Below are 57,671 nucleotides of genomic sequence, written 5' to 3'. Positions count from 1 at the left end.
TGATTTACAATCAAAAATGTCACCACCAAAAGCAGGCCATCGGCGTTTGACGCGGTGACGAGTCCCACCATGCGAAGTGCGGTGCCGGGGGCATCGAATACCCGTTTCGCGGCGTTGCGCACGGTGCGTCGCATCGAATCGTGCAGATACGGAAGCGAGCGCAACCGCCGACGTACCGTCCACAAATCGATCAGAAGATCCAGTAGCCCCAGAAGGAGGAACGCGATCACGGAGGAGGACACCAGCCCGATCACAAGCAGGAGGACCGCCACACGCAGCGCGAGGTTTTCCAGCGAGTTCCGGAGATTGTGGACCTCCCCTCCCGCGAGCTGTTGGAGCGCTCCGAGAACCTGATTCACCGGCAGTACACAGATAGCGAGGACCATCGGTCCAAAAGCAGACCAGAATAGCGGCCCCGGAAGGCCCAGCCCGACCGCCGATGCGAGCCCAAACAGTGGGGCACCGATCATCAAGAGTGTGGTGGCGGTAACCGCGGGTTGGAAAACCGAGACCACCTGGTGAGCGAACTCCGAGGTCCCGGGAGGCGCGTTTTTCAGCGACGCGATGGTGCTGATGCCGAGTCCCGCGCAGAGAAGCGCGGTCACGGCAAACGTGGACAGCGCGATGCCAAAGACGTTTGCGGTTTCGGCACCGTATGTGAGCTGAATACCGATCAGAGTTATTGCTCCACCCGCCGAGGTGAGGAGCGATCCGATCGCCATGCGGGTGCCTCGTCGACGAAAATCACGTCGAAAGGATTTTGTGCCCGGCGGCGGACGGGAGAAGAAGACCCTACGCATGAGCGGCCGGGGGGACGTGATGCTCTGCATCACCGGTGAGCCGGTTGATCGCCGGCAGGTCGAGACCGACGACCTCCCTGAGAAATCGCAGGATTGCCCAGTGCTCCGCGGCTTCCTCGGTGAAGGCACCGAAGGTGTGGACATACTCGGGGATCCACTCAAGGAGCCCCCTGACCGCACGTTCCACCCCGACTTCCGAGGCATAGTCCTCAAATCCGATGGACTCGTGATGGACAAAGCCTCCGGAGGGAAGCGCCTCGCAGTAGGCGGCGTAGCGACGGGTCTGAACGATCATCTCGTGCCAGATCAGATCGGCTTCTTCGGTGAGCGGAATGAATCGTCTCTGGTGTGTGGAGGTGAGGGTGAGGAACCGATCGACCTCTCGTAGCTGGACGAGTATCCGAGGATGTTCCGACTCGGGAAACCGCTCAAGGATCAGTGATTGGTACTCGGATGACAGCATCATGTGCCCTTCCTGTTTGGTGACGGCCGTATAGATGGCCGTGGCAGGCGGTGATGCCCGCCACGGCGATCGTGAACGTGACTCAGAATCGGACCTCCGCGCAGCAGGATTCCGCGTAGGTCGCGAGTTCGTCGAGATAGCGGGAGACGATGATTTGGGTGAGTTCAGACAAGGTGTTCCTTTCGATATTGCTGGATGTAGGTGAAACGCTAGGCCTGCTTTCCTGTGATGCGGGTGGGGATGCAAAACATCGCGAGCGGTATTTCCGACCTGCTTGTCCGTCACCGCGAAATGTGGACTGCGGCCGGTTCGGAGGCCTATCGCGTTGCAAAAATCGGATGAGCGGGCGGCGCGTGCGGGCAAACAGGCCAGTGCCCCGTACGCTTAGGGGGTGAGTGTGAACGATTCCCCCGCAGCAGCGTTGTCCGGTTCCGCAGTGGACGGCGGCGTCGCGGACCCCACGGCGTTTGTCCCGCCCACAGTGTTTGCGGCCGAGGCGATCGTGGACCTGGAGGCGATTCGGCACAACATTCGCACGTTCCGCGCGCACTATCCGCAGGGCAAAATCATGGCCGCGGTCAAGGCGGACGCATTCGGGCACGGGGCCCCGGCCTCGGCCACCGCGGCGCTCGAGGGTGGAGCGGACCTGCTCGGATTCGCTCGGCTGAGCGAGGCGCTGCAGCTGCGCGCGACGGGCGAGGAAGCCCCGATGTTTGCCTGGCTCAATGATGTGCCCAATTTTGCCCGGCATGCCCGCGCCAATGACATCGACATCAGCGTCTCGGGTCTCGACAACCTGCGTGCGGTGGCCGCCGAGAACACCGGCGTGAACGTACACCTGGAGGTCGAAACCGGCCTGAACCGCGGCGGCACCGTCGCGGCCGAATGGGAAACCCTGGTGGCCGAAGCCGCCCGTTTTGAGGCCGAGGGCTCGCTGAGTATCCGCGGCATCTGGTCGCACCTGTCCCACGCCGGTGATCTCGACGCCGAGCGCACCCGGGCCCAGTCCGACCGACTCCAGCAGGCCATCCAGACCGCCCGTGCCGCGGGCCTGGACCCCGAATTCACCCACCTGGCCAACTCCAGCGGCGTGAGCTTGATTGATCCCTCCCTCTACAATATGGTGCGTCTGGGGGCCGGGGTCTACGGCATCGACGAGGCGGGGATCGGTCTGCGCCACGCGATGACCCTGACCGCCCGCGTGATGCAGGTCAAGCGCGCCTTTGCCGGCGAGGGCGTTTCCTACTCTCACACCTACACGCTGGAGCGTGACACGACCCTCGCGCTGATCGCCGTGGGCTACGCCGACGGCCTGCCCTGGGCGGCGGCGGGCAAGGCCGAGGTGTGGCTCGGCGGAAAAAGACGGCGCGTAGCTGGGCGTATCTCGATGGACCAGATTATGGTGGATCTTGGCGATGATCCGGTTGCCGAGGGTGATACCGCGATCCTGTTTGGACCGGGTACCCAGGGTGAACCCACGGTGTCCGAATGGGCGGCCTGGGCGGGTACCCTGGAACACGAGATTTACTGCGGGATCGGCGCCCGTATCAACCGCCGCTACATCAACTGAGGAGCACCATCCACATGAGCACCACCGCAGAAACCCCCGCCTTCCCGCACCGTGTCGCGGTCCTGATGGGCGGCATCAGCGGCGAGCATGAGGTCTCGCTGAAGAGCGGTGGCGGTCTGGTGGTGGCGCTGGAAGAGCTCGGGGCCGAGGTCCTGAGTGTCCTGGTGACCCGCGAGGGCGAGTGGGTGGCCGGCGAGGTCTACGGCCTGATCGATGTGCTCGCCCTGCTGCGCGGCTACGACGTCGTGATTCCCGCCTTCCACGGTGTGGGCGGCGAGGACGGGACGATGCAGGGCCTGCTGGAGACCGCGGGCATCCGCTACGTGGGTGCCGGCGTGGGTGCCAGTGCCATCGCGATGGACAAGTGGTGGGCTAAGACCGTTGTGGCCGACGCGGGCATCCGCATCGCCCCGGCGCTGCGGCTGGACCCGACCGACGTGCCCGCGGCCATCGCGGACCCCGACGCGCTGGTGGCCCGCCTGGCCGAGCGCAGCATCTCGCTGCCGGTCTTTGTGAAGCCCAACCGCGGCGGATCCTCGATCGGTGGCACCAAGGTCACCGCGATCGCCCAGCTTCCGGCCGCACTGGCGCTGGCCACCGAGGGTGGCGACGCGGTGCTGATCGAGACCGAGATTGTGGGTCGCGAAATCGACCTGGGCCTGCTGGAACATGCCGACGGGACTCTGGAGGTGGCACCGGCCCTGGAGATCGACGCCGACCCCAACCAGCCCTTCTTCGACTACGCCGCCAAGTACACCAGCGGCGGATCGCACTTCACCGTGCCCGCCCACCTCTCCGATGAGGTGGCCGCCGACCTCGCCGACCAGGCCCGCCGCATCTTCCGGGTGCTCGGTGGACGGGGCCTCGCCCGGATCGACTTCTTCCTCGACGAGCAGGGCCCGATCTTCAACGAGATCAACACCCTGCCCGGTCTGACCGCGCAGTCGCAGTACCCGCAGATGTGGGCGGCCACCGGCCGCAGCTACCCCGAGGTGGTGCGGGTGCTGGTGGAGCGCGCCCTCGCCGAGGGATAGTCGGGCACCTTCGCGGAGCGGGGTTATCACCGCCTCGGCTGGACATGCTCAGGCGAGCACATAACTCTCGTTATGCTTAGCCTGGGCAGAGTGCTCAGACTCGGGGCAGTGATCAATGAAGATTCATCAGCAACGTACAACACCGGTATCTCGGGCCCTCATCGGCCTGACCCTGGGGCTTATGGCCTGCAGCCTGGGCGGATGCGCGACCAGCGAGGCGGCACGGATCGAGGCTCACAACGCTCAGTTGCCCAGCGTCGATGAATCCGAACCCGCTGTCGGCACCCAGCCCGAGGAGGACGGATACGTCCCGGCGACCGGCGGAGAGGTGCTGCTCCAGGTGCAGCAGCAGGGGAAGCAGAACTTCTCGTTTGGTTCGCTCGACTATGAACATGTGTCCTGGAAGATTGAGTGTATGCAGAGTGCCGCGTACTCAATCTCCCTCAAGTACTCGGGAGAATCCGGGCCCTCGGCTCGTTCGGAGGGCAAGGACTGTGCCTCGGGAGACACGCTGTATCGGAGCCCCCTGCTGGTTGCAGACCGGACCGTTTCCCTAGAGGATACGGGCGAGGGGATGGGCGTCTTTGTACCGTCGCGGGCGGGTGCCGCCGATATCACGGTGGATGTTCCCCGCGGAATCTCCTACCTGCTGACCGTGTACATCGAATAGGGTCGCGGGGCGCTCTCACGGTACCCGCGGCTCGCCTTCGGCGTGGGAGCGGGCGAGCGGGTTAGTCTGAGGGTGTCATGAAACGCACCCAGGTCGCCCTCCTCGCCGCTCTCGAAGCCCTCATCGCCCTCGCCATCAGCGTGGGCGTCCTCGTGGTTCCGGCCACCCTGATCTGGGCCATCGGCACCGGATTCTCCGAATTCTGGAGCCTGTTCTGGCGCAGCTCGGTCGACTTCTGGCTGCTCGGTCACGGCGTGCACCTGAATGTGGAGCTTTCGGCCGACACCGTGGCCCCGTTTGGCCTGGCCGGGGCGAGCGATCCGTTTGTGCTTTCACTCGCCCCGATCGGCATCACCGCGCTGGTGATCTGGCTCGCCTATCGCAGCGGAACCCGCTCGGCAGATTCCGGACATCCGATCACCGCGCTGATTGCCGGGACCGTGACCTACGCGCTGCTGGCGTGCGGTGTGGTCTTCACCTCGGGCAGCGAGATCATCAGCACCGATCGGGTCACCGGCCTGATCTTCCCGCCGCTGATCTTCGCCGCCGCGATGGCTCTGGGCCTCGTGGTTGCCCGGTACCGGGCGGGGGAGCGGTTCCCGCTGGATACCCTGCCCGAGCGGCTCGGGGAACCCGGAAGTACGATCGCCTTCGCCTCGCTGCGCGGCGGGGCGCTAGCCTCCGGTGCCCTGATCGGTGTGGCCGGGCTGCTGACCGCGATCCTGCTGCTGGTCAACTATCCGCTGATCATCGGGCTGTACGAGACCACCGAGCTGGGGGTGGGTGGCGGCATCGTGATCACCCTGGCGCAGCTGCTCTACCTGCCCACGCTGATCATCTGGGCGGCGTCCTGGCTGATCGGTCCCGGATTTGCGGTGGGGGCCAACAGCATCTTCTCCCCGCTGGGCACCGTGGCGGGTCCCCTGCCCGCACTGCCGGTGTTTGGTGTGCTGCCCTCCTCGTCGAGCCCGCTGACCTGGATTCTGCTGATCGTCCCGATCCTCTGTGGGTTCCTCGCGGGCCTGTGGATCCGTCGCCGCCGGGTGGAGAGCGGCGAGCTGTCGATGGGGGAGGGTGCGATCACCGCCGCCGGCTCCGCGGTGGTCGCCGGAGTGCTGCTGGGACTGCTCTCGTGGTTCGCGGCCGGCGCTTTTGGACCCGGACGCCTCGCCGAGATGGGACCGACCGCCTGGCTTGTGGGACTGGTCTTTACGGGGGAAATCCTGGTCGGCGCACTGATCGGTCTGGTCTCCGGCCGCAGCGTGGAGACTGTCGAGGAGCCGCGGTTTTTGAGCGGGGTTTCGGAGCGGTAGACTCATCGGGTGCTCTCACTCGTTGTGCTGATTTCCGGGACCGGCTCGAACCTTCGGGCGCTGCTTGAGGCAACTCGCGAACCCGGATATCCGGCGCGCGTGATCGCCGTGGGTGCCGACCGTGACGCCAGCGGGCTGGAGCACGCCGCGGAGTTTGGGATCCCCACCTTCACCGTGCCCTTCCGCGAGTATGCCTCGCGCGAGCAGTGGGGTACCGCGCTGCTTGCGGCCATCGGTGAGTACGCCCCAGACCTGGTGGTCCTCAGCGGCCTGATGCGCCTGGTCCCCGACAATGTGGTCTCCGCGCTGTCCCCGAACCTAATCAACACCCACCCCGCCTACCTGCCCGAGTTCCCCGGTGCGCACGGCGTGCGTGATGCGTTGGCCTCGGGTGCCAGCCAGACCGGTGCGTCGATCATCGTGGTGGATAACGGCGTGGACACCGGGTCGATCATCGTCCAGGAGCGCGTGCCGATCCTCGCCGATGACACCGAAGAAAGCCTGCACGAGCGCATCAAACCGGTGGAACGCCGGCTGCTCGTGGACACCGTTCGGCGCATCGCCGACGGTCTGGATTTATCCGCACGATAACAACCAAACACTAGGAGCACCCATGGCCGGCCCCCGTCACGATGCACACCTGTACCGAAACCGCGATCTCGTTCCCGTCCGCCGCGCACTGATTTCGGTCAGCGATAAGACCGGCCTGCTGGAGCTCGCCGAGGCCCTGGCGAAGGCGGGGGTGGAGATCGTATCCACCGGTTCGACCGCTCAGACCATCCGCGATGCCGGCCACCAGGTCACCGACGTGGCCGCGGTCACCGGGTTCCCCGAGGCCCTCGATGGTCGCGTGAAGACCCTGCACCCCGCCGTGCACGCCGGTCTGCTCGCAGACCTGCGCCTGGAATCCCACGAGGCCCAGCTGGCCGAGATGGGTGTGGCACCGTTTGAGCTCGTGGTGGTCAACCTCTACCCGTTCGTCGAGACCGTGGCCTCCGGTGCCGTGGGTGATGACGTGGTCGAGCAGATCGACATCGGTGGCCCCGCGATGGTGCGTGCCTCCGCCAAGAACCACGCCAATGTGGGCATCGTGGTCTCCCCGGAGTCCTACGCCCGCGTAATCGAGGCCGTCGCCGCCGGCGGAACCACCCTCGCCCTGCGTCGCGAGCTGGCAGCCCAGGCCTTCGCTCACACCGCCGCCTATGACACCGCCGTGGCCGGCTGGTTCGCGGACAACGCGGAAGGCGCAGAAAGCTCCGCTGCCTTCGCCGAGTCGCTGACCATCCAGGCCGAGCGTCAGGGTGTGCTGCGCTACGGCGAGAACAGCCACCAGGCTGCGGCGCTCTACTCGCGTGCCGGCGGGCACGGCATCGCCCAGGCCGAGCAGCTGCACGGCAAGGAGATGAGCTATAACAACTTCGTGGACGCCGACGCTGCCGTGCGCGCCGCCTACGACTTCGTCAACCCGGCGGTCGCGATCATCAAGCACGCGAACCCCTGCGGTATCGCCGTGGCCAGCCCCAAGGCACCCGACGCAATCGCCAGCGCCCACCAGCGCGCCCACGAGTGTGACCCGGTGTCCGCCTTCGGTGGCGTGATCGCCGCCAACCGCACGGTCACCCTGAAGATGGCCGAGACGGTCAAGGAAATCTTCACCGAGGTCCTGGTTGCCCCGGACTTTGAGCCCGAGGCCCTCGAGGTGCTGAAGACCAAGAAGAACCTGCGCCTGCTGCGCCTGCCCGAGGGCTTCACCCCGGAGACCAGCGAGTTCAAGCAGATCTCCGGCGGCCTGCTGGTTCAGGAAGCCGACCGCTTCGGTGCCGACGACGTGGACGCCACCTGGACCCTGGTCACCGGTGAGCCCGCCGACGAGGACACCCTGGCCGACCTGCGCTTCGCCTGGAAGGCCTGCCGTGCGGTGAAGTCCAACGGAATCCTGCTCGCCCACGCCGGTGCCTCGGTGGGCGTGGGCATGGGCCAGGTCAACCGGGTGGACTCCTGCCACCTGGCCGTGGACCGTGCCGGTGAGCGTGCGGTTGGCTCCGTCGCCGCCTCCGACGCCTTCTTCCCCTTCGCCGACGGCCTCGAGGTTCTGCTCAAGGCCGGCGTGCGCGCCGTCGTCCAGCCCGGTGGTTCGGTGCGCGATGAGGAGGTCATCGCCGCCGCGAAGGCCGCCGGCATCACCATGTATTTCACCGGTGAGCGTCACTTCTTCCACTAGGCAAAATTGAGCGGCTGGCATCGGTAATCAACCGATGCCAGCCGCTTTTCTGCGTCGATTTTTCGTGTGACCTCACGACGGCGAGAGGAATAGTGTTCTGGATTTGAGTCGGCCTTCGTAGTAGCTATATGGGACCCAGCCGACTGCGCCCCAGAATCCATCAGCACCGAAGGAAATCGCCGCCATCTGCGGGTACGAATCATACATTTTGTGGAGCAATTCGAGCGAGTGAGCTCCGTAATGGCTACCGCGAAACCGTTGAGCCACTTCAAAGTAAAGGATTTCCGGGATACCCCGGCTATCCGGTGGAACGCGATAGCAGGGAAAGCCGTCGAGTCGTATTTGTATGTGAGCTCGTGCCACCTCACCATGCATCGCATCGATCATGCTGAAGAACTCGTGTGCGTGTGGCTCGTCGATGGATATTCCTTCGTTCCACCATGTGGGGTTGAAGCCAGCATCACTGCGATAATCAGGGATTAGGCGATACCCGATCATTCGCGACTGGATGATTCTCACGGGCTTTAGCGTTAACTCCACCGTGCCATTATCACGTATCTAAATGTCTCCGATGATTTGTTGAAGTCGCACAGTAATCGTTGATGCGGCGTGCCTGTATCAAGTGCTTGGTGAAATCGACCGAGATATCTTCGCGTTTGGCCTTAAGCACGAAACCCTCACCAGGGTGAGGGTTCGGCAAGGCGGGAAGTTTCCTTCCTGCTCTTCCAGGGTATGTCGGAAGCTGGCCCTTTCCAAGGGCCAAATGAAATGGATTCGGCTGGACTTTCGCTACCTGCGGCGGAACTCGCACAGGCGCTCGAAGTCGACGCCGCAGTTGTAGGTGATGCGCAGGTCGCCCCACACCACGTGGGTTTGGAGGGTGAGGGGGCGGGTTTCCGGGCGGTTGTTGGTGACGGTGAGATCGCGGTTTGTGCCCGCGGCTAGTGACCAGATGCCCGTGGTTGTCGCAGGGTCATCACTCTCCGGGCCGGGGCCGGGCAGTTTGGCCACATTTTTCGCGGTGAGGGTGTGATCGGCGCGGAAGAGGAGGACACCGTTGCCGTCGGTCGTATTCCACTTTCCCACCACCTCCTCGGCGCGCAGCGGAATGGTGCCGGTCACCGTGCGGGCGATCAGCGGGGAGAGGGCGATCCCCAACACCACGATCACCGCGATGCCCAACAGGATCAGGTTTCGACGGGCGCTTGGCGGTCTGCCCGCAGGCGTGGGCTGGGTGGCCGGAAAGAGCCAGGCGCTGAGTGACATCGTTCCCCCGATGAGTTGTGCGGTGCGGTGCGGCGCGGACGCGCGTGGGTGCGAGCTTAGGCAGACCCGGCTGGGCATGGGCTCTGAGCCCGGAGCGCCCGTGTCCCGATGCTAGCGAGCGCATCGTCGGCACACCACCGGCCCCGTCACGGCGCGACACATGAGTGAAAATGCGGTCCCCGGTGCGCCTGTGCGCGACACCCAGGCAGACCTGAGCGGCGGATGCCTCCGGACGGTGTGGCGGGTGGGATACCGCCGCGGGGACGAGACCGAGCGGCGATCTCGTCCCCGCGGCGACCCCGCTAGGGTGCCGGGGCGAAGGTCAGGCGCTGTGAGGACTCGGGACGCACGTCGCCGGTCGCCCCGGGCTGCGCATTCCACTGCCGGATCGGAGCGGTGACGGCAGGGGCGTTCGCGTCGGAGCTCAGGCTCAACGCCAGCCCGCTGTAACGGTTGACCAGGCGGTACTCCTCCGTCGGTGTGCTGGCACCGCGATCGCCGGAGACCCGGGTAACCCGCTGGAAGGACCACTGCTGGCCGATCCGGGCGTCCCCCTCCGCCACAGCCGCCGCGAGCGAGGGGACCGCGCCCCAGGCACGCCCGGCATTATCCGAGGCCTCCACCCCGAGAACCCGGTCGGAGCCGTCGGCCGTGATCGTGAAGAATCCGTCCTCGGTGCTGTCGAACCGCCAGGCGGCTGCGCCGTTCAGCTCAAACGTGGCGCCGTCGGACGCGGTGATCAGGTAAGGTTTTCCGGTTTTCACCGGGGCCTGGGGTAGATCCTTTTTCGAGAGCGGCTCGATCGTGGTCTCCGAATACTCCGAGGTGAAGGTGGAGCACTCATAGGAGCAGTAGGAGCGGAAGGTTTTGCCCAGAATCGTGCCCGAGGTGAGGTTGCCCGAGTCGAGCATCCAGCGATACCAGGCGGCATTCTTATTGGATTCCACCGTGCCGATGTCCACCCATTTTTGGGTCGCCAGGTCATCGGTTGCATAGAAGTGCAGGGGCGTCTGAGTCTCGGTATCCTGGGCCACCGAATTCTGCGGGGTCCCGATGTACTTGCCGAGGTAGGCGCTCCAGGCGATGTTCATCACCGTGAGCTGTGAGTCCTCGGGCAGGGTACCCGCGGCGACCTGCGCGGGCTGGGACCCGGGCCGGCTGGGATTGTAATCGTCTTTCGGTGCGGTGTATCCGGGACCGTTGCCGTCGGCGGGGATGATGTTGCTCTCCTTCCCACCGGTGCCCGGCTCCTGCCATGCACCGTCGTACCATTTTTGCCAGGAGTTCGGGGTCATCTTTTGTGAGATCGGGGCGCGGGCCACGTGTTGCATCCAGGTCTGGCCCTTCTCAACCCCGGGTTTGGCGATGGTGCGGGACGCGTAGAACACGTAGAAGTAGCCCGAGGCATTGTCCACAAAGAGGCGCTGGTCGCCGTCGCCGTAATAGTAGTTATCACCGGGGAAGGCCGCGGTGTCGCCGCGTTCGATACTGTACGGGGAGGTAATCACCTGGTCCTTGATCGCCCAGGTTTTCCCCTGATCCCGCGACACCGCATAGTCGATCGCGTCATAGTGCATCCGGTCACCAAACGGCGCCGGGGTGAACTCATTGTGGACCAGCCCGTACCAGTCACCCGAGTCGGGATCGACCCAGATGCCCGCGAGGTCGCAGTAGTTGCGCTGCGAGTAGCGTTCATGCCCTTCGGCGTATGTGCTGGTGAGCCCGGTGGGGCTGTTATTGCAGCGCCACGTGGTGTCGCTGTTTTTGTCGAGCGGATTGGCCGGGTTCACAGCCTCGTTGAGCTCCGTGGCATAGTCCGCCGAATCCATATTGGGTCCGGTGATAAACGTCCACTCCCGGGGCCCGTCAATTTCATACTGGGCGTTGGCGTACTGCTGGATGAAGGTGCCGTCGCGATCGATGATCGAGGCGTTGGGAGTGTCCGCATAGAACCGGTTCTCCACGGCCGGGCCTCCACTGAGCGCATAGCGCGCACCGGGTGCCGTCTTCGAGGCCCATTGCTGGGTGGGCTGGGCCGGATCGCAGGAGGCCAGACCGACCCGGGCGCGATTCGCCGGCGTTCCCTGAATCGCGAGGCACTTGGCAGACTTTGCCGAGTACACGGTTCCGTCGGGGAGCGCGGCAAATCTCTGCTGCACGGACTTCCTATTGCAGGTGCCCAGCTGCACCAGTGCACCGGTGGCGTCGGACCCGCCGCGCACCTCCAGACAGCGCTCGGCATTGCGTACGGTGCCATCTGTTTCCCAGCTCCACTTTTGGGTGGACGATCCGTTGCAGGAGAACAGCTGAATCGCTGAGCCATCGGCCGATGTCGAATCGCGCACGTCCAGGCAGCGGCCGTTGCCGACGATCGTACTGGTGGCGGTGGCCTGGGTGCCCGAGGACTTCGTCAGCAGCGGCACCATAACCACGGCAATCAGGGCCAGAAGGGCGATGGTGAGGACGATACCGCGCAGCGGTACCTTCCTCGGGGGACGGGCCGAGGGGTCGGCCGAGGATGGGGACAGGGTACTCATCGTGTTGCTCCATTCACGTCATTGGGTGAAATGCTGTGGGGGAAGCAGCGGGGTCGCCGGGATGGCGGATACACACATCGGAAGGCCCGTCGTGGGCGGGTGGGGGCTGCGCACGACGGGCGATCCGGTGGGAGGGTTAGGGCAGCGGCGAGAGGGTGAGCCGCTGCGCGGATTCGGGTCGTGCATCGCCGGTGGCCCCGGCGGGGGCGTTCCACTGGCGGATCGGGGAGGTCGCGGTACGCAGATCTCCGCCGCCGGTCACGCTCAGCGCCAGCCCGCTATAGCGGTTGATCAGGCGGTACTCGGCGGTGGGGGAAGACGCCCCGGATCCGGAGGGCACCGTGGTGATCCGCTGGAAGGACCACTGCTGGGCGATCCGCGCATCCCCGCCGGTCGCGGCCGGGCTCAGGGCCGGAACCGCGCCCCAGGCACGTCCGGCGTTGCCCGCGGCATCCACGCCGAGTAGCCTGCCGGAGTCGGCGGCACCGACGGTGAAAAAGCCATCGCCGGTCGCGGTGAAGGTCCACACCGAGGTGCCACCCACGGTGAGGTCGCCCCCGCCGGTGGCGGCGACACGATAACGGGTGCCCGCGCTGACCGGTGCCGGCGGGAGATCGGCCGGGTTTTTCGGCTCGATCGTGGTGTCCGCATACTCCGAGGTGAACGTGGTGCATTCAAAGGAGCAGTAGGTGCGGAACGTCTTGCCGAGGATCGTGCCCGAGGTGCGGTTGCCCGAGTCGAGCAGCCAGCGATACCAGGAGGCGTTTTTATTGGAGTCCACGGTCCCCAAATCCGTCCACTTCTGGGTGGCCAGGTCGTCGGTTGCATAGTAGTGCTGCGGGGATTTGGTTCCGGTGTCCTGAGCCAGGGAGTTTTGCGGGGTGCCGATGTATTTGCCCAGGTAGGCGCTCCAGGCGATGTTCATGACCGCAAGCTGCGAATCATCCGGCAGGGTTCCGGCGGCAACCTGCGCGGGCTGGGACCCGGGCCGGGTGGGGGAGTAATCGTCCGCGGGCGCGGTGAAGCCGGGACCGTTGCCGTCGGCGGGGATGATGTTGCTTTCCTTGCCGCCGATGCCCGGCTGCTGCCAGGCACCGTTGTACCACTTCTGCCAGGAGGCCGGGGCCATCTTCTGTGCGATGGGCGCGCGGGCCACGTGCTGAAGCCAGCTCTGACCGGGCGTAACCCCGGGTTTGGCGATGGTGCGGGACGCGTAGAACACGTAGAAGTAGCCCGAGGCATTGTCCACAAAGAGACGCTGGTCGCCATCTCCGTAGTAGTAGTTGTCGCCGGGGAAGGCCGCGGTGTCGCCGCGCTGGGTGCTGAACGGGGAGGTGAGCACCTGGTCCTTGATTGCCCAGGTTTTGCCCTGATTACGGGAGATCGCATAGTCCACCGAGTCGTAGTGCATCCCGTCCCCGAAGGGCTGCGGGGTGAACTCGTTGTGGACCAGGCCGTACCAGTCACCCGAGTCGGGATCCACCCAGACACCGGCGAGGTCGCAGTAGTTGCGCTGCGAGTAGTTACTACCCGCGGGGGCGAACGTGCTCTTCTTTCCGGTGGGACTGTTATCGCAGCGCCAGGTGGTGTTGTTGTTTTTGTCGATCGGGTTCGCCGAATCCACCGCATCATTCAGCGGCGATGGGGTCACGGAATCGGCATTGGCCCCCGAGAGGAACTTCCACTCCCGCGGAGCGGTGGCCTCATAGAGCGCGTGGGCGTACTGCTGATAGAACGTGCCGTCGCGATCGATGTAGGCGCTGTTGGGGGTGTCGCTGGCATAGGTGTTCTGCGTCGCCGGCCCGCCGGTCAGGGTATAGCGCGGGGCCGGGGCGCTCTGCGCCTTCCACTGCTGGGCAGGCTGCCCCGGATCACAGGACGCCAGCCCGATCCGCGCCCGATTGGCCGGGGTGCCCTGCACGGCCAGGCACTTGGCGGATTTGGCCGCATAGATGGTGCCGTCGGGCAGTGCGGAGAACCGCTGCTGCACGGCACCGGTGGTGCAGGTGTAGAGCTGGAGGAGGGCACCGGTGGCGTTGGATCCGCCGGTCACGTCCAGGCACCTGCCGAAGATGCGCACGGTGCCATCGGATTCCCACGTCCACTTTTGGGCGGAGGATCCGTTGCAGTCAAAGAGTTGGATCACCGTGCCGTTGGCGGTGCCGAAGTCGGCATCGTCCAGGCACCGCGTGCCCGAGGTGATGGTTCCGGCCGAGGTGGTGGCGCTCGCCGGTTCGGTGGCCAGCGGCACACAGGCCGCGGCCACCAGGGCGAGCAGGGCACAGGTCAGCGTGAGACGCCGACCCCGGGTAACCGGGACGGACCGAGAGTTCCGGTCCGTCCCGCGTGAGAGACGGTTGTGCATGGTGTTGCTCCGTTCACGTCATTGTTTGGGATGCTGCGAGGGAAGAGAAATATTGGCCACCAGCGCGGCGATGTGCGCCGCTCGTTCGGCGGGATCGCTCGGCCGACCGGGAATCTCGGGGCGCTGCTGCCACGGGTGCGGGCCGTCCTCGGGGCGGTACTCCACCCCGACCGCGTCGAGACGGGCCAGGTGACGACGCAGCCGCTCCTGGAACTCGACGATGTCGCCGTCCGAACCCCAGAGGGTTTCCGCCAGCGCACACAGTCGCGGGAAGGCCGCGTAGTCCACGGCGCGTACGCCATCCAGGTGTTCGGTCCAAATGTTGGCTTGACCACCGAGAACCAGCGCCTCCTCCTCGGGGGTGGCCCCCGCGGGAATCGGGTTGAACGCGTACACGTCGGCGACCCCCACCGGAGTACCCACCTGGATGGGCTCCTCGGGCAGATCCGACTGGCGGTAGTCGAGATACACCTGGTCGTCCGGGCTCGACACCACGTGGAACCCGCGGGCCAGCGCACTGCGGGCACCGGTCATGCCGCGCCAGGAGGCGATTGTCGAATCGGGGTGCGGATCGCCCTCAAGCAGCTCATCCCAGCCGAACGGCTTGCGCCCACGGGCCACGATGTGGGTCGAGAGCTTATTCAGGAACCAGCCGTGCAGGTCGTGCACATCGTTCAGCCCGCGTTCGCGCACCAGCTGCTGGGTGCGCGGGTCGTCGCGCCACTGCTCGGTGGGGCACTCGTCTCCGCCGATGCCGATGTGGGAGCCGGGGAACAGATCCATAACCTCATCCAGTACGTTGATGAAGAACTCGACGGTGGAATCCTCGGTGTTGAGCACATTGGGGTTGATGCCCCAGCGGGTGAAGACCTCGAGGTCCGGGCCGCCCTGGCCGTGCTCATCCACGCCGATTCCGAGCTCGGGATACGCGGCGATGGCCGCCTGCGAGTGCCCGGGCAGGTCGATCTCGGGTACCACGGAGACGTGCCGCGAGTGGGCGTAGGCCACGATCTCGCGAATATCATCCTGGGTGTAGAAGCCTCCGTGGGGACGTCCATCGCCGGGTGCATCACGCACCGGACCCCGCTGGGATTCGCGCCGCCAGCCGCCCACCTCGGTGAGCTTCGGATAGCGGGTAATCTCGATCCGCCACCCCTGATCCTCGGTGAGGTGGAGGTGCAGCACGTTGAGGCGGTGCATTGCAATCAGATCGATAAAACGCAGGATGTCGGCCTTGGGCAGGAAGTGCCGGGCCACATCCAGCATGACCCCGCGCCAGCCAAAGCGCGGCGCATCCTCGATGCTCACGGCGGGCAGAATCCACTCGGTGTTCGGGTGGATGACCGCTTCGCGGTACGCCTCCACCGGCAGCAGCTGACGCAGCACCTGCGCCGCATAGAACGCGCCGGCCGCGGCCCCCGCGGTGATCGCGACCCCGGTGGTTTCGATGCGCAGCCGGTACTCCTCGGCACCGAGGGCAGGATCCAGCAGCAGGCGGATGCCGCGCTCGCCGGAATCGGGATCGATGGCCGTGGGATCCTGGGTGTCCAGGTCGAGACCGGTGGCCGGACGCAGCACCTGCTGCAACCAGCGTCGCGCCTCCACGAGGGCGGGATCCGCGGCGATCCGGGTGGCGGAGGTGAGCGAATACCCTACGGCCCATTCGGTGTCGATGCGGCGGGGCTGGGGGACTAAAGCGGTCATTACTATCCCTTCACGGATCCGGCGGTGATCCCGGATACGAGTCGTCGTTGAACAAGCATGAAAAACACCACCACAGGGAGGGCAAACAGAACCGACGCGGCCATCTGCCCGCCAAAATCGGTCCCGTGTGTCGGGGTGCTAAAGGTAGCCAACCACACCGGGAGGGTATACATGGCCTGATCCTTCATGAATGTGTAGGCAATCAGATAGTCATTCCAGGCGGTGATGAACGCGAACACGCTGGTGGAGATCACGCCGGGGGCAACCAGGGGGAAGTAAATCCTGGTGAGCATCTGCCAGCTGGAGGCACCGTCGATCTGCGCGGCCTCGCCCACCTCGGCGGGAATGGCCACAAAGAACCCGCGCATCACCCAGATCGCAAACGGAAGCGTCAGCGAGATATAGGCCAGAATGAGCCCCGCATAGGTACCGAGCAGGCCCGCGCTGTTGAAGATCAGGAACTGCGGGATCAGCAGCGAGGTGGGCGGCAGCATCTGGATCACCAGGATCGCAACCAGGATCGAGCGCCGACTGCGGAACCGAAAAACCGAGAGCGCGGCGGCGGCCAGCAGACCCAGCAGAATCGCACAGACCACGGCGATGATGACCACAATCGCGCTGTTGGCGAGATTGCGTAGGAAGCCGGTCTGGGTGACGGCCACCACAAAGTTGTTGATCGTCGGATGCTCGGGCCAGAACTTGGGCACCGCGCTCATCAGCTCGGCGCGCGGTTTGAACGCGGTGTTGATCATCCAATAGGTGGGGAAGATCCAGACCAGGCAGAAGATCATCGCGATCGTCGTGGCCTTCCAGCGCAGCGGGCGACGGTGGCGACGCGGGCCGGTGTGAGCCCCGGTGACACGGGTCAGTGTGGCACTCATAGTTCTTCTCCCGAGCGGATCAGGCTGCGAATATAGACGGCCGTGAGCCCCAGCAGCATGAGCGTGGTGACCACCGCGATGGCGGCACCGCGCGCGATATCAAAGCCCACAAATGCGGTGGTGTACATAAACACTCCCAGGGTCGAGGTCGCCCCGTCCGGTCCGCCCGAGGACACCAACCAGATCTGGTTGAAGATGTTGAAGTCCCAGATGACCGAGAGAATGGTGACCAGAAACAGGGTGGGCTTCATATGCTGCAGGGTGACCGTGCGGTAGATGCGAAACTCGCTCGCTCCATCCAGCCGGGCCGCCTCGATGTACTCCCCGGGCACCTGGGTTTCGGCGGCATTCAGGGTCAGCGCGATAAAGGGGACCGCCTGCCAGACCACCAGCATCCAGATGCTGCTGTAGGCGAGGACCGGATCATTGGCCCAGTTGGTGTTGGTCATATCGCCGAAGACGTGGAGCTGGGTCAGCAGCCAGTTCATCACGCCGTAGCCGGGCTGGAACAGCCAGGTCCACACCAGCGAGGCGGCCACATTGGGCATCGCCCAGGCGCAGATCAACACGATTGTCACCGCGAGTCGCATTCCCGTATTCAGCCGTGTCAGCAGGTTCGAGATTCCCATCCCGATCAGCACGCTGCCACCCACCAGGGCGACGGTGAAGCCGATGGTGCGCAGCACCGAGTACCAGAACTCCGGGTCGCTCAGCAGCGCCGTGTACTGGTCGAATCCCACCCCGGCAAACGCGCCGGTGAACAGGGCGCGCTGACCGAAATCGGTGAAGGAGATAAACACCACAAAGAGGATCGGCGCCAGCGTCACCAGGGCCAGGATGATCCCGCCGGGAGCCAGCAGGGCAAACGGCGCGAGGGAGCGTCGGCGCGGAGCGCGCGTGGTGGGGCGGGGTGCCGGCGGGACCGGGGTGGCCGCCGGGGGACGCGACGTTGCGTCCGGCGGGAGAAGCGTGGAGGTGGCGTTCATGGTGTCCTTCGGAATGCCGAGACTGCGAGGTGAGGGGTTCCGGACGGGTCGGGTGGGCCCGTCCGGAACGGGGTGCTACTTCTTGTTCAGCGTTTTATCCGTGGCCTGGTCGAAGGTCGCGGCGGCGTCCTTCGGGCTCTTACTGCCCGAGGCGATGCTGGTGAAGAGGTTGTTGATGCTCTTGTCTCCCTCCAGGTCGGCCCAGCGGGCGGCGGCCGGGGTGGCTCGGGAGATCTGGGTGGCGTCAAAGAATGCCTTGCGGGTGGGATCCAAGCCCGCACCGATCTCCGTGGCCAGCTCGGTCGAGTTGGGGATCCAGCCGTTGCTGCCAAACACGAAGTCCTTCTGGATCGAGGGGCTCGCGGCGATCTTGGCCCACTGCAGGGCCAGATCCTTATTCTGGGTTTTGGTCGGGATACCCCAGTCAGATCCGCCGATCAGCACCGGCTGCTGCTTCCCGGAGAGACCCGGCAGTGCGAAGGCACCCAGGTCATCGGCGGTGAGTGCGGGGTTGGCCTTGAGGACCTGAGCGATCAGACCATAGGTCGCGATGATCGCCGAGGTCTTGCCGTCGGCAAAGACCTGCACCTGTGCCGGGCTCTGCGGATCGAGGGTCTGCGAGGCCGGGGTCGAGTAGGCGTTCTGGAACTCCTTCCAGGCCGCCAAACCCTTCTGCGCCTCGGGGCTACCGAGTGCCCCGCTCCAGGTGCCGTCCTTCACGGTGGCGATGTCCCCGCCGGCATCCCACACCCACTGCAGGCCGGCCTGCCAGTTTTGGCCCGGGAAGTACAGCGCGGAGAAATCCGCCTCGGTGCTCGCGGCCTTCACCTTATCCAGCGCCGCGGTGAGCTCGGCATAGGTGGTCGGGGCTGCGGTGACCCCGGCGGCGGCCCAGATCTTCTTGTTGTAGAGCACGGCCCGGCTGCCGGCAAAGCTCGGCACCGCGTAGAGGGATCCGTCCACGGTCGCGGGTTCCTCAAGCCCGGTCACCCAGGTTTGCCCCTGCTGGAGATCCTTCTTATACGGGGTGAGGTCGAGCAGCCCGCCGTTTTCGGCGAAGCTGGCAACCTGGGTATTGCCCAGGTCGATCACATCCGGCGGGGTCGAGGTGGCCAGGGCGGTCGAGATCTTGGTGGTGATCCCGTTCCACTGCTGCTCCTGCACGTTGACGGTGGCACCGGTCTGCTTTTCAAACTCGGCGTTGATCGCGTCGATGGTCGCCGCATCGTAGTCGTCCTGCATGGTCCAAACGGTGAGGGTTTTGCCCTTTCCCTCAGTGGTGGGGACGGCCGTGTTGCCGGCCGCCGCACCCCCACCGGAGGATCCCGAACAGGCGGTGAGCAGGAGGGCCGAGGCCGCGGCCATCGCGACCAGGGTGCCGGTTTTCGAAAAACGCATGTGAAGCTCCTTCGTTGGATTACTGCGTGATGCGGGGAGACGGGGTGGTGATCAGCCGAAGCAGCCGGGCCGTTTCGGTGCGGATCGCGGATTTTCCGCGGGCGATATAGCGGCGCGGATCGGTCGCCGTGGGGGATTCCTCCAGCTCCGCGCGGATGGCCCGGGTAAACAGGCCGTTGAGGTGCGTGGAGATGTTGATCTTGGTCATGCCGGCGTCGATCGCGCCGCGCAGCTGCTCATCGGAGAGGCCCGAGGACCCGTGGAGGACAAGTGGGACAGGGACGGCGTGAGCCAGCCGACCGATCAGGTCGCGGTCCACCTCGGCCGTGCGCTGCTGCATCGCGTGGGAGGAACCCACGGCGACCGCGAGCGCGTCCACTCCGGTGGCGGCAACAAACGCGGCGGCCTCGTCCGGATCGGTGCGCACACCCGGAGCGTGCACACCGTCCTTGCCGCCCACCCGGCCCAGCTCGGCTTCGACGCCGACCCCGGCCGCATGGCAGCGCGCGGCGATCCGCGCGGTGGTGTCCACATTGGCCGCATACTCCAGCGCCGAGCCGTCGTACATGACGCTGTCGGCACCGAGCCGGATTCCCTGTGCGATCAGCTCGGGATCCTCGATATGGTCCAGATGGACCAGGACCGGGACCCGTGCGGCGGCGGCGATCCCCAGGCTGCCCCGCAGGATCGGGGCGAGTGAGCCGTGATAGCGAATACAGTTCTCGCTGATCTGCAGGATGACCGGGGACTCGGCCTCCTCGGCCCCGGCAACGATTGCCTCGGCGTGTTCCAGGAGCACCACGTTGAAGGCACCGATGCCCGCGCGCCGCGCATGTGCGTCGGCCAGCAGCCCGGGGAGGCCGCGCACGGTTGTGCTCGCCGCGCTCATCGGGACGCCTCGGATGTGTGGAGGAGTGCGTCAAAACGATCGGCATCCGCGGGATCAAGCTCCCCGGCCACGGGACTGAGCACCGCGGCCGCCCCGAGCGCGGCGGCACCCTCCAAGGATTCCAGGAGGTCGGCCCCGGCCTCGAGCGCGCGGACCAGCCCCGCGGTGACCGCGTCGCCGGCCCCGGTCGGGTTGCCGCTGATGCCGGGCACGGCGGGCACCGAACGGGTACCGGCGGCGGTATAGCCGCGCAGGCCCTCGGCGCCTCGGGAGAGGACAACGGTGCGTGCTCCCAGAGCGAGCAGCGCGGTGGCCGCCGCATCAACCTCGTGGGTGCCGGTGGCCTCCATCGCCTCGGCGGCGTTGGGAGCGAGGACATCGGCGCGCGCCTGGGCCGCGGAGATCAGCGCCGCCCCGGAAACATCCACCACCGTGTGTACCCCCTGGGTCTGGGCAAGCCGGATCCAGTCGCCCACCATTCGAGTATCGGTCTCGGGCGGCAGCGACCCGGCAATCACCAGGGTCGAGTGGGTGGCCAGCCGGGTCAACAGGAGGCGAGAAAGCGCCGCCCACTCCGGCGTGGTGATCACCGGGCCGGGTTCCCCCAGCATCGTCGGGTGATCGATTCCGTCGTGCACGGTGACCGTGCGCCGGGTTTCGCCGCGTATCGGACAGGCGACCACGGGGATCCCCCGGTCCCGCAGCGCGGTTTCGATCCGGTCGCCGGTGGGTCCGCCCAGGGGCTGGATCGTGGTGACCGGTATCCCCAGGGTGTTCAGGACCCGGGCCACGTTAACGCCCTTGCCGCCGGGACGGGTGGTGACCTCGCGCACACGCTGGGTCACGCCGATGCGCTGTCGGTCGACCCGGTACCCCAGATCCAGGGCGGGGTTCGGGGTTAGGATCAGGACGCCGCTCATGCCGTCACCGTGGTGCGCGGCATCGTGGAAGCGGGGGCCGACGGGGCAGATTCTTGCCGCCTTCCCCGCTGGGCGGCAACCGCGCGGGCCAGCAGGGCCGCGCCGCGGGCGCTCGCCGTATCCCCATGTCGCGCCTTGACGATCTCCGGCGCGGGCATCGGAGCCAGGATTTCGGCCACGCGGGTGGTGAGCGGAGTCAGGAGCAACCCCTCGGATTCGGCCAGGCCGCCACCCAGCACCACGCGGGTCGCTCCGGAAACCGCGGTCACCCAGGACACCGCCTCGGCCAGGACCTCTACCGTCTCGGTCCAGACCCGGCTCGCCTCAGCATCGCCCGATCGCACCAGCTCGGCGACCTCGCGGGCCGTCGCGACCCCGGCCCGGCGGGCGACCGAGCGTGCGGAGGCCACCTCCTCGAGCGTGTGGCCGCGGAACGGTCCGTGGGTGAGACGCAGCTGCCCGATTTCCCCGGCGAGACCCCCGCCCACCACGTGACCGTTTTCCACCAGCGCACTGGCGATCCCGGTCCCGATCGGGATAAACGCGATCCGCTGGTGTCGGACGCTGTCGCCCACCCGCGGGAAGCTCTCGGCGAGGGCCCCCGCCCGGACATCGTGTCCAAACGCGAGCGGCAGGGTCAGACCCGCACCGTCCAGCGCGGTGCGCAGCAGCTCACGCAGCGGCAGGTTGCGCCAGCCCAGGTTGACCGCGTGCCCGACAACCCCCGAGCCCTCCTCGATGATGCCGGGAACCACGATCCCCACCGCGAGCGGCGTGTAGCCGGCGGCGAGGGAGGACTCCCGAGCCCAGCGCACCACCTCGACGATCAGATCGGTGAGGGCGTGTGCCTGGGCATCGTTGCTCGGGGTGGTGTCTCGGCGCAGGGCGAGGACCCGACCATCGGAGTGAAACAGTCCCGTTTTGGTGCCGGTTCCGCCCACGTCGATGCCGATGACCACATCGTCGGTGTCTGATTCTCGGGGTGTGCTCATGCGAGGATGACCGATCGGGTCAGGGCACGCGGCTGATCCGGATCAAGCCCGCGCCGCTCGGCCAGGGCCACCGCGAAGCGGTGCACAATTACCAGTTCGGCCAGCGGATCGAGATCGTGGTGGACAAAGCGGGCGCCGGTGCGCGCGACATCCTCATCCAGTCCGGTGGGATAGTCACCCAGGGACCACACGAGTCTGCCGGGCTGGGCGATCGCGATGGGGCCGTGTCGGTAGTCCATTGCCGGATACGCCTCGGCCCAGAACTGTGCGGCCTCTCGGGTTTTGAGCGCGGCCTCCTGGGCAAGGCCCACCGCGGCCCCACGCCCCACAAAGGTGACCTGGTCGGCGTCCAGGAGGTCATCAATGGGGAGGGTGAGTGCGCGTTCGGCCTGGGCCGCGAGAGCCTCGACGTTCTCGCCCAGGTGTGCCCGCAGGAGCGCGAGCGTGGTGGTGGCAAAGCGGGTCTGCACCACCGAACGCTCATCGGCGAAGGGGAGCAGCACCTGGTGGGTGGCCAGTGACACCACGGGACTGTCGGCTACCGCGGTGATGACGGTGCTGGGGGCACGGACCGCGCCCAGAAGCTCGAGGATTTCGGTGGTGGTGCCCGAACGGGTGATGGCCACCACCCGGTCATAGTCTCGATCGGCAGGGTACTCCGACCCGGCGAAGGCATCGGTGACGCCCTGCCCGGCGCGTTCGCGCGCCACCGCGTAGCTCATCGCGATGAACCAGCTGGTTCCGCAGCCGACCACGGCTACACGCTCTCCGGGCTGGGGCAGTAGGGCGGCGTTGTCCGCGGCAACCGCGGGGGCCAGACGCCAGGTCTCGGGCTGGGATTCCAACTCACTGGAGACAAATCTTGCGGCCATTCGATGTCCTTTCATCGGTGTGGTGGATCTAGACTATGACTGTTAATGATCGTTAATCAATATAATTAATCAAGTTCGATCAAATTGATCGTGACCGCCGTGAACGAAACGACAGATATGATGGCCCCGTGACTACCCAGCAGCGACTCAACCGACTCCTCGACTTTGTGGGGGAACGCGGCAACGTGTCGATCGCCGAAATCGTGGCCGAGTTTGAGGTGTCGGCCGCGACCGCAAGGCGCGATCTCACCACGCTCGCCGAACAGCGACTGGTCACCCGCACCCACGGTGGGGCCTCCGCGCTGAGCACCGGATACGAGCTGCCGCTGCAGTACAAGATCGCCCTGCAGGCCGAGGCCAAGATCGCCATCGCCCGGGCGACCGCGGCCCTCATTCCCACCGGTGCGACCGTGGGGATCAATGGGGGAACCACCACCACCGAGGTGGCGAGGCAGCTGGCCAAGAGCGAGCGGTTTGTGCGTGAGGACGGTGAGCCGGGGCTGACCCTGGTGACCAACGCCCTCAATATCGCCTATGAACTCTCGCTGCGCCGGAACGTGAAAATCACGGTGACCGGGGGCGTCGCGCGAGCCCAATCCTACGAACTGGTGGGGCCGCTGGTGCGGGATACCCTGACCGAGTTTGCCCTCGACGTTGTGGTCCTCGGCGTGGACGGGCTGGGCCCGAAATTTGGGGCAACCACCGTGCATGAGAGTGAGGCCGAGGTGAGCCGAATCTTCGCCGAGGTGGGAGCTCGGGTGATCGTGGTGGCCGATTCCACCAAGATTTTACGATCCACCTTTGCCCGAATCTGTCCGCTGGACGTGATCGACGTGCTGGTTACCGATCAGCCCCTGGACCCCGAGATTGCGGGCCAGTTCGCCGCCGCCGGCGTCGAGGTAGTGGTCGCCACTCACGAGTCCGAGGCGTGAGCGGGCGCGGAAAATAACGCGGCATCGGCTTGAGATTTTTCGTAACCTGACGATATCCTGAAAGGCTGTTCGCCGGGACCCGGCGTCACCCTCGTACATCGATGTTCATTTTCTCGGTGGCGGGGCCATATTTCGACCTTCCGGGTACGCATGTCTTCACCTTCTGTTTTTTCTTCCCTGTGGCGCCTGCGCGAATACGCACGTCCCGCTTTGCCGCGCCTCGCGCTCGGCGGCGTGGCCGGCCTGTTCGCGGGGCTGCTGGCACTGGCGATCCCGCTGGTGCTGCGTGAGCTCGTGGATGGCCCGCTGGCCTCCCGCGACACCGCACTGATCATCGGCGCGGCCGGGATCGTGCTGGCGCTCGGTGTGGCCGAGGCGGCCACCGTGGCCGTGCGCCGCTGGCTGGTGCTGACCCCCGGTACCCACGTCGAGGCCGCGATGCGCAACGCGATGTATGAGCGCCTGCAGGATCTGCCGGTGTCCTTCCACGACCGCTGGCAATCCGGTCAGCTGCTCTCTCGCCAGGGCACCGATCTGGGTTTGATTCGTCGCTGGCTTGCCTTCGGCATCATCCTGCTGTTTGTGAACCTGGTCACCATCGTGGTGGGTACCGCGGTGCTGTTCACCTGGCATCCGCTGCTCGGCGGGATCTTCCTGCTGATCTCGGTGCCGATCTGGATCTACGGCTTCGCGTTTGAAAAGCGCTACGCGGTGGTGGCTCGGCTGAGCCAGGACCAGACCGGCGACCTGGCCACCTCGGTCGAGGAATCGGTGCACGGCATCCGGGTCCTCAAGGCCTTCGGCCGTGGCCGGCACGCGCTGCGTGGATTCACCCGTCAGGCCCAGGACCTCCAGGGCACCGAGATCAAAAAGGCAAAGGCCCTCGCGGGCATCTGGCTCTGGCTCGTGCTGCTGCCGGACATCGGCTTCGCGCTGTGTCTGCTCGGTGGCATCTGGCTGGCCAGCCAGGGCCAGATCAGCGTGGGCGAGCTCTTTGCGTTCTTCGCCACCGCGACGATCCTGCGTTTCCCGCTGGAATCCATCGGCTTCCTGCTGGCGATGACCCTGGACGCGCGTGCCGCGACCGACCGTTTCTTTGAGGTCATGGACGAACCGATCACCCTGGCCGATCCCGAGGCACCGAAGCACATCGAGAACCCTCGCGGACGCCTGGAGTTCGACAACGTTCACTTCCGCTTCCCCGACGCCCCCGAGGGCACCCCCGACCTGCTGGACGGGGTCTCCTTCACCGTGGAACCGGGTCAAACCGTGGCCGTGGTGGGCCTGACCGGATCGGGCAAGTCCACGCTGACCGCCCTTGCCTCGCGCCTCTATGAGGTGACCGGAGGATCCATCCGCCTGGATGGGATCGACCTGCGCGAGCTCAACCGCGACGACATCTACGCCAATCAGTCGGTGGCGTTTGAGGAGCCCACGCTCTTCAGCGCCTCGATCCGCGACAATGTGCTGCTGGGCCGGGACGACACCAAGACCGATCCGGAGACCGCCCAGAAGTCGCTGGATCGCGCCCTCGACGTGGCCCAGGCGGACTTTGTCCGTCGCCTCCCCGAGGGTGTGGAAACCGTGGTGGGCGAGGAGGGCATGAGCCTCTCCGGCGGTCAGCGCCAGCGCGTGGCCCTGGCCCGAGCCCTGGCCACCGACCCGAAGATCCTGGTCCTCGACGACCCGCTCTCGGCACTGGATGTGAACACCGAGGCCCGGGTGGAGGAGGGGATGCGCCGCGACTACGGCACCACCTCAACCCTGATCGTGGCCCACCGCCCCTCGACCGTGCAGACCGCCGACCATGTGGTTCTGCTGCACGAGGGTCGCATCCACGATGCGGGCACCCACCGTGAGCTGCTGGAACGCAGCGCCGAATACCGATTTGTACTGTCCAGTTTGGACGAGGAGAACACCCGATGAGTGACAACACCGTGCAGGGGGTGAGCGGCGAGGAACGCTCCTCGCTGACCCCCGAGGAATCCGCACGGATCCGTAAGCGATCCCTGAAGCTCCTGGGTGAGCTGGTGCGGCCGGTCCGCGGCCGGGTCATCCTGACCATGGTGGTCGTGATTCTCTCGACCGCCGCGCAGGTGGCCGGCCCCGCGCTGATCGCGTTCGGGCTGAACAAGGCGCTGCCCGCGGTGCTGGATCAGGCCGACTGGGGCCCCGCCTTCCTGGCCGTGGGGGCGCTGCTGGCCTCGGGTATCGTGGGCGCCGTGCTCATCTCCTGGTACACGATTCTCAGCGCCCGGGTGAGCCAGGCGATCCTGCTGGATCTGCGCCTGCGCGTGTTTGCGCACACCCAGGACCTGAGCCTCGACTTCCACGAGAGCTACACCTCCGGCCGGATCATCTCGCGCCAGACCAGTGACCTCGACGCGATCCGCGAGCTGCTGGACTCCGGCATCAACCAGCTGGTGTCCGGCGTGCTCTACATGTCGTTTACCGCGGTTGCGATGGTCCTGCTGGACCCGATTAGCGCCCTGGTGATCGCGATCGCGCTGATCCCGCTACTCCTACTCGGCCGCTGGTTCCAGCGCCGCTCGCAGGTGCTGTTCCGTCAGCAGCGGGTGGCCTCGGCCCAGACCATCGTGAAGTTTGTCGAGACCATGACCGGCATCCGCGCGGTCAAGGCCTTCCGTGCCCGGCGCCGCAACGAGGAGGAGTTCGGCGAGAAGGTCGAGAACCTGCGCGGGATTAACGCCCGGGTGATCGGCCTGTTCGGAATCTTCGATCCGGGCCTGATCCTGATCGCCAATGTCTCGGTGGCCGTGATCGTGCTGGTTGGTGGCCTGCGGGTGGCCGGTGGTGCCATCGCGATCGGCACACTGCTGGCCGCGGTCCTCTACGCCAAGCGCTTCTTCGATCCGGTTGAGGACATGGCCATGTTCTACAACTCCTATCAGTCGGCCGCGGCCGCACTGGAGAAGATCTCGGGTGTGCTGGAGGAGGAGCCGGGCGTGCCCGCACCCCAGGCTCCGGTCGCGCTGCACACACCGCGCGGTCACCTGGAGTTCCGGGAGACCACGTTTGGGTATGGCAACGGGGTCGAGATCCTGCCGAAGTTCTCGCTGGAGATCCCCGCCGGGCAGACCATCGCCCTGGTGGGGGCCACCGGCGCGGGCAAGACCACGCTGGCCAAGCTCATGTCCCGCTTCTACGACCCGACCTCGGGCCGGGTCACGCTGGACGGGGTGGACCTGCGCGATCTGGATGATGCGCACCTGCGCCGCGCGGTGGTTATGGTCACCCAGGAGGCGTACCTGTTCTCGGGCACCATCGCCGATAACATTGCGCTGGGAAACCCCGATGCCACCCGCGAGCAGATCATCGAAGCAGCCCGTGCGGTGGGCGCCGACACCTTCATCGAGGCGATGCCCGCCGGCTTTGATACCGACGTGAATAAGCGTGGTGGACGCCTGTCGGCGGGTCAGCGTCAGCTGGTTTCGTTTGCCCGTGCGTTCCTCGCCGATCCCGCGGTGCTGCTGCTGGATGAGGCCACCGCCTCGCTCGACATCCCGGGTGAGCGCGCGGTGCAGAACGCACTGCAGACCCTGCTCGCCTCGCGGACCGCGGTGATCATCGCGCACCGACTGTCCACGGTCGCCATCGCCGACCGGGTGCTCGTGATGGAGCAGGGCCAGATCGTCGAGGACGATACCCCCGCGGCGTTGATCAGCGGGACCGGTCGCTTTGCCAAGCTGCATGCGGCCTGGCGGAACTCGCTGGTCTAGTCCCGGACGTCAAAACGGCGAGGGTGCCACGGAAATATCCGTGGCACCCTCGCCGTTTGTCTGGAATCGACTGATTACTTGGGGGAGACCATCGTCTCGCCGTAGTAGTTACCGAAGGCCGAGAAGACGCTCCAGTCTCCGCAGATCTGGACCTCCTTGGGGACCTCGGTGGGCCACCAGGTGTCGTTCAGCCCGGGCGACTCGGGACGCTCACCGGGCTTGCATACGCCCTCGGGCAGCGGAGAGTCGGTGTGGAAGGTGATCAGGGTTCCCGGGGTGGACGGGTGCGACTTGATCCGGATGTTTGTGGAGTCTTCGGGGATGAACGGGGTCGGCGCGAGCTTTTCGGCCTCCGGCGCAAATTCCTTATAGGTGGGGTAGATCGCGGACTTCGGATCGGCAATCAGGGTGTTGACGGTTCCGCATCCGGCAAGCCCAATCACCCCGACCACGGAGAGGGCGGCGAAGGAAAGAATGCGAGCAGAAGACCAAACACGTTGCATAATTCCATTACAACGCGCTTTCCTGTGACGAACATCGTACGCAGGCGTGGCGTGTGTCGTCCTCGGGGATGATTTTTACCACCTCGGGCGCAAAAACCGCGTGATAATGCGGAGTTAAGTTGCCTCGGTGACACATTCCCGAATTGCAACGATTCGGTAATGATTTAGGCGATCCCCTTCCCATGTTCCCCATTTGGGGGACCGGAAAACGCCGAATGTGGGCTTCAGATCACGACCGGGGCACGGCGTCCGTCTCAAACTCCGCCTCGACCCGGGTCACAAAGGCCGATTTCGTTGGCCGCGGATGTCCACCCAGCCGGCGCAGTGCGGTGCCCTCGGCCTCCCAGTGTTCCAGGGCAGCCTCGGCCAAATGGGTGGGCAGCGTCCCATCGGCACGGATCACCCGCCACCAGGGCAGATCATTGCCCTGCCGGGCCATGATCGCACCCACCTGGCGTGCGGCGCGGGTCCCCATCGCCGCGGCGACCCCACCATAGCTCATCACGCGTCCCGGAGGGATCGCCAACACCACACGATAGACGGCCTCGAGGAACGCCTCGGGATCATCGATGACGGGGAGGACTACCCGGAATTCGGGTTCGCTCGACTCGGGAACCGTCACCTAGATGCTGCGGCGGGCCAGGACCTCGCCGTAGGCGGTTTCACCCACGGGCTCGAAGCCGACCTGGCGGAAGAAGACATCGGGACCCAGGTCGCCGGGCTCATAGATCACGCTGACGTGGTCGAAGCCGCGCTTGCGGGCCTCCTCGGTCAGGGCGTCGACCGCGAAGGTGCCCACGCCCTCGCCCTGAGCATCGGCGTCCACGTTGATCCGCCAGAGCACGCTGCGGAACTCCTCGCTGGGGGAGTCATCGTCGAAGGAACCCTGGATGAAGCCGACCACCTTGTTATCGCGCAGAACCACGCGCTGCCAGGTGGTGGATGGGTCGGTGACGGCGGCGGCTACCGAGTAGGAGACGGGCGCAACAAACTGCTCCTGTCCGGGCTTCAGGGTCAGGGCGTTTACCGCGACGATGGTCGTGGCCGAAAGTTCCTCAAGGCGTAGGTCGGTCATATCCCTAGGGTAGCCCCACCCTTCCGACAGTGGTAGCCCGTGGGCGCGAATACTCTGGATACTGGATGTTCACCCATCGAATCTGTCTCGATGTCGAGATAATTCGCTCGCTCCGGTAAGCTGGCTGATGGCCGGACCCGGCCCGTTTCTGAGGAGCACTCTTATGAGCAAAATCAAGGTTGAGGGAACCGTTGTCGAGCTCGACGGCGACGAGATGACCCGCATCATCTGGCAGTCCATCAAGGACACCCTGATTCACCCCTATGTCGACGTGAACCTGGAGTACTACGACCTGGGTATCGAGTCGCGCGACGCTACCGACGACCAGATCACCATCGATGCCGCTCACGCGATCCAGAAGCACGGCGTCGGCGTGAAGTGCGCAACCATCACCCCGGACGAGGCTCGGGTTGAGGAGTTCGGTCTGAAGAAGATGTGGAAGAGCCCCAACGGCACCATCCGCAACATCCTCGGCGGCGTGATCTTCCGCGAGCCGATCATCATCTCCAACATCCCGCGTCTGGTTCCGGGCTGGAACAAGCCGATCATCATCGGCCGTCACGCCTTCGGCGACCAGTACCGTGCGACCGACTTCCTGTTCCAGGGTGAGGGCACCCTGACCGTTGAGTTCACCCCCAAGGACGGTGGCGAAGCTCAGAAGTTCGAGGTTTACCAGGCACCCAGCGACGGTATTGCCCAGGTTCAGTACAACCTCGACTCCTCGATCCGCGACTTCGCTCGCGCCTCGCTGAACTACGGTCTGAGCCGTAACTACCCGGTTTACCTCTCGACCAAGAACACCATCCTGAAGGCCTATGACGGTCGCTTCAAGGACATCTTCCAGGAGATCTTCGAGGCCGAGTTCAAGGCCGACTTCGACGCCGCGGGCCTCACCTACGAGCACCGCCTGATCGATGACATGGTTGCCTCGGCAATGAAGTGGGAGGGCGGTTACGTCTGGGCCTGCAAGAACTACGACGGTGACGTGCAGTCCGACACCGTGGCTCAGGGCTTCGGCTCGCTGGGTCTGATGACCTCGGTTCTGTCGACTCCGGACGGCAAGGTTGTGGAGGCCGAGGCCGCCCACGGTACCGTGACCCGTCACTACCGTCAGCACCAGGCAGGCAAGCCGACCTCGACCAACCCGATCGCCTCGATCTTCGCCTGGACCCGTGGCTTCGCCCACCGTGGCAAGCTGGACGGCAACCAGGAGCTGATCGACTTCGCGAACACCCTCGAAGACGTCGTGATCAAGACCGTCGAATCCGGCAAGATGACCAAGGACCTCGCGCTCCTGGTTGGCCCGGACCAGGCCTACCAGACCACCGAGGAATTCCTCGCGTCGATCACCGCGAACCTCCAGGCTCGCCTGGGCTAGTCCCCGGTAGCAGCGCGGGCTCATCCCCGGCAAAAACGGCCCCGTCGGATCTTCGGATCCGACGGGGCCGTTTTGGCGTGCGCGAGGCTAGCCGGCGGGTGTGGTTGCCGGGGGCGTGGCGCTCGGGCAGAGCTTGAGGAACGCCGCATCGGCGTCCTTGGCCGCCTTTTCCGCGGTGGAGAGCTTGTCCAGGTCCACCTTGCTGGGATCGGTCTGGCCCTGCTGAAGGACGTTAGCCATCGCGGCGGCGGTGGTGGTGAGTTCGAGGCCGGCCTTGCGGACCTCGTCATTATTGATCGTGTTGAACGCGTTGGAGAGCTCGATGTTGGTGGCGCGCAGGGTCGCGAACGCGCCCGCCGGATCCTCGGTCGGGTTGACCGTGGAGTTTGCCGGATAGGCGGTGTTGAGCGCCTCATTGGCGGTGGCGCAGGCGGTTGCCAGATCCACCGGGTCACCCGTGGGAGAGGTGGTGGGTGAGGGGAAGGGTTCTACCCGGGGTGCCGACTGCGCGGTGGAGGACGGCGAGGGGGCCGGATCGCCGGCCGAACAACCGGCGAGTCCGATCACCCCGACAAGCAGAATCGGAACCAGGGCGAGGCGGCGTGGGGTGAGCAGGTGCATAACAGTCTTTCGGTTCGGGTGCTCGGCGAGCGTAGCAGACCCGACTGGGGGATCACTCCCGGGTGCGTGCGATGCGCCCTACCTCAGGACCGCGCAAACACCTTCCCCGGGTTCAGGATGTTGAGTGGATCAAACGCCAGCTTGATCCGTTTCTGGAGCTCATGCTGGGTCTCGCCCAGTTCCTCGGCCAGCCAGCGCTGCTTGAGCACCCCGATGCCGTGCTCCCCGGAGAGGGTTCCGCCGAGCTCCAGGCAGGCCTGGAAGAGTGCGTGTGCCGCCTCCCAGACGCGTTCGGGCACCTCGGGTCCGTCCACAATCAGGTTGGGGTGCAGGTTCCCGTCGCCGGCGTGGGAGAGCGTGGGAATCGGGATATCGAAGCGCGTGGATACCTCGGCGATCGCATCAAACATCTCGGCGAGCTTGGAGCGGGGGACACTCACATCCTCGATCAGCGGATAACCGAGGGTTTCCAGTGCCGGGTGCATCGCCCGGCGCACGACCAGGAGGTCCTCACCGTCCCGTTCGGTGGCGGCGAGTTCGGCCGTTGCGCCGTGGGCCCGCAGAATCCCCAGCGCCGCCTCGGCGGCCTCGCGCGCATCGGGACCGTCGGTGCGCAGCACCAGCTGGCTCTGTCCGAATGGCGGAGTGGGGAGGCCCAGATGGGCGTGCACGGTGGCGAGGCAGGTCGCATCCAGCAGCTCCATGATGGCCGGGGTGAGACCCGCGCGACCGATCGCGACGGACGCCTCGGCGGCGTCGCGCACACTGGGGAAGTAGGCGGCGATGGTGTGTACCGGCCCGGGAACCGCGCGCCGCAGCCGGACGGTGGCACCCACGATGACGCCGAGAAGACCCTCGGAGCCCACCATGAGTGCTGTCAGGTCGAGGCCGGTGACCCCCTTGACGCTGCGATGTCCCATCGAGATCAGCGAGCCATCGGCGAGGACCACATCGAGGGCCAGCACGGCCTCCCGGGTCACCCCGTACTTGGCGCACAGCAGCCCGCCGGCATTGGTGGCGATGTTACCGCCGACGGTGGAGATGGCACGGGAGGCGGGGTCCGGGGCAAACCACAGGCCGTGCTCGGCGAGCACCGCGTTGAGGTCGGCGTTGATGATACCCGGCTCGATCACCGCGAGCAGGTCCACGTCGTTAATCTCGTGGATCCGGGTCATCCGCGCGGTCGAGAGCACAATCTCTCCGGGACCCGCGGTGGCGGCCCCGGCCAGACCCGTGCCCGCGCCGCGGGTGACCACGGGCACCTGGTGGGTGTGCGCCCAGCGCAGCGTGGCCTGGACATCCTCGACGGATTCGGCATGCACGATGCCGACTGGTGCCCCGGCCGACACGTAGCCCGAGCGGTCGCTGCGAACGATCTCGAGTGCGGCGGGGGAGGTGTCGAGGCGGTCGCCAAGAACCGCGCGCAATTCGGAGAGCATAGGGGCATCCTACCGAGTGCCCGTGTGCGGGCACACTCGTGAGACGCCGGATTACCCGGGCGAACACCGGTGCCGCGCGGACCGCGGCGTGGTGTTACCGGTTGAGGCTACGCAGGCCGTGAACCAGGCCCGAAACGGTGGAGATGACCGCGAGGATCACGGCACCGATCCAGCTACCCAGGTGCCACAGCGCCAGCGAGGCACCAAACATCACGATGATCTCGATCAGCGCGCGACCGAAGACATCAAAGTGGATCACGGCGCGCGGCGACTGGAACAGCGCCCAGATCAGCACCACGAGGGCGGGGGCCGCGATACCAAAGGCGATGTTCCAGGGGAAGGGCCAGGAGGTGAATCCCCAAATCGCGACGATGACCACCGCGGCGAGCTCCAGGAAGAGTCGAAGAATATCGTTGGGAGCAAAGGCGGGGCGAGGGGTTACGTCTGACACCCGCATAGTCTACGGGATTCCGACGCTCAGTCCGGCATCGGGACCCCGCCCGCCGGCTCGCCTAGCTCAGCGAGAGCGCGGAGAACTCCACCCGGGCGCCATTGGTGGCGCTGTCCGAGGAGGACTGGTTGTAGGAACCGGCCTTGAAGTACACGTTGTATCGGTCGAAGGAGGCGGGGATTGGGTAGCTGGTTTCTGTGCCGTTGACACTCACCCGGAGCCGGTGATTATCCACGGTGATCGAATAGGTCCAGTTCTGGCCGAGCGCGACGGTGCCCAGTGGATACATGGTCTGACCGCCGTCGGGAGATTTGGCGACGCCCAGGGTGATCTGTCCGTCGGCATCGTAGAACAGTTCGGTGACCACCTTGGTGGAGGGGCCGCCGGTGCCCAGGTGCACCTGCCCCACGCACACCCGCTTGGTCACATCGGGGACCGCGACGGTGGCGCTGAGAGTGTGGTTTTCGGTGACCTTCCACTCGGCGAGGGAACCGTCCGGGTTCATCTGGCGCAGTTCGCTGCGTCCGTACTGCGAGTGCGGGGTGTGGACCCCGTTTTCGGGTGCCCAGAACGTCATCTGCCCGGCCGAGTTGAGGAAAAAGTAGTCCTGGTTTGTGTAGCCGCCGGTAAGGGCCGTGGGCGAAATGGTGGTGGGGTCGCCCTGGGGGCCGGTGGGCAGCTGCAGCTCCCAGTCGGCGAGGTTGAAGCGGCTGGAGGGTGCGGCGCCGCTTCCCGCGGCCGGTGTACCCGGGGCCGGTGTCGCCTGCGGTGCCGGATGCGTCGCGGAGATCGTGGAGGCGAGTGCCCGCGAATCGGCATGGTGCGGGTGCCCCGGGTGCATCAGGTTCGGGACCGCAACCACCAGTCCGGCGGCCACCAGGACCGTTCCCCCGACCGTGATCAGTGCCGTACGACGCTTCATGAAGACTCCCAATTTTCTGGCCCGGCCGGATGGCTCTGTGGCACCCGTCCACAATGTAGGGTCCCAGGCTTTGGACTCGCCGAGGGTTTGTTGTGTGTTTCTCCGGCCGTGAAAAAACAACGGCGCGCCACCCCGAGGGGCAGCGCGCCGTGGTGTTGGCCGACGTCGATCTAGCGGAAGATGATGGTGCGATCGCCGTCCAGCAGGATGCGGTCCTCGGCGAACCAGCGCACGGCTTGGGTCAGCGTCCGGCTCTCCTCGTCCTGACCGATCGAGATCAGCTGTTCGGGGGAGCGGGAGTGGTCCACGCGCACCACGTTCTGCTCGATGATCGGGCCCTCATCCAGGTCGCTGGTCACAAAGTGCGCGGTGGCACCGATCAGCTTCACGCCGCGGGCGTGCGCCTGACGGTAGGGGTTTGCGCCCTTGAAGCCGGGCAGGAAGGAGTGGTGAATGTTGATGGCCTTGCCGGCGAGTGCCTCGCACAGCTCGGGGGAGAGGATCTGCATGTAGCGGGCGAGGACCACGAGTTCGATGTTGTGCTCCTCGACGGCTTCAAGCACGCGCGCCTCAAACGCCGCCTTGCTCTCGGGGCCGGTGACCGCGTGGGACTCGAACGGGACGCCGTAGAACTCGGCGAGGTCGCCCAGCACGTCGTGGTTGGCGAGCACCAGCGGAATCTCCACCGGCAGCTGCCCGCCGCGCTGACGGAACAGCAGGTCGTTGACACAGTGGCCGGCCTTGCTGGCCAGCACCAGGGTGCGCAGCGGACGACCCACGCGGTCCAGGGTCCAGGTCGCGTCAAAGCGCTCCACGACCGGGGCGAGGGCCGCGGCAAACTCCTCATAGGAGGCGGCGGACTCGACCTGCAGGCGCATAAAGAAGCGGCCGGTGTCGGCGCTGGAGAACTGCTGGCTCTCGGTGATGTTGCCGCGGGCGGCGACGATCGATCCACTCACATCGTGGACGATGCCGGGCTGGTCGGCACATACGAGGGTGATTACCCAGTGGTTCAGTTCTGCGGGGGCGGTGTTGTTGGTCACCGCTCTAGAGTATTGCCTCAACGGGGTAGATGCGTATTCCGGGCCAACCCTGTACCCTGATATATGGTTCCGGCAGTCCCCGAGAGCCCTGGGCGCGCACATCAGCGCGCAGACGAACTCGCCGCCCGAGGCACAGTCCCGGCCCGAGTGAACGCCATTCCGGAAATTTTCCTGATGACCTCTTCAACCACGACACCCGTGCGCTCAAATGCGCTGCCGATGCTGGGTTTGATCGCCCTGTCGGTCTCCGTTTTCCTCTCCATTACCAGCGAGATGATGCCCACCGGGCTGCTGCCCGAGATGAGCGCCGACCTGGGTGTGACCGAATCCCAGGTGGGATTGCTGGTGACCATTTTTGCCTTCACCGTGGTGCTCACCAGCACCACGATGATTCGGGTGACCCGGCGTCTGCCCCGGCACACGCTGATGGTCGCGATCCTGCTGACCCTGGCACTGTGTAACGTGCTGACCGCGGTATTGCCGAGCTATCCGGCCATCGTGTTTGCCCGGATCCTCGGTGGGGTGGCGCACGGTATGTTCTGGTCGCTGACCCCGGCCTATGCCTCGCGCCTGGTGGCCCCGCACCTGATCGGTCGTGCGATCACCATCGCGCTGACCGGCGGAACCCTCGCCATGATCCTCGGTGTCCCGCTGGGCACCGCCCTCGGCCACGCGGTGGGCTGGCGGGTTGCGTTCGGCGCGGTCGCCGTGGCCCTCGCGCTCGGCGCGCTGGCCGTGTTCTTCTTCCTCCCCAAGGTGGCCCAGGACCCGGTCACCCCGAAGGCCGCCAAGACCGATGCCGCCGGTAATAAGGTGCCCGGCTCGGTGCTCCCGGTGGCGCTGATCTGCATCATGGTCGCGCTGACCATGACCGGTTACTACGCCTTCTTCACCTACATCACCCCGTTCTTCATCGGCTTTATCGGGATTCCTGCCGAACTGGTGAGTGTGGCCCTGCTCGGGTTCGGTGCGTTCGGTGCGATCTCGCTGTTCTTTACCGGCGGTATTTTCTCCCGGCTGCCGCTGCGTGGCTTGGCGATCGGCCTGGTCGGCTGTGTGGTGGCGGTCAGCGTGATCGCGATGACCGCGCAGTCACCGATCATCGCCGCCATCGCGATGGCGATCTGGGGATTCTGCTTCGGCCTGATCCCGCCGCTGGCACAGACCCTGATGCTGCGGGCCGCGGCCCCCGAGAACCGAGACAACGCCGGTGCGTTCTACACCACCGCGTTCAACCTGGGCATCGGAGGCGGCGCACTCTTCGGAGGTATTCTGCTTTCGGCATATGGTTTGGGCGCGCTGCCGATCCTCTCGGCCGCCCTCACCGCGGCCGGTTTGGTGCTGTTCCTGATTGCGCGTGGACGGGTGAAGGCGGCGGTTGAGCGCCACTCGCCGACACCGGAATTGGCCGAGGTTTCGGCCTAAACGGGGAATGATCCGGGTTATTTTGTCGTTCAATTACGAAGAAGCTTCCCGGTTTTGATAGGTTAGAAGCTACAGGCCACCTACCTTACGGAGACCTCATGGCGACGATTCTGACCATCTTCCTGATTGTCTCCGTCGCGACTCCATTTCTTGCCAGGTTCCTCAAGAACCATGTTTTCACCGTTGTGGCTCTCGTGCCCGCTGGGGCATTTATTTGGACGTTGCTGCAGGGCGAACAGATCCGCACGCACGGCGAGATCACCGAAACCATCCGCTGGGTTCCCCAGCTGGATCTGGCTCTCGCATTCCGCATGGACACCCTCGCGTGGCTCCTCGCACTGGTTGTCACCGGTGTGGGCACCGTGGTGCTGCTCTACTGCACCCAGTACTTCACCAAGCGGGAGCCGGGACTGGGGCGCTTCGCGGCGTTCCTGTTTGCCTTCGCGGGCACCATGTTTGGGCTGGTCACGGCCGATGACATCCTGCTGATGTTCATGTTCTGGGAGATCACCAGCGTGCTCTCCTACCTGCTGATCGGGCACTACACCGGCAAGAAGGAGAGCCGCGGTGCGGCCCTTCAGGCGCTGCTGGTCACCACGTTTGGTGGCCTGGTGATGCTGATCGGTGTGATCATGATCTCGGTGCAGGTGGGCAGCACCTCACTCTCGGCCATCGTCGCGGCCGGGGTGACCGGCCCGATGGCGGTCACCGCGATCCTGCTGATCATCGTGGGCGCGATCTCCAAGTCCGCGATCGTCCCCTTCCACTTCTGGCTGCCGGCCGCGATGGCCGCGCCCACCCCGGTGTCCGCCTACCTGCACGCCGCCGCGATGGTCAAGGCCGGTATCTATCTGATCGCCCGGCTGGCCCCCGGCTATGCCGACCTACCCGGCTGGAAGCTGGTCCTGATCGGGCTGGGTGTCTGGACGATGCTGGTGGGTGCCTGGCGCTCGCTGCGTCAGTACGACCTCAAGCTGGTGCTCGCCTATGGCACCGTCAGCCAGCTCGGTTTCCTCATGGTCATCGTGGGCTTCGGTACCCCGGATGCCGCCCTTGCCGGTGCCGCGCTGCTGCTGGCTCACGCGATCTATAAGTCCACGCTGTTCCTGGTGGTGGGCATCATCGACCATGCCGCCGGTACCCGAGACTGGCGTCAGCTTTCGGGCCTCGGACGCAAGATGCCTGTACTCGCGGTCATCACCGCGCTGGCGATTGCCTCGATGGCGGGCATCCCGCCGCTGCTGGGCTTCGTGGCCAAGGAGTCCATTTTTGGGGCGTTCCTGCAGGCCGCCGAGGCCGGGGATCCCTATGGTTGGATCGCGCTGATCGGGACCGCGGTGGGTTCGATCCTGACCGTCGCCTACTCGGCCCGCTTCTTCTGGGGTGCCTTCGCCACCCGCACCGCCGCCTGTGTCTCGACCGAGTGGCATAAGCCGCCGACCGCGATCCTGATCGGCCCGGGTGTGCTCGCGGTGGTCTCGGTTCTGCTGGGTATCTTCTCCCCGGCGCTGAACGCCTGGTTGGATCCCTACCCGGAGAGCTTCGACGGCCACCTCGAGGGCCACCTGGCGCTCTGGCACGGTTTCGAGCCGGCCCTGTTTATCTCGATTGCGATCCTGGGCCTCGGTGCCGCGCTGTTCTGGAAGAAGACCCAGGTGGCCCGCCTGCAGGAGGCGCTGCCCCCGCTGGTGGACTCCTCTCGCGGCTACTGGAGCGTGACCCGCGCGGTGGACAAGATCTCCGCCAAGGTCACCATCTTCGGTCAGCGCGGTGGTCTGCCGCAGTACCTCTCGACGATCCTCGTGGTCTTTGTCCTGGTGCTCGGAACCCTCGCCGCGATTGGCAACGTCTGGCCCACGACCTTCCGCCTCTACGACTACCCGCAGCAGGTGGTGATCGCGCTGGTGATGGCCCTGGCCACCCTCGGTGCCGCCTGGACGCGCAAGCGAATGGCCGCCGTGCTGCTGGTTGGTGTCACCGGATTCGGCATGGTGGCGCTGTTCGCCTTCCACGGTGCCCCCGACCTGGCGCTCACCCAGGCACTGGTGGAGACGATCACCATCGTCGCCTTTGTGCTGGTGCTGCGCCGTCTGCCCGGCAACAGTCAGAAGCTCACCAAGCGGGTCCACCGCGGTCGCCGTGCGGTGATCGCGATCGGAACCGGTGTGGTGATGGGGGCCATCGCGCTGATCGCGCTGGGCTCCCGGATCGCCGATCCCATCTCGGCCCAGCTGCCCGAGATGGCCTACTACGAGGGCCACGGCAAGAACGTGGTCAACGTGGCCCTGGTGGATATTCGTGCCTGGGACACCATGGGCGAGATTTCCGTACTCGTGGTGGTCGCCACCGGTATCGCCAGCCTGCTCTTTGTCTCCGGACGGGCCGATAAGGGCCGTCGTGGCCTGCGCCGCCCGGCCACCGCGCTGGGACGCCGCAGCGTCCTCTCCGATCCGGACATCCAGCCCGCCACCCCGGGTGCGCGTCAGTCCTGGCTGGTGAGCGGTGGCAAGATCGCCAGCGCCAACCGCTCGATCCTGCTCGAGGTGCTGGTGCGACTGATGTTCCACCCGGCCATCGTGGTCTCGATCTTCCTGCTCTTCGTGGGCCACAACTCGCCCGGTGGCGGTTTTGCCGGCGGACTCCTGGCGGGTCTTGCCCTGGTCTTCCGCTACCTGGCCGGCGGCCGCTACGAGCTGCGCGAGGCCGTGCCGATCGACGCCGGCAAGCTTCTGGGTGCGGGTCTGGTGCTCGCGGTGGGATCGGCGATCGGATCGCTGTTCTTCGACTCCGAGATCCTCTCCTCGGCCTACCTCTCCGCAGATATTCCGGTTTTGGGATACATCTCCATCGGCACCACCACAATCTTCGATATCGGTGTCTACCTGGTGGTCGTGGGCCTCGTGCTCGACATCCTGCGCTCGCTCGGTGGTGAGGTCGACCGGCAACAGGACGAGGCCGATATCGCCGAGGAAAGCACCGACGAGTTCAGCCCGCGCCAGCAGGTGCCCAACACCGACCTCTGGGCCACGCAGCGCGTGCCCATTGTGCCGGATACCCCGTCCGCGACCGACACCCGAGAGGACAACCGATGAGTGCATCCCTCACCCTCGTCCTGCTGATGTCGCTGATGTACGCGGTGGGCATCTACGTGATGATGGAGCGCAGCCTGACCCGCTTCCTGATCGGCTTCCTGCTGGTGGGTAACGCCACCAACATCCTGATCTTCCTGATGAGCGGACCCAACGGCAATGCGCCGCTGTGGACCGGCGGCCCGGAGGACGCCGACATGGTGGATCCGCTGCCGCAGATCCTGATCCTCACCGCGATCGTGATCAACTTCGGTATCACCGCGTTTGTGCTCGCGCTGATCTACCGCACCTGGTGGCTCGCGCAGCTCGGCGACGAGGGTGACACCCTGCCGGATGACCACGCCCACGACACCGAGGAGGACGCCGAGGAGGCGTTCCGCCAGGTGGATGAGGACGATGAGGCCATTCAACGGGTCCTGGACGCCTCCAACGAACACGAAGATGACCCCGAACCCAACCCGGTTCAGACAGCACGAGACACGGAGGTGGGACGATGAACGCCCTGGTTCCCCTCGTTGTCACGATTCCGCTGCTGGGTGCCGCGATCGCGCTGATCTTCGGTCAGCGTCCGCGCGTGCAGATCTTTGTGTCGCTGATCTCACTGACCCTGGTGACCGCGATTGCCGCGGTCCTGCTGGTGGCCGTGGATCAGACCGGCACCGTTACCGTCAACGTCGGCGGCTGGGCACCGCCCTGGGGTATCGTGCTGGTGGTGGACCGCCTCTCGGCGATCATGCTGCTGGTGTCCGCCCTGATGCTGCTCGGCGTGCTGATCTTCGCGATCGGCCAGGGCATCGTGGACGACGACAACGAGACCCCGGTGTCGATCTTCCACCCCGCCTACCTGGTGCTGTCGGCCGGTCTGTTTGACGCGTTTGTGGCCGGCGACCTCTTCAACATGTACGTCGGCTTCGAGATGCTGCTGGCGGCCAGCTACGTGCTGCTGACCCTCGGCGGTACCGGTGCCCGCATCCGCGCGGGCGTGACCTACATCGTGATCAGCCTGATGAGCTCGCTGCTGTTTGTGGGCGCCATCGCGCTGATTTACGGGGCCACCGGGACCGTGACCATCGCGCTGATCTCCGAGCGGGTGCGCGAGCTGCCGATGGGGGTCCAGGCGATCCTCTGCGCGGCGCTGCTGCTGGGCTTCGCGGTCAAGGCCGCGGTGTTCCCGCTGTCCTTCTGGCTGCCCGACTCGTATCCCACGGCGCCCGCGCCGGTCACCGCGGTGTTCGCGGGCCTGCTGACCAAGGTCGGCGTGTACGCGATCATCCGCACCGACACCGTGATGTTTGTGGATGTGCCGCTACGAATACCGTTGATGGTGGTGGCGTTCTTCACACTCCTTGTGGGCATCATGGGTGCGGTGATGCAGGCAGATATTAAGCGTCTGCTCTCGTTCACCCTGGTCAGTCACATCGGGTACATGATCTTTGGTATCGCGATCGGCGGCGACATCGCGCTGACCGCCACCATCTTCTACGTGGTGCACCACATCGTGGTCCAAACCACGCTGTTCCTGGCGACCGGACTGGTCGAGCGCGTGGGGGGAAGTACCTCCATTTCGCGCCTGGGCGGTCTGCTCAAGGCCGCGCCGTTTGTGGCGGTGCTGTTCTTCCTCGGCGCGCTCAACCTCGGCGGAATCCCGCCATTCTCCGGCTTCCTCGGCAAGATCGGCCTGTTCCAGGCCGGCGTCGAGGAGGGCAGCTGGCTCTCCTACGTGCTGATTGCCGCCGGTGCCGCGACCTCGCTGCTGACCCTGTACGCGCTTGCCCGGGTCTGGAACATGGCCTTCTGGCGCTCGCGTGGTGAGGTCGAGGGCTACCAGTCTCCGCTGCTGGAATCCCTGGCCGAGAGCCCCGAGGACTCGGGGACCGTCGCGACCAAGCAGACCTCGCGTCTGATGGTGGGCGCGACCACCGGAATGGTGGGTCTCACCCTGCTGCTGACCGTGTTCGCCGGCCCCATCTTCGGCTATGCCGAGCGTGCGGCCGCCCAGGTGGAGAACGTGGATAACTACATCTCCGCCGTGTTCCCGGAGGGATCGCCCTAATGCCACAACAGACTCGCGATAAGCACCGCCTCGCCGGGCTCAGCCAGGGCCTGCTGGCCCTCGGTCTGCTCCTGCTGTGGTGCCTGCTCTGGGGCAGCTTCACCCCGCTCACCATCATCACCGGCATCCTGGTCTCGCTCGGGGTTTCGTTCACGTTCTATCTCCCCGGAGTTGAACTCAGCGGCCGGGTCAACCCCTGGCGCGTGATCGTCTTCTTTGTGGTGCTGGCCTGGGACATCCTGCGCGCCTCGATTCAGATCGCCTGGCTGGCCTTCGCACCGAACTTCAAGCCGGGTAACGCGATCGTGGGCATCCCGCTGAACACCCGTTCGGACCTGATCATGTCGTGGACCTCCACGGCGATCTCGATTGTGCCGGGATCCATCGTGGTGGACCTGGACCGTTCGGGTTCGATCCTCTACGTGCACGTGATCGACGTGCACTCCGAGGAAGACATTCAACGCTTCATCCAGGAGGTTCTGGACACCGAACGCCGCCTGGTGCTGGCAATCGGATCCAAGGCCGAGGTGGTGCGGGTCAACGAGCAGCATGCCCTGGCCCGAGGAAGGAAAAACCGATGACCATAATTTTGGGAATCATCATCGCCATGTTTGGTGCCTCGGCGCTGTGTGCGGTGTATCGGATCGTGCGTGGACCCTCGCTGCTTGATCGGGTGATCGCCTCGGACGTGCTGGTTGCGACCGCGATGTGTGCGATGGGTGCCGAGATGGCCATCAACCGTCACACCAACACGCTGCCGGTGATGCTGGTGCTGGCCATGTTCGCGATTGTGGGCTCGGTCAGCGTGGCCCGCTTCATGTCGAATCAGGCCGAAGCGTGACCGGCGAGTGGTGGCGCGACGCCCTGACCATCGCGCTGGTCTTTGCTGCCGCGGTGCTGTGTCTGGCCGCGGGCGTGGGTCTGCTGCGCTTCTCCGACGTGCTCGCGCGTCTGCATGCGGCGACCAAGCCGCAGGTGCTCGGTGTGATCCTGGTGGTGGCCGATGTGATCTTCTCGACCCCCACGATCGGCACGATCACGCTGGGGTTCTCGATCATCCTGTTCCAGGCGCTCACCGCACCAATCTCGGCACACATGGTGGGCCGGGCGGCGTATCGGACGGGTAAGTTCCGCAGCGATGTGCTCTTCCGCGACGAGCTTCGCGGCCGCAACCACCTGCTGGGCCTGGACTACCCGGATCCCGAGGACTACGTGTCCGGCAACACCGTGGCAACCCCGCTGGTGCAGGAGGCTCCGGTCGAGCATGATCCGGTGGTCCCCAACCACGAGCAGACACCCGGAGACACGGCGCGGTAGGCGCGCGTAAGCGCTTACAAACTGGATTACACTCGTTTGGGTGACTCTTCAGAACCATCTCGGTGAACGTGCCTATCCCGTCCGTCCGCGCATCTGGCATCAGCGTAACTATCAGCAGCTGAGAAAGGATCAGCGGCCCGCCCGAGCGCAGGGGCGTTCGCTGCTGACCTTCGCGATCGCGATTCTCGCGGCCGCCGTGGTCTCGGTGAACTGGCACGCCATTGCCGCCGCGCTGCCGTTTACCCCGGATTCCACCTTTGCCCCGGTGCTCACCGCCGCGCTGGCGTTTGTGGTGGTGGCCTTTGCCGTCTCGAGCCTGGACTCCTGGGGACCCTGGCGCGATCAGCGCCGCTACCGCCGGCTGACCGGTGCGAGCGAGATCACCCCGGCGCAGCAGTCACTGCTGGCGCTGGATGCCGAATCGGACTTCCGTTCGGGGCTCTGGAACTCCAGCCTGGAATTCTCCCCGGCCTGGTCAAAACTGCCCGAATCGCTGCGCAAGAAGTACGCCGACGGTGCCAAGGGTTACCCGATCATCTCTCTGCCGATGAACGATCTGCGCGACCTGCAGGCCGACCTGGACAAGCGCACTCGGATCGCCTCCGAGCGCGACCTGGAACTGTATGTGGCCGATGGGATGGCCCAGCACAGCATGAGCGCCCGCTTCCAGGCGATCCTCAACGGCCCGGATGCCGAGCGGATGCTCACCCGCATCGCCGGCCTAACCGGTCTGTCCGAGTGGGACCTGCGCGCGCTGGCCGAATCGCAGGCCGGGCGTCCGCCGCTGCTGCTGTGGGCGGGGGATGTGCAGCGCTTGATCGCGATCGTCCGCACCGCGTTTGTGGCCGGGCAGGTGAGCGAGCAGACCGCCTGGACCCTGATCGAGCGCCTGGGGAACGTCGCCTTTGCCCTGTATACCGATGCGGCAGACTACTGGCGCGGCGTGCGGATCGCCACCGCGTTCGCCTCCGACGAGGTCGCCGCCCTGCAGGCCTTTGACGAGACCATGAAGGAGCTGCGCGACAGCGGCTGGCCGGCGACCCGTGCCGCGTTCCCGACCCTGCCCGTGGACACCCTGCCCGGCCAGATCCGCACCCCCGAGGTGCTGCTGCCGCGCGAGGAGGCCAACTAGTCCGTCCCGCGCAACGGCCCCGTCCGGTGAGAATTCTCACCGGACGGGGCCGTTGTGGTGTTTGTTGTCTGACCCGTATCGGGTGTCCGGAGCCTGCGCGGGGGAGCGGTGCTGCGGGGTCTAGGCGTGTGCCGCCGGATACTCGGTCCCGTCGGCCCACACCCGCTGGAGGGTGAGGTCGCCGCTCCAGAGCAGAACGTCGGCGGGATAGCCGACCTCGATCGCGCCCAGGTCGCGCTCACGCCCGAGTACCCGGGCGGGGGTTTCGGTGAGTGCGCGCACGGCCTCGGGAAGCGGGATGCCCACGACGTGGACCGCGCGGTGCAGCGCGGCATCCAGGGTCAGGGTGGATCCGGCGATCGAACCGCCCTCAACCAGCCGGGCGGTGCCCTCGGTGACGAGGACCTCAAGAGAACCCAGCATGTAGTGCCCATCGGCGGCACCGGTCGCGGCCATCGCATCGGTGACCAGGGCGATGCGGCCGGGTGCCTCGGTGAAGGCAAGGCGCACAACGCTCTCGTGGACGTGCACGCCGTCGTTGATGACCTCGAGGGTCACGCCGGGGCTGTCGATCGCTGCCAGCACCGGGCCGGGCGCACGGTGGTGGATCGGGTGCATCGCGTTGAAGGCGTGGGTGAGGAGGGTCGCCCCGGCGTCGAAGGCGGCGCGGGCGGCGGTGTAGTCGGCGTCGGTGTGCCCCACGGCGACGATCACCCCGGCGGCGGTGAGCTCACGGATGGCCTCGGTGGCCCCATCGAGCTCGGGGGCGATGGTGATCTGGCGCAGCGTGCCCTGGCCGGCCTCGATCAGCCGGTCCACCGTGCGCACATCGGGGGTGCGCAGGGCCTCGGGATCATGGGCACCGCGGTGTCCGGGGTCCAGGAACGGTCCCTCCAGGTGGCTGCCCAGGACTCCCGAATCGGTTTCGGCGAGGTCGGCAACGATCTCCAGGCGGGTGACCAGGTCCTCAACGTCCGCACTGACAAACGACACCACCGCGCGGGTTGTGCCGTGGGAGCGGTGCAGCGCAAGTGCGGTGCGGATCGCCTCTTCACCCTGCTCAAAGGCCATGCCCGCGCCGCCGTGGCAGTGCAGGTCGATCAGGCCGGGGGTGATGATCTGCCCGGTGCCGTCGATCACCGTGGTATCGGGGCTCTCGGCGACCCGTGTCCGCCAGGTGTCGTCGGTGCCGCGGGCAGTAATCCCATCCTCGTCAAACTCGATCCAGGCGTGCTTGGTGCTCTGCCCGCCGGAAATTACGGTGGCCGAGTGAATGAGGTTCCGCATACGCACGAGTGTAGTCCCGCAGCGTGTACTCCGGGGTGCTAGGGAGTTGGATTGCTTCCTTTGACAAGCAAAAACGCCTCAGCGGCTTAATCTGCTAAGGACCAGAGGCCGTTCTGAAGCGTTGTTGCCAGCCTAGACTGCGGGGCTCTGAAAACCTAGGATCAGCTAGCGCAACAGCGCGCATGTTGTGAGTCAAACTCTGGCACCCATAACTTTGTATCCGCTTTTACGATTCGTAAAGCGCAATTCTAATTTTTGTGACTCCGTGACGTCTTGCGTTTATACCAAGGTGAGAGTGGGGCGGGTGTCTTGTTCGCCGAGTAACTGCCGAACTCGCGCAGGCCTCCAAGCCAGTTCTGCTGCGATTGATGCGATTGTCACTCCTCGAGTTCCTGCGAGGTCAATCGCTTGCGCCAACATTCCCGGCACTTCGCCGGGGTACTGATGAACTGGTCGATGGGCTACCATCGGCGTGGCTTTGAGATCGTTCAGCTTTATGTAGGCACGGCGAGCGGCGGAATCTGAGATTATTCCTAGTTCCTTGCTCCGATATATAAGAGACTGAATAGAAACTCCCCACCGTTCACTGAGGCGAGCGAGTTTTCGCATGTCAAATCGCCGAGGGAGTTCGTCGAGAATAATATTCGACGGCATGAGAAATTCTGCCGCGAAACGATCAGCTTCTCGTTCAAGTGTCGGGTCTCCTGCGCTGAATTCGCCATGCATAAGGATGTGACCGAGTTCGTGTGCTGCCGTGAATCGATGGCGAAAAACATCGTCAGCTTTGTCTAAGGAGAGCACCATCATAGGGCGGCCAAAAGCGAGCGTTGAGAAAGCGTCGATACGAGCAACTTCATGTTCAACCATCGGAACGAGCACTGCAACAATCCCGTAGCTTTCGAGAAGGCGCACGAGATGGGAGATAGGCTCCCCGTTCAAGCCCCAAAACTGCCGGATGCTGCGTGCCTTGCTTACTGGATCTTTTGGGCTGTCCATTCGATCGTTTTGAAAATCTGGAAGGTTGACCATTGGCAGACGAACATGTCGCTCAATGGTGTTGACGAGTTCCCAGACTTGCTCAGTGTAAGACGTAGCTTTGGCACGCTGACGTGCAGTAGTGGCTCTGAGGCTGCGGAAGAAAGCGTCGCCGGACTCAAGTTTCGATTGTGGTCGTCCTGCCGCAAAAAACTCGGGCAGGACTTCAAGCACATCCGCGAGCGCGGTGATGAGCTCCGGGCGAGGAGCTATCGCATTCGCTTCATATTGACCTATTGCTGCAGGTGACACCCCAATGGCGTTGGCGATATCTTGCTTCGTACGAAGAGCAAGCTGGCGAGCTTGCTTAAGCCGGTCGCCATCAAATGTTTCTGCGATTTTTTCGTTACTCAGAGCGGCGCTCTGCACGCTATCGGGAGTTCTTTGAAGATTCATCGTTCACTGCTGTTTTCATATCGGTGGAATCTGTGCGTTCATCGGCGATGTCATTGTCTGTGACAGTTTCATCGTTTGTCACAAGACCGAGCGATGCTTTAGGAAGAGCGCCTGAGGCGAAGGATCCATCCTGTGGTTTTAAATCGAGTGCGACTAGCCCTGCAACTGTCGTTTCGGTCATATCGATTGGCAGTTCTTCTCGATGAAGCCAGATCACTTCTCCTGAATCGCTGAGACGTACATCGCCTATGTAAAGGTGTTCGACTCCGCTCCGTGCGGATCCCTTGAGAGCAATGAGTACCGCTCGTGTTGCCGTGCCAAATTCGGTGGTGTTGACAACGCGCCCATCAGAACTAGTCAATTCGTAGTCGGCTCCGAAATCCAAAGTGGTGTGCTCGCGGACCGGCGCGAGGTCCAGCATGCGACGACGGACTGCGGATTTCATCTTGATGTCGTCAACACCTTTATTATTCGCAGGCAGCTTTATCGCAAGAATCAAGGTTCCATTCACTACCCCAACGCTGTGACGGCTTCCTCTGGGGTGCACGATTTCCGCGCCGATCTCCTCGAGCCCAGTAACGGTTTCATTCGCGAATGCAAGTCGTGCGGTTACTCCGTAGGCATCATCTGTGGTGAGGCGGCTTCCAGCTTTAGCCTCAGAGCCATCTGCCTGTGCGGTGGATGCAGCCTGGATGAGAATCGTGGCTACTTCCGCCGCATCCTCCTCGAATGCTTCCTTCATCCAGAGGGACGGCTGAAAGGTGTTGCTACTCATATCGTTCTCCAGAAGGGTTGAAAAGGGTGAGGCTTGTAATTCTACATTGGAGCTTCAGTTTTTATCAAAAAAAGTTCAATTTGGCTTTGTTTGTTGGGAAATACAGGGTTTTGGTGCCTGGTCAACGTCCGTCGCGTACGAGGATTGCGCCATGGATGTGCTGCGGTGGATCTCCCCCGAGCTGGAGGAGTGGGTGCGAGATCAGTGCCGTGTGCCGGAGCTGTTGGAGAGGAAACCCTAGGTTAGGGAACGGCTGGTTTTCGGCGGCTGGGACCGTACCGAATCCGTTCTCCTGCGTATGTCTGATGTTTGCATGCGGATCGCCCACGAGCCCGCCCCGGGATGCTAGGCTAATCGCGTCGCGACTGGCGTCGGTGGAGCGGGATCGCACCACTCAAGATGGTTACCATCGGGGAGCGACCGACACGGATTCGACCGCACGCCTGGGCCGATACGGAAAATTGATGTTTTGTCCGCCGCTGTCATCAGAGGAGCCAGTTTTGACCGACCTATTTAACGCCCCCCTTGCCGAAGTAGACCCGGAGATCGCCGCGGTCCTGGAGCAGGAACTGGGTCGCCAGCGCGACTACCTCGAGATGATCGCCAGCGAGAACTTCGTTCCCGTTTCGGTGCTGGAATCCGTGGGTAGCGTGCTCACCAACAAGTACGCCGAGGGTTACCCGGGCCGTCGTTACTACGGTGGCTGCGAGGCCGTTGACGTCGCCGAGAACCTCGCGATCGCCCGCGTCAAGGAGCTCTTCGGGGCTCAGTACGCAAACGTCCAGCCGCACTCCGGTGCCACCGCAAACGCCGCCGTCCTGGCCGCGATCGCCAAGCCGGGAGACACCATCCTCGGTCTCGAGCTGGCACACGGTGGTCACCTGACCCACGGTATGAAGCTCAACTTCTCCGGCAAGCTCTACAACGCCGTCTCCTACGGTGTTGACCCCGAAACCTTCCTCGTGGACATGGACGTCGTGCGCGCCCAGGCCCTCGAGCACAAGCCGCAGGTCATCATCGCCGGCTGGTCGGCGTACCCGCGTCAGCTGGACTTCGCCGCGTTCCGCGCGATTGCTGACGAGGTGGGCGCACTGCTCTGGGTCGACATGGCTCACTTCGCCGGTCTGGTTGCCGCGGGCGTTCACCCCTCGCCGGTGCCTCACGCTCACGTGGTCTCCTCGACCGTGCACAAGACCATCGGTGGACCCCGCTCGGGCTTCATCCTCACCAACGATGTTGATCTCGCCAAGAAGATCAACTCGGCCGTGTTCCCGGGCCAGCAGGGTGGACCCCTGATGCACGTGATCGCCGGTAAGGCCACCGCATTCAAGATCGCCGGTAGCCCCGAGTTCGCCGACCGTCAGCGTCGTACCCTCTCCGGTGCGAAGATCGTGGCCGAGCGCCTCACCGCCCCGGACAGCAAGGCCGCCGGCATCGACGTCCTGACCGGTGGATCCGACGTGCACCTGGTACTCGTTGACCTCCGTAACTCCGAGCTCGACGGCAAGCAGGCCGAGGATGCGCTGCACGAGGTGGGCATCACCGTGAACCGCAACGCCGTGCCGTTTGACCCGCGTCCGCCGATGGTTACCTCGGGTCTGCGCATCGGTACCCCCGCGCTTGCGACCCGCGGATTCGGCGACGCCGAGTTCACCGAGGTTGCCGACGTGATCGCCCTGGCCCTGCGCCCCGGCGCCGACCTGCCCGCCCTGCGTGCACGCGTCGCCAAGCTCACCGAGGCGTTCCCCCTCTACCCGGGCCTGTAGGGATGACCGCACAGAAGCTTGATGGTCTCGCCGCGGCGAGTGCCATCAAGGATGAGCTGCGTACCCGGATCGACGCCCTGCGTGAGCGCGGCATCGTTCCCGGTCTCGGCACCCTGCTGGTTGGTGAAGACGGTGCCTCACGCTCGTATGTGGCGGGTAAGCACCGTGACTGCGCCGAGGTCGGGATCGAGTCGATCCGCGTGGATCTGCCCGAAACTGCGAGTGCCGAGGAGATTCGTCAGGCCATCCGTGACCTGAACGAGAACCCCGCCGTCACCGGGTACATCGTGCAGCTGCCGCTGCCCAAGGGCATCAACGAGAACGAGATGCTTGAGCTGATCGACCCCGCTAAGGACGCCGACGGCCTGCACCCGACCAACCTCGGCAAGCTGGTGCTCGGCGTGGGCGGCGAACTGGATTCGCCGCTGCCCTGCACCCCTGCCGGCATCATCGAGCTGCTCGAGCGCAGCGGCGTCTCGATCCCCGGAAAGCATGTGGCCGTGATCGGCCGCGGCATCACCGTGGGTCGTCCGCTGGGCCTCCTGCTGACCCGTAAGGGCATCGACGCGACCGTGACCCTGACCCACTCGCGCACCCCGGACCTCGCGTCCGAGGTGTCCCGGGCGGACATCGTCGTGGCCGCCGTGGGTGTGCCGCACCTGGTCAAGCCCGAGTGGATCAAGCCCGGTGCCGCGGTACTGGACGTGGGTGTGACCCGCGTGGGCACCACCGAGTCTGGCAAGGCGAAGCTCTCCGGAGACATCGACCCGGCCGTGGCCGAGGTTGCCGGCTTCCTCTCGCCGAACCCCGGCGGTGTGGGCCCGATGACCCGTGCGCTGCTGCTGAAGAACGTGGTGGAGGCAGCCGAGCGGCTGTAACTTTTCCCACAGGTGACGGGCATGACCCCAACTTTTGAGGTCATGCCCGTTACCCGTTCCTGGACATCGTGTACGAGCGGTGTTAACCTGAGGGGGTAGGACGCGTAAGCCTCCCACATCTGCCAACGCCTCGCATCGCGGGGCGTTGTGTTTTTAACGCGGCCAGATGGCTTCCTTCCGCCGTTCGCGGCCGAGAGGCTGTAACTTTTCTCACTTTGACCGCCCCGCGATCGTTTAGATCGCGGGGCGGTCTGCTTTGGCGCTATTGTCGAAATGGCGGCATATGGCCGCCGTCGAGGAGGTTTAGAAACACGATGCACGCAGCCCCCAACGGTCAGAGCTTCACGCTCGCCCATGAGCAGGATGGCCTCGCCCTGCACGCCGAAATTACCGAGGTGGCCGCGGGCCTGCGGGTCCTCACCGCGAACGGCGTGGACGTGCTCGCCCCCTACGATGTGACCGAGCCTCGTCCGATGGCCTCGGGCATCGTGCTGGCCCCCTGGCCCAACCGCGTGGAGGATGCCCGCTGGGTGCTCGACGGCCAGGTGCAGCAGCTGGATGTGACCGAGCCCGCGCAGTCAAACGCGATCCACGGCCTGCTGCGCTTCACCCCGTATACGGTGCTGGAGCAGACCGCCAACTCGATCCGGCTGGCGGCGACCGTGTTCCCGCAGCACGGCTACCCGTTCCACCTCGACACCGAGGTGGACTACGTGCTGGATGAGCGCGGCCTGACCGTGACCCACCGCCTCACCAACCGTTCGGAGGCCCCCGCCCCGGCCGGTGTTGGTGCCCACCCGTACCTCACCATCGGCGGCGTTCCCGCCTCGGATCTGACCCTCACCGTGGCCTGCGACACCGTCTGGGAAGTTAATGCCCACCAGATCCCGCAGAACGAGGTGCCCGTGGGCGCGGGCAACGACCTGCGCCACGGCGTCGCCCTGGACTCGGTGGTCCTGGATCACGGCTTTGCCGCCCCGCACATCGTGGACGGCGTGAGCATCCACACCCTCGCCGACCCGGCCGGCCGCACCGTCTCCATCTGGGGCGAGGAGCGCTTCGGCACCTGGCAGGTCTTCAACCCGACCCGCTATCCCGGAGACAACGCGGTGGTCGCGATCGAGCCGATGACCGCCCCGGCCAACGCCCTGAACAGCGGCATCGGCCTGGAGTGGATCGCCCCGGGTGAGACCTGGAGCGTGAGCTGGGGCATCCGCGCAGAGGGCTTCACCGCCTAACCGCGGATTTCATTAAATCCAATCTCGGGGTGCATTCATTCGTAGTGTGGGGATAGCCCGCAACCGATTGGAGCCCCACATGAGCTGGTACGCCCTTGCTTTGACCGTGTCTTTTGTGGGCGGAGCGATCGTGTTGGCGGGTGGGCCGTGGCTGCATTCGCGGCGGTCCATCCGCTGGGCCCAGATCGTGACAACCGCGCTCCTGTGGGTCTGGATATGGGGTGCCCTAGCGATGACCTTTGGAACAAAATCTGGCGGCGGATCGAGCCTGAACCTGCGGCCACTGGATGTGACCAACCGTGCCGACCTAGTGGACTTTGCCCTGAACATAACAATGTTTCTTCCGTTGGGGATCCTGCTGGCGGTGCGCGGTACCCGTCTCTGGCAGGCCACGGTCACCGGGGCAGTGATCTCGCTGGGGATCGAGGTCATGCAGTATGTGTTGGCAACCGGACGCACGGCAGATATCAACGATTTTCTCTCGAATTCCGTGGGCTGTGTGCTTGGATTCCTGATCGTTTCCGTGGGTGTGCGCCCGTATTTGTTGCGGAGGAAACCACCTCGCGCGTAGGCCCAGCGGGCGCGAAAAACCGGGCCCGTCGCGATGCGACAGGACATGCCGTACGTAATTGACTTAATCGAACATGTGTTCGAATATTAACGCATGTCGCTCGCTTTCTCCTCTCGTGTGGGCACCGGACCCGCTCGGCCCGGTGCCGATTCCGGTGCCGCCGAACGGGCGGGCACCGTGGCGGCGCTGCGTGAGCGCATCCGGGGGATGCAGCGCACCGAACTAGAGTCTCAGCCACTACCGACGCTGCCGATCCTCGGCGACCTGCTGCCCGGCGGCGCGCTGCGGGCGGGCGGGGTATATGCGGTGCCGGATGCGCCGGTGCTGGCGATGGCGCTGGCGGCGGGGCCGAGCCTGGCCGGATCCTGGAGCGCGGTGGTGGACCTGCCAACCTTTGGTCTGGAGGCTGCCGAGCGGGTGGGGATCAACCTCGAACGCCTGGTGGTGGTGCCCCAGCCCGGTGCACACTGGCTGGAGGTGGTGGCGGCGCTCGCCGATGTGGTGACCGTGATCATCACCGGGCCCGCCCCACACCTGAGTACGTCGGATCGTGCGCGTCTGACGGCTCGACTGCACCAGCGGGCGGCGACGCTGGTGACCCTGGGCACCTGGCCGGGGAGCGACGCAGAGCTGCATAATAGCGCCGGCAACTGGGGTGGAATCGGCGCGGGATTTGGATATCTGGGGGCGCGGGAGCTGAGGGTTGAGGCGACCGATCGTGCCGGACGCCTGCGTCGAGCCTCGCTGACCCTGGCCGAGAGCGGCGGGTTGATCGCGGCCGAGCGACCCGGTATCCGAGCGGTGCCGAAGCCCGAGCGTCGTTTAGCGGGGGTGGGCTGATGCCGCGGGACTGTGTTTCTGGGCGGGTGATGCCGCCCTGGTCGTGGTGTGCGCGGTGGGTTCCTGAGCGCGCGGGTGCTGGTGCCGTGGCTGTGTGGCGTGTGCGGTGGGTGGTGCGTTCATGAGTGAGCGAGTGGTGGCACTGTGGCTTCCTGATTGGGCGGTCCTCACCGCCGCCGAGGATGCGGAGATTTCCCTCGAAGCCCCGGTGGTGCTGACCGCGCGCGGCGAGGTGTTCGCCGCGAACGCGGCGGCGCGGGCGCTGGGGGTGCGTCGAGGGTTGCGGATTCGGGAGGCTCAGGAGCGGTCGGCCGAGGCGGTGTTTGTGCCGTATCGGGAGGATGTGGATCATCGACGTTTCGAGCCGCTGATTCGGATTCTGGAGGGCATCGTGCCGAGCATCCAGCAGGTGCGGCCGGGGCTGTGTCTGGTGCCCGGGCGCGGTCCCGCGCGCTATTACGGAAGTGAGGCGGCGGCGGCGCAGGCGTTGACCGCGGCGCTGCGTGAGGCGGGGGTGATTCCGGCCGGATCGGCGGTGCGGATTGGCGCGGCCGACGGGGTCTTCGCAGCTCAGCAGGCGGCGTATCGTGCGGTGCCGGTGCCGGTGCCGGTGCCGGTGCCAGTGCCAGTGCCGGTGCCTTCACCTGCGCCCATTACCGACGCGATCCTGGTGATCCCGCCCGGACAGTCGGCCCGTTTTCTCGCCCCGATGCCGGTGACCACGCTGGGCGAACCCGAGCTGACCCGGGTGCTCGCCCGGCTCGGCGTGCACCGGCTCGGGGAGCTGGCCGCGCTGCCGGCAGCCTCGGTCCGGGACCGGTTTGGGGCGGCGGGGGAGCAGGCGCATCGGATCGCCGCGGGGGAGGACCCTCGTCGGGTGCGCCCACGCATCCCACCGGCCGAGCTTGCGGTTGAGCGCGAGTTTGATCCGCCGCTTGAGCGCGCCGACCAGGCGGCCTTCGGTTTCCGCGCCTCCGCCGACCGCTTCCTGGCGGGCCTGGCCGAGCATGCGCTGGTGGTGAGTGCGGTGCGGATCGAGATTGTCGGGGACCGTGGCGGGCGCAGCGCCCGCAGCTGGCTGCACCCCCGACACCTCGATGCGGGCGACGTTGTGGACCGGGTGCGCTGGCAGTTGCAGGGATCCGGGGCGATCGAGGCGGCGCTGTCCGAGCCGGTGGCGCTGATCCGGGTGATCCCCGAAACCCTTGCCGCGATGAGTACCCAGGAGCCCGGGCTCTGGGGTGGCGGACCGGACACCCGCGTACATAACGGCCTGACCCGGTTACAGGGGATGGTGGGTCATGACGGGGTCCTGACCGCCCGGATCGGCGCGGGCCGCGAACCGCGGGAACGTCAGAGCCTGGTGCCCTGGGGTGAGCGCGATCCCCGCACCGATCCCGCCGGTCCCTGGCCCGGGAGCCTGCCCGGCGCACCACCCCAGACGGTGTTGGCCGAGCCGCTGCCGGTGCGGGTGATCGATGCGGCGGGGGAGAGCGTGAGCATCACCGACCGGGACGTGCTGAGCGCCCCACCGCACCGCCTGGTCATCCCGCCGCTCCCGCGGATCGCCCCGGGCGGGGTGGACTCGACGGTGCTGGCATGGGCGGGCCCCTGGCCGGTGATCACCGGGACCACGGCCGAGCGGGTCGACCGCTTTCAATTGGTGGATGAGCGCGGCCACGGCTGGCTGGTGCGCCGTGATCGTAGCGAGTGGTGGGCCGAGGCCCGCTACGACTAGCTGAGACAGCAGAGAGGAGCGCGAGATGGGATTCTCGAATCCACCGATCCCCTGGTCGGAGTTTGAGCGCCGGCTGAGCGGGCGGCGCACCGCCGAGGCTGCACCGGAGACCCCGGAGACGGCTGCCGAACCGCGCGCCGAAGACCTCCCCGGAGCGACGGATGGCCCGGGATACGCCGAGCTGCACACCCACTCCAACTTCAGCTTCCTGGACGGGGCATCCGGCCCTGAGGAGCTGGCGGATGAGGCCGCCCGGCTCGGACTCCACGGCCTGGCCCTCACCGACCACAACGGGTTCTACGGGGCGGTGCGCCTGGCCGAGGCCGCCGAGAAGCACCCCGATCTGCACACGATGTTTGGGGTCGAGCTGACCCTGGGCCTGGACGCCCCGCAGAACGGGGTGCCCGATCCGGCCGGGCAGCACCTGCTGCTCCTCGCCCGGGGGATCGAGGGATACCATGCGCTCGCCGGGGCGATCACCCGCGGGCAGCTCGCCCCCGAGGCCGAGAAGGGCGCACCGCGGTTCGATCCCGATGTGCTGGCAGAGAGCCTGCGCGACCGGGTTATCGCCCTCACCGGCTGCCGCAAGGGGCCGGTGCGATCGGCCCTGGACGCCGAGGGGCTGGATGCCGCCCGGGCCGAGCTGATCCGGCTGGAGGAACGGTTTGGACCCGAGAACGTGCTGGTCGAGCTGACCGACCTGGGGGATCCGCGTGACAGCACCCGCAACGACGCTCTGGCCGCCCTCGCCCGGGAACGCGGCCTACCGATCGTGGCGACCACGGGTGCCCACTATGCGGCCCCGAACCGTCGCCCGCTGGCCCGGGCCCTCGCCGCCGTGCGCGCCCGCACCAGCGTGGACGCCCACGCCGGCTGGCTGCCCGCCGCCGGTGGCGCGTATCTGCGCTCCCCGGCCGAGATGCACGCGCGCTTCGCCCGGTACCCGGGGGCCGCCGCGCACACCGTGACCGTGGCCGACGAGATCGGGTTCCGGCTGCGCTCGGCCCGTCCGAAGCTGCCGCGGCAGGAGGTGCCCGAGGGGCACACCCCGATGAGCTGGCTGCGCGAACTCACCTGGCGCGGGGCCGCCAAGCTCTACCCGAATATGAGCGAGGGTGACCGCGACCGGATCACCCGCGAGCTCGCGGTGATCGAGCAAAAGGACTTCCCCGGCTACTTCCTCATCGTGCACGATATTGTGCAGTTTGCGCGCTCGCGCGGGATCCTCTGCCAGGGCCGGGGTTCGGCCGCCAACTCGGCCGTGTGCTACCTGCTGGAGATCACCGCGGTGGACTCGATCGCCTACGGCCTGCCCTTTGAACGCTTCCTTTCCAGCCTGCGCGCCGAGGAACCGGACATCGATGTGGACTTCGATGCCGACCGCCGCGAGGAGGCCATCCAGTACGTGTACGAGCGCTATGGACGCTTCAACGCGGCGCAGGTCGCCAACGTCATCACCTACCGGCCCAAGGCGGCCATCCGGGACATGGCCAAGGCACTGGGCTATACCCCGGGGCAGCAGGATGCGTGGTCTAAGCGGATCGAACGCGGCAGCGCGCTCGCCGAGGATCCCGAGATTCCCGAGGAACTGCGCACCCTCAGCACCGAACTGCTGGGGTTCCCCCGGCACCTGGGCATCCACTCGGGCGGCATGGTGCTGACCGATCGCCCGGTGGGGGAGGTGTGCCCGATCGAGCATGGCCGGATGGATGGACGCACGGTCCTCCAGTGGGACAAGGATGACTGCGCCTGGATGGGCCTGGTCAAATTCGACCTGCTGGGCCTCGGCATGCTGGCGGCGATCCAGCACTGCTTCGATCTGGTGGAGGAGCACACCGGCGAGCACTGGGACCTCCACTCGCTCCCCAAGGAGGAGGCCGGGGTGTACGACCAGCTGTGCCGGGCCGATGCCGTGGGGGTTTTCCAGGTCGAGTCGCGTGCGCAGCTGGGGATGCTCCCGCGGCTGCGCCCGCGCACGTTCTACGACCTGGTGATCGAGGTGGCGTTGGTGCGCCCGGGGCCCATTCAGGGCGGTGCGGTGCACCCGTATATTCGCCGCCGGATGGGGCAGGAGCCGGTGACCTACCTGCACCCGAGCCTCGAACCGGTGCTTGAGCGCACCCTGGGGATTCCGCTGTTTCAGGAGCAGCTGATGCAGATGGCGATGGCCGTGGGCGGCTGCGATGCCGAGGATGCCGACCTGCTGCGCCGGGCGATGGGTTCCAAGCGCGGCCGGGAGAAGATCGCGACCCTGCGCGAAAAGCTCTATGCGGGCATGGCCGAAAACGGCATCGTGGGGGCTGAGGCGGACAACATCTACGAGCGGATCGAGGCCTTTTCGAACTTCGGATTTGCCGAGAGCCACTCGATCAGCTTCGCCCTGATCGTCTATGCGAGCGCCTGGCTGCGCCTGCACTATCCGGGAGCGTTTCTCGCCGCACTACTGCGCGCCCAGCCGATGGGGTTCTACGCCCCGCACACGCTGGTGGCCGATGCGACCCGGCACGGGGTGCGCACCCTGCGCCCGGACCTGTACCGTTCGGGGGTGGATGCCGGGCTGGAACCCCTCCCGGCCCAGAGTACCGAGCGGCGGGGCATGGACGCCTGCCTGCACACGCCCGCCGAAAGTCCCGGCCCCTTCGATCCGTCGGGTCCCGTCCTCGATCATGAGCACCGTCGCGACACCGGCTTTGCCGTGCGCCTGGGTCTGGCCGGGATCACCGGGATCGGGTCCGAGGCGGCCGCACGGATCGTCGCCGAGCGTGAGCGCGGCGGCGAGTATCGGAGCATGGAAGACCTCGGCCGCCGCACCGGACTGTCCGCAACTCAGCTGGAAGCACTGGCCACCTCGGGGGCCTGCGACGGGCTGGGTACCTCGCGTCGGCAGGCCCTCTGGCAGGCGGGTCCGGCATCGCGGGAGAACCCGAATCAGCTGGCCGGATCCGCGGTGACCGTCCAGCCGCCACTGTTTGCGTTGCTGGATGCCCAGGAAACCCTCGCCGCCGACCTCTGGGCCACCGGGATCTCGACCGACGATCATCCGATGCGCGGGCTGCGTACGGCCCTCGGCGCCCGCGGAATTCTCGGGTCGGCCGCGCTGCGCGACACCGAATCCGGCCGCCGGGTGCGGGTGGCCGGGGTCGTGG

The 57,671-nt window shown here is 65.9% G+C and carries 50 protein-coding genes (2 of these 50 cut by a window edge); 25 read left to right on the top strand and 25 right to left on the bottom strand.

Translation table 11 applies throughout. The annotated features are described in order from the left end of the window. Both M2390_RS15155 and M2390_RS15150 read right to left on the bottom strand, forming a co-directional pair. Window positions 1–722: the 5' portion of a hypothetical protein gene (locus M2390_RS15155; protein WP_259179965.1), read on the bottom strand. 547 nt of this gene lie to the left of the window's left edge; only the first 722 of its 1,269 coding nucleotides appear in the window; it begins with the start codon at window positions 720–722; its stop codon lies beyond the left edge, outside the window. A 70-nt stretch (window positions 723–792) separates the two neighbouring features. After that, complete coding sequence (locus M2390_RS15150; RefSeq protein WP_259179963.1) at window positions 793–1,266, bottom strand: hypothetical protein; 474 nt, start codon at window positions 1,264–1,266, stop codon at window positions 793–795. Window positions 1,267–1,654: 388 nt separating this feature from the next. Between M2390_RS15150 and alr the strand changes: the two genes are divergently transcribed. From alr to purH, 6 genes are all read left to right on the top strand, one after another. Then, the gene (gene alr, locus M2390_RS15145; RefSeq protein WP_259179961.1) at window positions 1,655–2,833 is read left to right on the top strand and encodes an alanine racemase; all 1,179 of its coding nucleotides are present in this window, start codon (window positions 1,655–1,657) and stop codon (window positions 2,831–2,833) included. Window positions 2,834–2,847: 14 nt separating this feature from the next. After that, window positions 2,848–3,867 (top strand): D-alanine--D-alanine ligase family protein, encoded by a 1,020-nt coding sequence (locus tag M2390_RS15140; RefSeq protein ID WP_259179959.1) that lies wholly within the window; start codon window positions 2,848–2,850, stop codon window positions 3,865–3,867. A gap of 115 nt (window positions 3,868–3,982) precedes the next feature. Beyond that, a complete protein-coding gene (locus tag M2390_RS15135; protein WP_259179958.1) occupies window positions 3,983–4,537 on the top strand; it encodes a hypothetical protein in 555 nt (184 codons plus the stop codon). A gap of 77 nt (window positions 4,538–4,614) precedes the next feature. Next, entirely contained in the window at window positions 4,615–5,850 is a 1,236-nt protein-coding gene (locus M2390_RS15130) for a DUF6350 family protein (RefSeq protein ID WP_259179957.1), read from the top strand. 9 nt (window positions 5,851–5,859) lie between these two features. After that, complete coding sequence (purN, locus tag M2390_RS15125) at window positions 5,860–6,441, top strand: phosphoribosylglycinamide formyltransferase (RefSeq protein WP_259179955.1); 582 nt, start codon at window positions 5,860–5,862, stop codon at window positions 6,439–6,441. Window positions 6,442–6,463: 22 nt separating this feature from the next. Beyond that, window positions 6,464–8,071 carry a bifunctional phosphoribosylaminoimidazolecarboxamide formyltransferase/IMP cyclohydrolase gene (gene purH / locus M2390_RS15120; protein ID WP_259179954.1) on the top strand — a complete coding sequence of 536 codons (1,608 nt, stop codon included), beginning with the start codon at window positions 6,464–6,466 and terminating at the stop codon, window positions 8,069–8,071. Between the two features lie 72 nt (window positions 8,072–8,143). Here the strand turns inward: purH and M2390_RS15115 are convergent, their stop codons facing one another. From M2390_RS15115 to M2390_RS15060, 12 genes are all read right to left on the bottom strand, one after another. Next, entirely contained in the window at window positions 8,144–8,590 is a 447-nt protein-coding gene (locus M2390_RS15115; RefSeq protein ID WP_259179950.1) for a hypothetical protein, read from the bottom strand. A gap of 270 nt (window positions 8,591–8,860) precedes the next feature. After that, window positions 8,861–9,337 carry a hypothetical protein gene (locus M2390_RS15110; protein WP_259179949.1) on the bottom strand — a complete coding sequence of 159 codons (477 nt, stop codon included), beginning with the start codon at window positions 9,335–9,337 and terminating at the stop codon, window positions 8,861–8,863. A 302-nt stretch (window positions 9,338–9,639) separates the two neighbouring features. Beyond that, window positions 9,640–11,874 carry a ricin-type beta-trefoil lectin domain protein gene (locus M2390_RS15105; protein WP_259179948.1) on the bottom strand — a complete coding sequence of 745 codons (2,235 nt, stop codon included), beginning with the start codon at window positions 11,872–11,874 and terminating at the stop codon, window positions 9,640–9,642. A 136-nt stretch (window positions 11,875–12,010) separates the two neighbouring features. Beyond that, window positions 12,011–14,239, bottom strand: a complete 2,229-nt coding sequence (locus M2390_RS15100) for a ricin-type beta-trefoil lectin domain protein (protein WP_259179945.1) — start codon at window positions 14,237–14,239, stop codon at window positions 12,011–12,013. A gap of 18 nt (window positions 14,240–14,257) precedes the next feature. After that, on the bottom strand, window positions 14,258–15,943 hold the full coding sequence (locus M2390_RS15095) for a beta-N-acetylhexosaminidase (RefSeq protein ID WP_259179944.1): 1,686 nt from the start codon (window positions 15,941–15,943) through the stop codon (window positions 14,258–14,260). A gap of 2 nt (window positions 15,944–15,945) precedes the next feature. After that, window positions 15,946–16,824: a carbohydrate ABC transporter permease gene (locus tag M2390_RS15090; protein ID WP_259179943.1), complete on the bottom strand. Its 879-nt coding sequence runs from the start codon at window positions 16,822–16,824 to the stop codon at window positions 15,946–15,948. Continuing rightward, a complete protein-coding gene (locus tag M2390_RS15085) occupies window positions 16,821–17,810 on the bottom strand; it encodes a carbohydrate ABC transporter permease (RefSeq protein ID WP_259179941.1) in 990 nt (329 codons plus the stop codon). Before M2390_RS15085 ends, M2390_RS15090 begins: the two co-directional genes overlap by 4 nt. Before the next feature lie 75 nt (window positions 17,811–17,885). Further along, complete coding sequence (locus tag M2390_RS15080; protein WP_259179939.1) at window positions 17,886–19,208, bottom strand: extracellular solute-binding protein; 1,323 nt, start codon at window positions 19,206–19,208, stop codon at window positions 17,886–17,888. Window positions 19,209–19,227: 19 nt separating this feature from the next. Then, window positions 19,228–20,097, bottom strand: coding sequence for a class II fructose-bisphosphate aldolase (locus M2390_RS15075; protein WP_259179937.1), 870 nt, complete (start codon window positions 20,095–20,097; stop codon window positions 19,228–19,230). Further along, a complete protein-coding gene (locus tag M2390_RS15070) occupies window positions 20,094–21,017 on the bottom strand; it encodes a 1-phosphofructokinase family hexose kinase (protein ID WP_259179935.1) in 924 nt (307 codons plus the stop codon). The genes M2390_RS15075 and M2390_RS15070 overlap by 4 nt, the downstream gene beginning before the upstream one ends. Then, window positions 21,014–22,009 (bottom strand): ROK family protein, encoded by a 996-nt coding sequence (locus M2390_RS15065; protein WP_259179934.1) that lies wholly within the window; start codon window positions 22,007–22,009, stop codon window positions 21,014–21,016. Before M2390_RS15065 ends, M2390_RS15070 begins: the two co-directional genes overlap by 4 nt. Further along, a complete protein-coding gene (locus M2390_RS15060) occupies window positions 22,006–22,881 on the bottom strand; it encodes an SIS domain-containing protein (protein ID WP_259179933.1) in 876 nt (291 codons plus the stop codon). Before M2390_RS15060 ends, M2390_RS15065 begins: the two co-directional genes overlap by 4 nt. Window positions 22,882–23,009: 128 nt before the next feature. Between M2390_RS15060 and M2390_RS15055 the strand changes: the two genes are divergently transcribed. The 3 genes from M2390_RS15055 (at window position 23,010) to M2390_RS15045 (ending at window position 27,553) form a co-directional block, all read left to right on the top strand. After that, window positions 23,010–23,813: a DeoR/GlpR family DNA-binding transcription regulator gene (locus tag M2390_RS15055; RefSeq protein ID WP_259179932.1), complete on the top strand. Its 804-nt coding sequence runs from the start codon at window positions 23,010–23,012 to the stop codon at window positions 23,811–23,813. 150 nt (window positions 23,814–23,963) lie between these two features. Next, window positions 23,964–25,739, top strand: coding sequence for an ABC transporter ATP-binding protein (locus M2390_RS15050; protein ID WP_259179931.1), 1,776 nt, complete (start codon window positions 23,964–23,966; stop codon window positions 25,737–25,739). Beyond that, window positions 25,736–27,553 carry an ABC transporter ATP-binding protein gene (locus M2390_RS15045; protein ID WP_259179930.1) on the top strand — a complete coding sequence of 606 codons (1,818 nt, stop codon included), beginning with the start codon at window positions 25,736–25,738 and terminating at the stop codon, window positions 27,551–27,553. Before M2390_RS15050 ends, M2390_RS15045 begins: the two co-directional genes overlap by 4 nt. A 74-nt stretch (window positions 27,554–27,627) precedes the next feature. On the opposite strand, the gene M2390_RS15040 is transcribed toward M2390_RS15045, so the two are convergent. From M2390_RS15040 to M2390_RS15030, 3 genes are all read right to left on the bottom strand, one after another. Further along, on the bottom strand, window positions 27,628–28,056 hold the full coding sequence (locus tag M2390_RS15040; RefSeq protein ID WP_259179929.1) for a hypothetical protein: 429 nt from the start codon (window positions 28,054–28,056) through the stop codon (window positions 27,628–27,630). 229 nt (window positions 28,057–28,285) lie between these two features. Further along, a complete protein-coding gene (locus M2390_RS15035; RefSeq protein ID WP_259179926.1) occupies window positions 28,286–28,678 on the bottom strand; it encodes an MGMT family protein in 393 nt (130 codons plus the stop codon). Then, entirely contained in the window at window positions 28,679–29,131 is a 453-nt protein-coding gene (locus tag M2390_RS15030) for a GNAT family N-acetyltransferase (RefSeq protein WP_259179923.1), read from the bottom strand. Window positions 29,132–29,294: 163 nt separating this feature from the next. On the opposite strand from M2390_RS15030, the gene M2390_RS15025 reads away from it, so the two are divergent. Then, window positions 29,295–30,509, top strand: a complete 1,215-nt coding sequence (locus M2390_RS15025) for an NADP-dependent isocitrate dehydrogenase (RefSeq protein WP_259179922.1) — start codon at window positions 29,295–29,297, stop codon at window positions 30,507–30,509. An 87-nt stretch (window positions 30,510–30,596) separates the two neighbouring features. Here M2390_RS15025 and M2390_RS15020 read toward each other — a convergent pair whose 3' ends face one another. The 5 genes from M2390_RS15020 to purU all read right to left on the bottom strand — a co-directional run bounded on the left by M2390_RS15020 (window position 30,597) and on the right by purU (window position 34,985). Then, window positions 30,597–31,130 (bottom strand): hypothetical protein, encoded by a 534-nt coding sequence (locus M2390_RS15020; RefSeq protein ID WP_259179920.1) that lies wholly within the window; start codon window positions 31,128–31,130, stop codon window positions 30,597–30,599. A gap of 83 nt (window positions 31,131–31,213) precedes the next feature. After that, entirely contained in the window at window positions 31,214–32,569 is a 1,356-nt protein-coding gene (locus M2390_RS15015) for an FAD-binding oxidoreductase (protein ID WP_259179918.1), read from the bottom strand. 94 nt (window positions 32,570–32,663) lie between these two features. Further along, a complete protein-coding gene (locus tag M2390_RS15010; RefSeq protein WP_259179915.1) occupies window positions 32,664–33,020 on the bottom strand; it encodes a YrdB family protein in 357 nt (118 codons plus the stop codon). Window positions 33,021–33,081: 61 nt separating this feature from the next. After that, window positions 33,082–33,942, bottom strand: a complete 861-nt coding sequence (locus M2390_RS15005) for a polysaccharide lyase family 7 protein (protein ID WP_259179912.1) — start codon at window positions 33,940–33,942, stop codon at window positions 33,082–33,084. Window positions 33,943–34,112: 170 nt separating this feature from the next. Beyond that, a complete protein-coding gene (purU, locus tag M2390_RS15000; RefSeq protein ID WP_245991850.1) occupies window positions 34,113–34,985 on the bottom strand; it encodes a formyltetrahydrofolate deformylase in 873 nt (290 codons plus the stop codon). 174 nt (window positions 34,986–35,159) lie between these two features. Here purU and M2390_RS14995 point away from each other — a divergent pair, with 174 nt between their 5' ends. From M2390_RS14995 to M2390_RS14960, 8 genes are all read left to right on the top strand, one after another. Continuing rightward, window positions 35,160–36,410, top strand: coding sequence for an MFS transporter (locus M2390_RS14995; RefSeq protein WP_259179911.1), 1,251 nt, complete (start codon window positions 35,160–35,162; stop codon window positions 36,408–36,410). Between the two features lie 98 nt (window positions 36,411–36,508). Continuing rightward, window positions 36,509–39,502 (top strand): Na+/H+ antiporter subunit A, encoded by a 2,994-nt coding sequence (locus M2390_RS14990; protein ID WP_259179910.1) that lies wholly within the window; start codon window positions 36,509–36,511, stop codon window positions 39,500–39,502. Next, entirely contained in the window at window positions 39,499–39,996 is a 498-nt protein-coding gene (locus M2390_RS14985; RefSeq protein WP_259179906.1) for a sodium:proton antiporter, read from the top strand. The genes M2390_RS14990 and M2390_RS14985 overlap by 4 nt, the downstream gene beginning before the upstream one ends. Then, window positions 39,993–41,552, top strand: coding sequence for a Na+/H+ antiporter subunit D (locus M2390_RS14980; protein WP_259179904.1), 1,560 nt, complete (start codon window positions 39,993–39,995; stop codon window positions 41,550–41,552). Before M2390_RS14985 ends, M2390_RS14980 begins: the two co-directional genes overlap by 4 nt. Then, the gene (locus M2390_RS14975) at window positions 41,552–42,133 is read left to right on the top strand and encodes a Na+/H+ antiporter subunit E (RefSeq protein WP_259179903.1); all 582 of its coding nucleotides are present in this window, start codon (window positions 41,552–41,554) and stop codon (window positions 42,131–42,133) included. Before M2390_RS14980 ends, M2390_RS14975 begins: the two co-directional genes overlap by 1 nt. Beyond that, on the top strand, window positions 42,130–42,393 hold the full coding sequence (locus M2390_RS14970; protein ID WP_121687419.1) for a monovalent cation/H+ antiporter complex subunit F: 264 nt from the start codon (window positions 42,130–42,132) through the stop codon (window positions 42,391–42,393). Before M2390_RS14975 ends, M2390_RS14970 begins: the two co-directional genes overlap by 4 nt. Then, a complete protein-coding gene (mnhG, locus tag M2390_RS14965) occupies window positions 42,390–42,869 on the top strand; it encodes a monovalent cation/H(+) antiporter subunit G (protein ID WP_081863931.1) in 480 nt (159 codons plus the stop codon). Before M2390_RS14970 ends, mnhG begins: the two co-directional genes overlap by 4 nt. A 40-nt stretch (window positions 42,870–42,909) precedes the next feature. Further along, entirely contained in the window at window positions 42,910–44,001 is a 1,092-nt protein-coding gene (locus M2390_RS14960) for a DUF1266 domain-containing protein (RefSeq protein WP_259179900.1), read from the top strand. A gap of 120 nt (window positions 44,002–44,121) precedes the next feature. On the opposite strand, the gene nagA is transcribed toward M2390_RS14960, so the two are convergent. From nagA to M2390_RS14945, 3 genes are all read right to left on the bottom strand, one after another. Further along, window positions 44,122–45,288 carry an N-acetylglucosamine-6-phosphate deacetylase gene (gene nagA / locus M2390_RS14955; protein WP_259179897.1) on the bottom strand — a complete coding sequence of 389 codons (1,167 nt, stop codon included), beginning with the start codon at window positions 45,286–45,288 and terminating at the stop codon, window positions 44,122–44,124. A gap of 279 nt (window positions 45,289–45,567) precedes the next feature. Further along, entirely contained in the window at window positions 45,568–46,719 is a 1,152-nt protein-coding gene (locus M2390_RS14950) for an XRE family transcriptional regulator (protein ID WP_259179895.1), read from the bottom strand. Next, entirely contained in the window at window positions 46,694–47,494 is an 801-nt protein-coding gene (locus M2390_RS14945) for a hypothetical protein (protein WP_259179893.1), read from the bottom strand. Before M2390_RS14945 ends, M2390_RS14950 begins: the two co-directional genes overlap by 26 nt. Before the next feature lie 500 nt (window positions 47,495–47,994). On the opposite strand from M2390_RS14945, the gene glyA reads away from it, so the two are divergent. From glyA to M2390_RS14910, 7 genes are all read left to right on the top strand, one after another. Next, window positions 47,995–49,260 (top strand): serine hydroxymethyltransferase, encoded by a 1,266-nt coding sequence (glyA, locus tag M2390_RS14940; RefSeq protein ID WP_310503996.1) that lies wholly within the window; start codon window positions 47,995–47,997, stop codon window positions 49,258–49,260. A gap of 2 nt (window positions 49,261–49,262) precedes the next feature. After that, window positions 49,263–50,138: a bifunctional methylenetetrahydrofolate dehydrogenase/methenyltetrahydrofolate cyclohydrolase gene (locus M2390_RS14935; RefSeq protein WP_121647338.1), complete on the top strand. Its 876-nt coding sequence runs from the start codon at window positions 49,263–49,265 to the stop codon at window positions 50,136–50,138. Between the two features lie 314 nt (window positions 50,139–50,452). After that, window positions 50,453–51,376: an aldose 1-epimerase family protein gene (locus M2390_RS14930; RefSeq protein ID WP_259179890.1), complete on the top strand. Its 924-nt coding sequence runs from the start codon at window positions 50,453–50,455 to the stop codon at window positions 51,374–51,376. A gap of 79 nt (window positions 51,377–51,455) precedes the next feature. Next, window positions 51,456–51,947, top strand: coding sequence for a VanZ family protein (locus tag M2390_RS14925; RefSeq protein WP_259179888.1), 492 nt, complete (start codon window positions 51,456–51,458; stop codon window positions 51,945–51,947). A 93-nt stretch (window positions 51,948–52,040) separates the two neighbouring features. Beyond that, window positions 52,041–52,787 (top strand): hypothetical protein, encoded by a 747-nt coding sequence (locus tag M2390_RS14920; protein ID WP_259179887.1) that lies wholly within the window; start codon window positions 52,041–52,043, stop codon window positions 52,785–52,787. 121 nt (window positions 52,788–52,908) lie between these two features. Next, a complete protein-coding gene (locus M2390_RS14915) occupies window positions 52,909–54,525 on the top strand; it encodes a DNA polymerase Y family protein (protein WP_259179886.1) in 1,617 nt (538 codons plus the stop codon). A gap of 25 nt (window positions 54,526–54,550) precedes the next feature. Further along, window positions 54,551–57,671 carry the 5' portion of an error-prone DNA polymerase gene (locus M2390_RS14910; RefSeq protein ID WP_259179885.1) on the top strand. It continues 248 nt past the right edge of the window, so only the first 3,121 of its 3,369 coding nucleotides appear in the window; its start codon is at window positions 54,551–54,553; its stop codon lies beyond the right edge, outside the window.

The sequence above is a fragment of the Mycetocola sp. BIGb0189 genome (assembly GCF_024810155.1).
GTDB lineage: Bacteria > Actinomycetota > Actinomycetes > Actinomycetales > Microbacteriaceae > Mycetocola > Mycetocola lacteus.
Note: the sequence above shows the minus strand (reverse complement) of the source record. Positions and strands in the feature narration are given on the sequence as shown.

Bases quoted from the DNA above. Each gene is read 5' to 3' on its own strand.
- M2390_RS14975 (WP_259179903.1), top strand. From the start codon at position 41,552: ATGCCACAACAGACTCGCGATAAGCACCGCCTCGCCGGGCTCAGCCAG.
- M2390_RS15095 (WP_259179944.1), bottom strand. From the start codon at position 15,943: ATGACCGCTTTAGTCCCCCAGCCCCGCCGCATCGACACCGAATGGGCC.
- nagA (WP_259179897.1), bottom strand. From the start codon at position 45,288: ATGCGGAACCTCATTCACTCGGCCACCGTAATTTCCGGCGGGCAGAGC.
- M2390_RS14920 (WP_259179887.1), top strand. From the start codon at position 52,041: ATGTCGCTCGCTTTCTCCTCTCGTGTGGGCACCGGACCCGCTCGGCCC.
- M2390_RS15005 (WP_259179912.1), bottom strand. From the start codon at position 33,942: ATGAAGCGTCGTACGGCACTGATCACGGTCGGGGGAACGGTCCTGGTG.
- M2390_RS15085 (WP_259179941.1), bottom strand. From the start codon at position 17,810: ATGAACGCCACCTCCACGCTTCTCCCGCCGGACGCAACGTCGCGTCCC.
- M2390_RS14930 (WP_259179890.1), top strand. From the start codon at position 50,453: ATGCACGCAGCCCCCAACGGTCAGAGCTTCACGCTCGCCCATGAGCAG.
- M2390_RS15025 (WP_259179922.1), top strand. From the start codon at position 29,295: ATGAGCAAAATCAAGGTTGAGGGAACCGTTGTCGAGCTCGACGGCGAC.
- M2390_RS15090 (WP_259179943.1), bottom strand. From the start codon at position 16,824: ATGAGTGCCACACTGACCCGTGTCACCGGGGCTCACACCGGCCCGCGT.
- M2390_RS15105 (WP_259179948.1), bottom strand. From the start codon at position 11,874: ATGAGTACCCTGTCCCCATCCTCGGCCGACCCCTCGGCCCGTCCCCCG.
- M2390_RS14915 (WP_259179886.1), top strand. From the start codon at position 52,909: ATGAGTGAGCGAGTGGTGGCACTGTGGCTTCCTGATTGGGCGGTCCTC.
- M2390_RS15130 (WP_259179957.1), top strand. From the start codon at position 4,615: ATGAAACGCACCCAGGTCGCCCTCCTCGCCGCTCTCGAAGCCCTCATC.
- M2390_RS14925 (WP_259179888.1), top strand. From the start codon at position 51,456: ATGAGCTGGTACGCCCTTGCTTTGACCGTGTCTTTTGTGGGCGGAGCG.
- M2390_RS15080 (WP_259179939.1), bottom strand. From the start codon at position 19,208: ATGCGTTTTTCGAAAACCGGCACCCTGGTCGCGATGGCCGCGGCCTCG.
- M2390_RS15100 (WP_259179945.1), bottom strand. From the start codon at position 14,239: ATGCACAACCGTCTCTCACGCGGGACGGACCGGAACTCTCGGTCCGTC.
- M2390_RS14995 (WP_259179911.1), top strand. From the start codon at position 35,160: ATGACCTCTTCAACCACGACACCCGTGCGCTCAAATGCGCTGCCGATG.
- purH (WP_259179954.1), top strand. From the start codon at position 6,464: ATGGCCGGCCCCCGTCACGATGCACACCTGTACCGAAACCGCGATCTC.
- M2390_RS15040 (WP_259179929.1), bottom strand. From the start codon at position 28,056: ATGCAACGTGTTTGGTCTTCTGCTCGCATTCTTTCCTTCGCCGCCCTC.
- M2390_RS14935 (WP_121647338.1), top strand. From the start codon at position 49,263: ATGACCGCACAGAAGCTTGATGGTCTCGCCGCGGCGAGTGCCATCAAG.
- M2390_RS15140 (WP_259179959.1), top strand. From the start codon at position 2,848: ATGAGCACCACCGCAGAAACCCCCGCCTTCCCGCACCGTGTCGCGGTC.
- M2390_RS15020 (WP_259179920.1), bottom strand. From the start codon at position 31,130: ATGCACCTGCTCACCCCACGCCGCCTCGCCCTGGTTCCGATTCTGCTT.
- M2390_RS15135 (WP_259179958.1), top strand. From the start codon at position 3,983: ATGAAGATTCATCAGCAACGTACAACACCGGTATCTCGGGCCCTCATC.
- M2390_RS15030 (WP_259179923.1), bottom strand. From the start codon at position 29,131: ATGACCGACCTACGCCTTGAGGAACTTTCGGCCACGACCATCGTCGCG.
- M2390_RS15050 (WP_259179931.1), top strand. From the start codon at position 23,964: ATGTCTTCACCTTCTGTTTTTTCTTCCCTGTGGCGCCTGCGCGAATAC.
- M2390_RS15060 (WP_259179933.1), bottom strand. From the start codon at position 22,881: ATGGCCGCAAGATTTGTCTCCAGTGAGTTGGAATCCCAGCCCGAGACC.
- M2390_RS15150 (WP_259179963.1), bottom strand. From the start codon at position 1,266: ATGATGCTGTCATCCGAGTACCAATCACTGATCCTTGAGCGGTTTCCC.
- M2390_RS14980 (WP_259179904.1), top strand. From the start codon at position 39,993: ATGAACGCCCTGGTTCCCCTCGTTGTCACGATTCCGCTGCTGGGTGCC.
- M2390_RS14990 (WP_259179910.1), top strand. From the start codon at position 36,509: ATGGCGACGATTCTGACCATCTTCCTGATTGTCTCCGTCGCGACTCCA.
- M2390_RS15065 (WP_259179934.1), bottom strand. From the start codon at position 22,009: ATGAGCACACCCCGAGAATCAGACACCGACGATGTGGTCATCGGCATC.
- M2390_RS15015 (WP_259179918.1), bottom strand. From the start codon at position 32,569: ATGCTCTCCGAATTGCGCGCGGTTCTTGGCGACCGCCTCGACACCTCC.
- M2390_RS15070 (WP_259179935.1), bottom strand. From the start codon at position 21,017: ATGAGCGGCGTCCTGATCCTAACCCCGAACCCCGCCCTGGATCTGGGG.
- M2390_RS14970 (WP_121687419.1), top strand. From the start codon at position 42,130: ATGACCATAATTTTGGGAATCATCATCGCCATGTTTGGTGCCTCGGCG.
- M2390_RS15075 (WP_259179937.1), bottom strand. From the start codon at position 20,097: ATGAGCGCGGCGAGCACAACCGTGCGCGGCCTCCCCGGGCTGCTGGCC.
- M2390_RS14945 (WP_259179893.1), bottom strand. From the start codon at position 47,494: ATGAGTAGCAACACCTTTCAGCCGTCCCTCTGGATGAAGGAAGCATTC.
- M2390_RS14950 (WP_259179895.1), bottom strand. From the start codon at position 46,719: ATGAATCTTCAAAGAACTCCCGATAGCGTGCAGAGCGCCGCTCTGAGT.
- M2390_RS15110 (WP_259179949.1), bottom strand. From the start codon at position 9,337: ATGTCACTCAGCGCCTGGCTCTTTCCGGCCACCCAGCCCACGCCTGCG.
- M2390_RS14985 (WP_259179906.1), top strand. From the start codon at position 39,499: ATGAGTGCATCCCTCACCCTCGTCCTGCTGATGTCGCTGATGTACGCG.
- M2390_RS15045 (WP_259179930.1), top strand. From the start codon at position 25,736: ATGAGTGACAACACCGTGCAGGGGGTGAGCGGCGAGGAACGCTCCTCG.